Origin of the sequence: Kitasatospora sp. NPDC092286, assembly GCF_044755565.1 — a bacterium.
GTDB lineage: Bacteria > Actinomycetota > Actinomycetes > Streptomycetales > Streptomycetaceae > Kitasatospora.
Genome location: NZ_JBIVRD010000040.1, coordinates 1 through 57,671 on the forward strand (window position 1 = coordinate 1; position 57,671 = coordinate 57,671).

Annotated in this window: 43 protein-coding genes and 1 other RNA gene (1 of these 44 running past the window's edge); 32 read left to right on the forward strand and 12 right to left on the reverse strand. The window is 72.9% G+C overall.

The genetic code is table 11. The annotated features are described in order from the left end of the window. Positions 1-112 precede the first annotated feature (112 nt). Positions 113-769 (forward strand): transposase, encoded by a 657-nt coding sequence (locus ACIQIB_RS31180; RefSeq protein ID WP_400658979.1) that lies wholly within the window; start codon positions 113-115, stop codon positions 767-769. A gap of 42 nt (positions 770-811) precedes the next feature. Here the strand turns inward: ACIQIB_RS31180 and ACIQIB_RS31185 are convergent, their stop codons facing one another. From ACIQIB_RS31185 to ACIQIB_RS31205, 5 genes are all read right to left on the reverse strand, one after another. Then, the gene (locus tag ACIQIB_RS31185) at positions 812-2,122 is read right to left on the reverse strand and encodes a DUF58 domain-containing protein (RefSeq protein ID WP_400762111.1); all 1,311 of its coding nucleotides are present in this window, start codon (positions 2,120-2,122) and stop codon (positions 812-814) included. A gap of 37 nt (positions 2,123-2,159) precedes the next feature. After that, on the reverse strand, positions 2,160-3,080 hold the full coding sequence (locus ACIQIB_RS31190) for a MoxR family ATPase (protein ID WP_363611662.1): 921 nt from the start codon (positions 3,078-3,080) through the stop codon (positions 2,160-2,162). Between the two features lie 110 nt (positions 3,081-3,190). Further along, positions 3,191-4,453, reverse strand: a complete 1,263-nt coding sequence (locus ACIQIB_RS31195) for a DUF4350 domain-containing protein (RefSeq protein WP_400762113.1) — start codon at positions 4,451-4,453, stop codon at positions 3,191-3,193. After that, positions 4,450-5,121, reverse strand: coding sequence for a DUF4129 domain-containing protein (locus tag ACIQIB_RS31200; RefSeq protein WP_400762115.1), 672 nt, complete (start codon positions 5,119-5,121; stop codon positions 4,450-4,452). The genes ACIQIB_RS31195 and ACIQIB_RS31200 overlap by 4 nt, the downstream gene beginning before the upstream one ends. Positions 5,122-5,126: 5 nt before the next feature. After that, entirely contained in the window at positions 5,127-6,338 is a 1,212-nt protein-coding gene (locus ACIQIB_RS31205) for a hypothetical protein (protein WP_363611586.1), read from the reverse strand. A 287-nt stretch (positions 6,339-6,625) separates the two neighbouring features. Here ACIQIB_RS31205 and mtrA point away from each other — a divergent pair, with 287 nt between their 5' ends. From mtrA to ACIQIB_RS31220, 3 genes are read left to right on the forward strand one after another with little or no spacing between them, the layout of a single operon-like run. After that, a complete protein-coding gene (gene mtrA, locus ACIQIB_RS31210) occupies positions 6,626-7,303 on the forward strand; it encodes an MtrAB system response regulator MtrA (protein ID WP_030247322.1) in 678 nt (225 codons plus the stop codon). 58 nt (positions 7,304-7,361) lie between these two features. Then, positions 7,362-9,458, forward strand: coding sequence for an MtrAB system histidine kinase MtrB (mtrB, locus tag ACIQIB_RS31215; RefSeq protein ID WP_400762117.1), 2,097 nt, complete (start codon positions 7,362-7,364; stop codon positions 9,456-9,458). Beyond that, on the forward strand, positions 9,433-11,310 hold the full coding sequence (locus ACIQIB_RS31220; RefSeq protein ID WP_363611590.1) for an LpqB family beta-propeller domain-containing protein: 1,878 nt from the start codon (positions 9,433-9,435) through the stop codon (positions 11,308-11,310). The genes mtrB and ACIQIB_RS31220 overlap by 26 nt, the downstream gene beginning before the upstream one ends. Here ACIQIB_RS31220 and ACIQIB_RS31225 read toward each other — a convergent pair. After that, positions 11,294-11,968, reverse strand: coding sequence for a ComF family protein (locus ACIQIB_RS31225; RefSeq protein ID WP_400762153.1), 675 nt, complete (start codon positions 11,966-11,968; stop codon positions 11,294-11,296). The genes ACIQIB_RS31220 and ACIQIB_RS31225 overlap by 17 nt on opposite strands. Positions 11,969-12,415: 447 nt before the next feature. Between ACIQIB_RS31225 and hpf the strand changes: the two genes are divergently transcribed. Together hpf and ACIQIB_RS31235 are read left to right on the forward strand one after the other, a co-directional pair. Then, positions 12,416-13,108 carry a ribosome hibernation-promoting factor, HPF/YfiA family gene (hpf, locus tag ACIQIB_RS31230; RefSeq protein WP_363611592.1) on the forward strand — a complete coding sequence of 231 codons (693 nt, stop codon included), beginning with the start codon at positions 12,416-12,418 and terminating at the stop codon, positions 13,106-13,108. 216 nt (positions 13,109-13,324) lie between these two features. After that, entirely contained in the window at positions 13,325-14,083 is a 759-nt protein-coding gene (locus ACIQIB_RS31235) for a response regulator transcription factor (RefSeq protein ID WP_363611594.1), read from the forward strand. 37 nt (positions 14,084-14,120) lie between these two features. Here ACIQIB_RS31235 and ACIQIB_RS31240 read toward each other — a convergent pair whose 3' ends face one another. Both ACIQIB_RS31240 and ACIQIB_RS31245 read right to left on the reverse strand, forming a co-directional pair. After that, entirely contained in the window at positions 14,121-15,302 is a 1,182-nt protein-coding gene (locus ACIQIB_RS31240; protein WP_400762120.1) for a winged helix-turn-helix domain-containing protein, read from the reverse strand. Positions 15,303-15,354: 52 nt separating this feature from the next. Beyond that, positions 15,355-15,936, reverse strand: a complete 582-nt coding sequence (locus ACIQIB_RS31245; protein WP_363611598.1) for a GNAT family N-acetyltransferase — start codon at positions 15,934-15,936, stop codon at positions 15,355-15,357. Positions 15,937-16,178: 242 nt separating this feature from the next. On the opposite strand from ACIQIB_RS31245, the gene secA reads away from it, so the two are divergent. Beyond that, entirely contained in the window at positions 16,179-18,941 is a 2,763-nt protein-coding gene (gene secA, locus ACIQIB_RS31250; RefSeq protein WP_400762122.1) for a preprotein translocase subunit SecA, read from the forward strand. Between the two features lie 92 nt (positions 18,942-19,033). Here secA and ACIQIB_RS31255 read toward each other — a convergent pair whose 3' ends face one another. Then, a complete protein-coding gene (locus ACIQIB_RS31255; RefSeq protein WP_400762124.1) occupies positions 19,034-19,627 on the reverse strand; it encodes an Rv3235 family protein in 594 nt (197 codons plus the stop codon). A 350-nt stretch (positions 19,628-19,977) separates the two neighbouring features. Here ACIQIB_RS31255 and ACIQIB_RS31260 point away from each other — a divergent pair, with 350 nt between their 5' ends. From ACIQIB_RS31260 to ACIQIB_RS31325, 14 genes are all read left to right on the forward strand, one after another. After that, on the forward strand, positions 19,978-21,150 hold the full coding sequence (locus ACIQIB_RS31260) for a patatin-like phospholipase family protein (RefSeq protein ID WP_400762126.1): 1,173 nt from the start codon (positions 19,978-19,980) through the stop codon (positions 21,148-21,150). A gap of 121 nt (positions 21,151-21,271) precedes the next feature. After that, on the forward strand, positions 21,272-21,781 hold the full coding sequence (locus ACIQIB_RS31265; RefSeq protein WP_363611606.1) for a DUF6912 family protein: 510 nt from the start codon (positions 21,272-21,274) through the stop codon (positions 21,779-21,781). A 95-nt stretch (positions 21,782-21,876) separates the two neighbouring features. Continuing rightward, a complete protein-coding gene (locus ACIQIB_RS31270; RefSeq protein ID WP_363611607.1) occupies positions 21,877-22,533 on the forward strand; it encodes an HAD family hydrolase in 657 nt (218 codons plus the stop codon). Between the two features lie 151 nt (positions 22,534-22,684). Next, positions 22,685-24,310, forward strand: a complete 1,626-nt coding sequence (gene pruA, locus ACIQIB_RS31275; RefSeq protein WP_400762155.1) for an L-glutamate gamma-semialdehyde dehydrogenase — start codon at positions 22,685-22,687, stop codon at positions 24,308-24,310. A 287-nt stretch (positions 24,311-24,597) separates the two neighbouring features. Next, entirely contained in the window at positions 24,598-29,547 is a 4,950-nt protein-coding gene (locus ACIQIB_RS31280) for an NAD-glutamate dehydrogenase (RefSeq protein ID WP_400762127.1), read from the forward strand. Between the two features lie 432 nt (positions 29,548-29,979). Next, entirely contained in the window at positions 29,980-31,275 is a 1,296-nt protein-coding gene (locus ACIQIB_RS31285; RefSeq protein WP_400762129.1) for an ATP-binding protein, read from the forward strand. Beyond that, a complete protein-coding gene (locus ACIQIB_RS31290) occupies positions 31,272-31,673 on the forward strand; it encodes a roadblock/LC7 domain-containing protein (RefSeq protein ID WP_363611613.1) in 402 nt (133 codons plus the stop codon). The genes ACIQIB_RS31285 and ACIQIB_RS31290 overlap by 4 nt, the downstream gene beginning before the upstream one ends. Beyond that, on the forward strand, positions 31,670-32,044 hold the full coding sequence (locus ACIQIB_RS31295; RefSeq protein ID WP_363611615.1) for a DUF742 domain-containing protein: 375 nt from the start codon (positions 31,670-31,672) through the stop codon (positions 32,042-32,044). The genes ACIQIB_RS31290 and ACIQIB_RS31295 overlap by 4 nt, the downstream gene beginning before the upstream one ends. Next, the gene (locus ACIQIB_RS31300; protein ID WP_363611617.1) at positions 32,019-32,609 is read left to right on the forward strand and encodes an ATP/GTP-binding protein; all 591 of its coding nucleotides are present in this window, start codon (positions 32,019-32,021) and stop codon (positions 32,607-32,609) included. Before ACIQIB_RS31295 ends, ACIQIB_RS31300 begins: the two co-directional genes overlap by 26 nt. A 65-nt stretch (positions 32,610-32,674) precedes the next feature. Then, positions 32,675-34,069, forward strand: a complete 1,395-nt coding sequence (locus tag ACIQIB_RS31305) for a cytochrome P450 (RefSeq protein ID WP_400762131.1) — start codon at positions 32,675-32,677, stop codon at positions 34,067-34,069. 295 nt (positions 34,070-34,364) lie between these two features. Then, positions 34,365-35,498: a cytochrome P450 gene (locus ACIQIB_RS31310; RefSeq protein ID WP_363611667.1), complete on the forward strand. Its 1,134-nt coding sequence runs from the start codon at positions 34,365-34,367 to the stop codon at positions 35,496-35,498. Then, positions 35,495-36,385: an enoyl-CoA hydratase/isomerase family protein gene (locus ACIQIB_RS31315; RefSeq protein ID WP_363611621.1), complete on the forward strand. Its 891-nt coding sequence runs from the start codon at positions 35,495-35,497 to the stop codon at positions 36,383-36,385. Before ACIQIB_RS31310 ends, ACIQIB_RS31315 begins: the two co-directional genes overlap by 4 nt. Before the next feature lie 605 nt (positions 36,386-36,990). Then, the gene (locus ACIQIB_RS31320) at positions 36,991-37,608 is read left to right on the forward strand and encodes an RNA polymerase sigma factor (protein ID WP_400658983.1); all 618 of its coding nucleotides are present in this window, start codon (positions 36,991-36,993) and stop codon (positions 37,606-37,608) included. Then, complete coding sequence (locus ACIQIB_RS31325) at positions 37,605-38,666, forward strand: CU044_5270 family protein (RefSeq protein ID WP_400762133.1); 1,062 nt, start codon at positions 37,605-37,607, stop codon at positions 38,664-38,666. The genes ACIQIB_RS31320 and ACIQIB_RS31325 overlap by 4 nt, the downstream gene beginning before the upstream one ends. A 52-nt stretch (positions 38,667-38,718) precedes the next feature. Here the strand turns inward: ACIQIB_RS31325 and ACIQIB_RS31330 are convergent, their stop codons facing one another. Beyond that, the gene (locus tag ACIQIB_RS31330; protein WP_400762134.1) at positions 38,719-41,553 is read right to left on the reverse strand and encodes an FtsK/SpoIIIE domain-containing protein; all 2,835 of its coding nucleotides are present in this window, start codon (positions 41,551-41,553) and stop codon (positions 38,719-38,721) included. Positions 41,554-42,063: 510 nt separating this feature from the next. Between ACIQIB_RS31330 and ACIQIB_RS31335 the strand changes: the two genes are divergently transcribed. The 3 genes from ACIQIB_RS31335 to prfB all read left to right on the forward strand — a co-directional run bounded on the left by ACIQIB_RS31335 (position 42,064) and on the right by prfB (position 46,668). Then, positions 42,064-43,986, forward strand: coding sequence for a protein kinase (locus tag ACIQIB_RS31335; protein ID WP_400762136.1), 1,923 nt, complete (start codon positions 42,064-42,066; stop codon positions 43,984-43,986). A gap of 252 nt (positions 43,987-44,238) precedes the next feature. Further along, positions 44,239-45,498, forward strand: a complete 1,260-nt coding sequence (locus ACIQIB_RS31340; RefSeq protein ID WP_400658940.1) for a serine/threonine-protein kinase — start codon at positions 44,239-44,241, stop codon at positions 45,496-45,498. 57 nt (positions 45,499-45,555) lie between these two features. After that, positions 45,556-46,668 (forward strand): peptide chain release factor 2, encoded by a 1,113-nt coding sequence (gene prfB / locus ACIQIB_RS31345; RefSeq protein WP_363611635.1) that lies wholly within the window; start codon positions 45,556-45,558, stop codon positions 46,666-46,668. A 69-nt stretch (positions 46,669-46,737) separates the two neighbouring features. Here prfB and ACIQIB_RS31350 read toward each other — a convergent pair whose 3' ends face one another. Then, positions 46,738-46,932 (reverse strand): hypothetical protein, encoded by a 195-nt coding sequence (locus ACIQIB_RS31350; protein ID WP_363611637.1) that lies wholly within the window; start codon positions 46,930-46,932, stop codon positions 46,738-46,740. A 348-nt stretch (positions 46,933-47,280) separates the two neighbouring features. Here ACIQIB_RS31350 and ftsE point away from each other — a divergent pair, with 348 nt between their 5' ends. From ftsE to ACIQIB_RS31390, 8 genes are all read left to right on the forward strand, one after another. Beyond that, positions 47,281-47,970 (forward strand): cell division ATP-binding protein FtsE, encoded by a 690-nt coding sequence (gene ftsE / locus ACIQIB_RS31355; RefSeq protein ID WP_030394280.1) that lies wholly within the window; start codon positions 47,281-47,283, stop codon positions 47,968-47,970. 74 nt (positions 47,971-48,044) lie between these two features. Further along, the gene (gene ftsX, locus ACIQIB_RS31360) at positions 48,045-48,956 is read left to right on the forward strand and encodes a permease-like cell division protein FtsX (protein WP_363611639.1); all 912 of its coding nucleotides are present in this window, start codon (positions 48,045-48,047) and stop codon (positions 48,954-48,956) included. 124 nt (positions 48,957-49,080) lie between these two features. Continuing rightward, the gene (locus tag ACIQIB_RS31365) at positions 49,081-50,217 is read left to right on the forward strand and encodes a S41 family peptidase (RefSeq protein WP_400762138.1); all 1,137 of its coding nucleotides are present in this window, start codon (positions 49,081-49,083) and stop codon (positions 50,215-50,217) included. Between the two features lie 45 nt (positions 50,218-50,262). Beyond that, positions 50,263-50,739: an SsrA-binding protein SmpB gene (gene smpB / locus ACIQIB_RS31370; RefSeq protein WP_363611643.1), complete on the forward strand. Its 477-nt coding sequence runs from the start codon at positions 50,263-50,265 to the stop codon at positions 50,737-50,739. 96 nt (positions 50,740-50,835) lie between these two features. Next, positions 50,836-51,217: a transfer-messenger RNA gene (gene ssrA, locus ACIQIB_RS31375) on the forward strand. 269 nt (positions 51,218-51,486) lie between these two features. Continuing rightward, positions 51,487-53,820 (forward strand): HelD family protein, encoded by a 2,334-nt coding sequence (locus tag ACIQIB_RS31380; protein WP_400762140.1) that lies wholly within the window; start codon positions 51,487-51,489, stop codon positions 53,818-53,820. Between the two features lie 413 nt (positions 53,821-54,233). Further along, positions 54,234-55,706, forward strand: coding sequence for an NAD-dependent malic enzyme (locus ACIQIB_RS31385; RefSeq protein ID WP_363611647.1), 1,473 nt, complete (start codon positions 54,234-54,236; stop codon positions 55,704-55,706). A 512-nt stretch (positions 55,707-56,218) separates the two neighbouring features. Continuing rightward, positions 56,219-56,500 (forward strand): HU family DNA-binding protein, encoded by a 282-nt coding sequence (locus ACIQIB_RS31390; protein ID WP_030059737.1) that lies wholly within the window; start codon positions 56,219-56,221, stop codon positions 56,498-56,500. 73 nt (positions 56,501-56,573) lie between these two features. On the opposite strand, the gene murA is transcribed toward ACIQIB_RS31390, so the two are convergent. Next, positions 56,574-57,671, reverse strand: the 3' portion of a protein-coding gene (gene murA / locus ACIQIB_RS31395; RefSeq protein ID WP_363611649.1) for a UDP-N-acetylglucosamine 1-carboxyvinyltransferase. The gene runs 243 nt beyond the window's last position; the window shows 1,098 of its 1,341 coding nt (coding positions 244-1,341); its start codon lies beyond the right edge, outside the window — the gene reads right to left on this strand; it ends in the stop codon at positions 56,574-56,576.

Here is a 57,671-nt window from a genome sequence, read left to right on the forward strand (position 1 = left end):
CTGCAGGGGGGACCCTGTGGGAGAGTAGGACGCCGCCGAACAATCATTCCAGAGAACCCCCACCCGATTCCGGGTGGGGGTTCTCTGCGTTTACGCAGGATACGATCGCGGTATGGCACGTCGTCCTGGCCCCAAGGCCAACCCCGAAGAAACCAAGCCGCGCACCGAGCCTTTCAGCCTGGCGACGGACCCGTTCACGATGGAGAGCTCGCACGAGGTGGCCGGTCTGTACCTGGCCCCGCCGGAGCGGGTGCTGGCACTGCACGTCGACGCCGAGACGGTGTTGCGGCCGAAGCTCAGGGCCGCGCTGGAGGAGCTGCGGCACGAGCCGCTGCCGGCCACCGTGGCGACCCTGCTGGGGGCGCTCGACGCCACCTCGGAGAAGGTCGTCGGCACCCTGCACCGCAGGCGGCGGGGGGTGGCCTTCCGGCAGTACCTGTCGAGGCTGGACCAGGAGCTGCCGGAGGGCGGCGAGGTCCACCTGATCTGCGACAACTACTTCACGCACAAGTCGCCGACGGTCATCAACTGGCTTCGGGCGCACCCGCGGTTCGTCATGCACTTCGCCCCGAACGAGTCGGCCTGGCTCGCGCACGTGGAGCGCTGGTTCGCCTACCAGGCGGCCCGGGAGGGTTTCCACGGGGACAAGTCCTCGGCGGCCGCGCTGTCGGCGGGGATCACCGAGTGGCAGGGCAGTGTGGTGGAGGAGTCCGAGGAGGACGAGGGCACCGCACGCGGCGTCCACGTCTGGGTGAAGCCCCGCTACTAGGGATCACCAGCCAGCCAGCCGGCTCGGAGCGCTCGGGAGGGCTCAGAGCCGGCCGGCGGCCTTCAGCGCCAGGTAGGCGTCGGCGAGGGCCGGGGCCACCGCGGTCGGCGGGGCGTCCAGGACGGTCACGCCGTGGCGGGTGAGCCGGTCGGCGGTGAGCCGGCGGTCGGCACGGGTCTGCTCGGCCGCCGCCGCGCCGTACACGGCCTCGACGGTGCCGCGGCCGGTGGCCAGCTCGTCGAGGCGAGGGTCGGCCACGGAGGCCAGCACGACCTCGTGGCGCTTGGTGAGCATCGGCAGCAGCGGCAGCAGGCCGGCCTCGACCGGTGCCGCGTCGAGGCCGGTGAGCAGGACGATCAGTGAGCGGTGCGGTGCCATCGTGAGCGCGGTGGAGACCAGGGAACGCATGTCGGTCTCGTAGAGGGCGGGTTCCAGCAGGGCCATCGCGTTGGTGAAGGCCGGCAGGATCTCGCTGGGGGAACGGCCGGCCACCGAGGCCCGCTTGCGCAGGTCGTGGGCGAGCAGGTCGACCCGGTCACCGGCCCGGGTGGCGAGCGCGGTGAGCAGCAGCGCGGCGTCGAGGGAGGCGTCCAGCCGGGGGGCGTCGCCGACCCGGCCGGCGGAGGTGCGGCCGGTGTCGAGGACGATCAGGATGTGCCGGTCGCGTTCGGGGCGCCAGGTACGGATGGCGACGGTGTTCCGGCGGGCGCTGGCGCGCCAGTCGATCGAGCGGACGTCGTCGCCCGGCAGGTACTCGCGCAGGGAGTCGAACTCGGTGCCCTGGCCACGGGTCAGGACGGAGGTGCGGCCGTCGAGTTCGCGCAGCCGGGCGAGCCGGGAGGGCAGGTGCTTGCGGCTGTCGAACGCGGGCAGGGCGCGGACCGCCCAGGGGACGAGGTGTGATCCCTGCCGGCCGGCCAGGCCGAGCGGCCCGAGGGAACGGACCGTCACCTTCCTGGCGTGGTGGTCGCCGCGCCGGGTCGGGGTGAGCACTGTGGTGACGCGGCGCCGCTCGCCGCCGGGAATCCGCAGGACGTGCCGGGAGGCGGCGATCTCGGTGCCGGGCCGCCAGGCGGACGGTGCCCAGGCGTCGCGGAGGCGCCCCCTGAGCAGGCGGCCCGAAGGGTTGGTCACGGTCAGTTCGACGGTGGCGGGTTCGCCGAGCCGGACGCTGGTGTCGCCACCCCGGGTGATCCGCAGACTGCGGACCGGGGCGGCGAGCACCAGGTCGGTGAGGATGGCGAGCAGGACCGCGCCGGTGACGGCGGCGATCCCGGTCACGGAGGGCAGGAGCAGGCCCACGACGAGCGCGCCGAGTGCGGCGAGCAGGGCGGTTCGCCCGGTGAGGGCCATGCGGTGCGCTCCTTCGGGGAGGGACGGAAGGAAGGGGTCAGCGAGGGGCGGGCGTCTGGGCGAGGACGGCCTGGATGACCGAGTCCGCGGTGACACCCTCCATCTCGGCCTCGGCGCGCAGCGCGACGCGGTGGCGCAGGGTGGGCAGCGCGAGCGCCTTGACGTCGTCGGGGGTGACGTAGTCGCGGCCGGCCAGCCAGGCCCAGGCGCGGGAGGCGCCGAGCAGTGCGGTGGCGCCACGCGGGGAGACGCCGATCGACAGCGACGGGGACTGCCGGGTGGCCCGGCAGAGGTCGACGACGTAGGCGAGCACCTCGGGCGAGACGGTGAGTTTGGCGATCTGCTCGCGGGCGGCGGCGATGTGCTCGGGGCCGGCCACCGGGCGCACGCCCGCCGAGGCGAGGTCGCGCGGGTCGAAGCCGGCGGCGTGCCGGGCGAGGATCTGGAACTCCTGGTCCCGGTCGGGCAGCGGCAGGATCAGCTTGAGCAGGAAGCGGTCGAGCTGGGCCTCGGGCAGCGGGTAGGTGCCCTCGTACTCGACGGGGTTCTGGGTGGCGGCGACCAGGAACGGGGCGGGCAGTGCGCGCGGCTCGCCGTCCACGGTGACCTGGTGCTCCTCCATGGCCTCCAGCAGGGCGGCCTGGGTCTTGGGCGGCGTGCGGTTGATCTCGTCCGCGAGCAGCAGGTTGGTGAAGACCGGGCCGGGCTGGAAGGAGAACTCGGCGGTGCGGGCGTCGTAGACGAGGGAGCCGGTGACATCGCCGGGCATCAGGTCAGGGGTGAACTGGATGCGCTTGGTGTCCAGGCTGAGGGCGGTGGACAGGGTGCGGATCAGCAGGGTCTTGGCGACGCCGGGGACGCCCTCCAGGAGCACGTGGCCGCCGCAGAGCAGGGCGACGACCAGGCCGGTGACGGCGGCGTCCTGGCCGACCACGGCCTTGGCGATCTCGGCGCGCAGGGCGGTGAGCGCCTGGCGCGGGTCGTCCGTGCCGCCGGGGGTGCCGGGGGTACCAGGGGTGGCAGTCGCCGTGCCGGGGGTGTCGAGCGTGGTGGCGGTGGCCTGTTCGGTCACGGCTTCCGTACCTGCCTTTCGAGGGCGTCGAGATCGTCGGCGAGCCGCAGCAGTGCGGCGTCGTCGGTCGGGGGCGGGCCGTACAGGAGGGCCCGGGCGTCCCCGGCGGGGCGGTCGGGGAGGCGGTCGGTGACGGCCGCGCAGAGCGCGGTGGAGTCGGGTGCGCCGGCGCTGAGCGGGACGCCCAGGGCCGGGGCGAGGCGGTGGGCGGCGGCGCGGCGCAGCGCGTCGGCGGCGCGGCCGCGGGCCTTGGCCCGCCGGTAGAGGCGGGCACGGCCCTCGGTGGTCTCGGCGGCGCGGACCACCACGGGCAGGTCCTCGCCGACGACGGGGCCGAGCCGGCGGGCGCGCCAGACGGCGGCGAGCAGCGCGGCGATGCCGAACTGGTAGGCGGCCCAGCGCCAGCCGTCGGGGATGAAGTCGGTGAACTGCTTGGCGCCGTGGGTGGCGACCGGGGCGCTGTAGTCGGGCAGGTGCCAGGTGAGGCTGGGCTGGGAGCCGAGCAGGCCGAGAGCGAGGGAGGCGTTGCCGTCCTTCTTGAGCAGCTCGTTGCTGAGGAACTCGCCGCTGCCGAGGACGATGACATCGCCGCCGCCGCGGCCGAGCGGGACGCTGACCAGGGGGTAGCCGTGGCCGCGCGGGTAGCAGCCCTCGCCGCGGGTGCCGGCGGTGTACAGCAGGCCGCCGAGGTGGGCGCTGCCGGCCCGGACGGCCTCGGTGAGCGAGCACTGGGCGGGGGTGCTGCGGACGGAGGCGTAGGGCGGGCCGCCGCCTTCGTCGGAGGGGCGGACACCGGGGGCCAGCGCGCTGAGGGCGGCCGGGCCGGGGGAGATCAGGACCAGCCGGGTGTGCCGGGCGGCGGCGAGGGCGCGCAGCTGCTCCGGGCCCAGCAGGTCGGGTTCGGGGACGACGAGGGTGTCGGCGCCGGTGGTGTGGGTGGCCAGGTCGGTGGTGATGTCGACCTTGAGGCCCTCGCGCTGGAGCAGGGCGACCACGGCGTGGCTGCCGGAGGCGTCGTAGGAGCGCGGGTCGAGCGGGGCGTAGCGGCGCTCCTGGTTGAGGCCGGCCAGCACGGTGGCGGCGAGCAGCAGGACCGCCACCGTGAGCAGGTACCAGCGCGAGCGGTGCCAGAGGCCGCGGCCGGTGGGCGCGAGGCTGCTGGGGGCGGCGGGCGGCGGCGGTCCGGCGGCCTGCGGGGCGGTCGCAGGCGCGGCGGTGGCCGGCGGGGCGGCCGACGCGGGGGTGGCGCTGGTCGTCATGCCGCTCCTTCCGGGGCCGGGGCGAGCGCCGGGCGGGCGCGTTCCAGGGTCTGGTCGAGGTCGCGCAGCAGCCGGTACGCGGCCTGGTCGGCGGTGCGCTCGCCATAGGCGATGTCGTCGAAGACGACGGCGGCCGCGGTGAGGGCGGCGGCGTGCTCGGGCAGCGCCCGGCCGGCCTCGGCGGCGGCCTCGTCGGCGGTGCGGCCGGGGCGGGCGTCGAGGAGGGCGCGTTCCTCCAGGGCCCGGACCAGGGCGCGCATCCGCTCGCGGACGGCCTCGGTCCACTGCCCGGCGGCGGCGTGCCGTTCGGCGTCGGCCCGGTGCTGGGCGGCGGTGCGCGGCCCGGCGGTGCCGTAGACGCCGAGGGTGGTGCGGACGGCCCGCTTGGGCGCGCCGAGGCGCCACCACAGGGCCGCGCCGATCAGGACGGCGACCACCAGGAAGAGGACCAGCCCGGTGGTGCCGGTGGTGCCGTTGCCCGAGATGGCGTCGAGCGCGTCGCCGATCCGGTCGGTGATCCAGTCCAGGATCCGCTGCTGGAGGCTCGGGTCGTGGCGGTGGTAGTCGGCGTTGAGCAGTTCGTCGCGGGCCGCGTCGCGGGCCGGGTCCCGCCCGACGGTGACCGGGGCGCCGCCCGCCGCCGGCATTCTGTCCCCCCAGTTCGGCATGCGGTTCAGAGCCTCGCGGGGGCGGGACCGCCCTGGCCGCCCCAGCCGGGGCCGCCGGTGCCGCCGTGCTCGGGCAGGCCTGCGGCGCGGGCGAGCTCGATGTCGAGGGCCTCGCGGCGGATCCGCTGGTCGACGTAGAGCAGCACACCGATGGTGGCGGTGAACGGGATGGTGATGGTGGAGGAGATCACACCGGCGATCGCGCTGGTGATCAGCATCGCGGTGGGCAGGCTCGCCGGGTCGCCGGAGTCGACCTGGCTGCTGAGGTCGTCGAAGCCGAGGACCAGGCCGACCATCATGAACGGCATCGCGATCACGCCGGCGACGATGCCGGCCAGCAGCTGGCTGAGCAGGTTGATGCCGAACATCCGCCACCAGGAGCCGCGGACCAGCCGGCGGGAGCGGGAGAGCGCGGTCAGCACGCCCTGCTTCTCCAGCATCAGGGCGGGGGCGGCCAGGCTGAGCTGGATCCAGACCCAGACCGCGACCGGGAGGCTGAGCAGGCCGACGATGAACAGCAGGGCCGCGATGACGGGTTCGTCGGCGCCGGCCAGCAGGTAGCCGATCATCGGGGCGAAGCCGAGCAGCACGATGCCGACGCTGATCAGGGCGGTCAGCAGGGTCAGTCCGAGCAGCTGGAACACCCGGGGCCGGGCGTCGCGCCAGGCGTCGCGGATGGTGGCGGACTGTCCGAGGATGGCGCGGCTGACCACCATGGTCAGCAGGGCGGCGGCGACCACGCTGAGCAGCAGCGTCACCGGCAGGCTGGCCAGGGCGGACAGCACGGGTGTGAAGTCGCCGGTGTCGCCGCTGACGGACAGCTCCAGGGCGGTGCCCACGGCCTGCTGGACCACGGCGACGCCCAGCGAGAGGCCGAGCGTGGTGCGCCAGTGCTTGCGGATGGTGGAGACGGCGCCGTCGAGGATCTCGCCGAGGCCGAGCGGGCGCAGCGGGATGATGCCGGGCTTGGGGCTCTGCGGCACCCCCCAGCCGTACTGCGGGCCGCCCTGCCCGTACGGGCCGCCGGGGCCGTACTGGGGCCCGGGACCGTACTGCGGGCCGCCGTAGCCGGCGCCCCAGGCGGGGGGTGCGGTGGGTGCGCCGTGGGGTGGTGCCGACTGTCCGGGCACGGCGGCGGGCGCGTCGGCCGGGGGCCGGGCGTCGTCGCGGGGTTGCTCGGACGAGCCGGGCGAGGCCCAGCCCGGAGTGTCGGTCATCACTGCTCCTCGGAGGGGCGTCAGGGTTCGCGGAGGCGGGTGGATCTTCACCCGTGCGCAGCGCCCATCGTGCCATGGTGGTCGGACGCCTCTCATGGGTATCCGGTTGCTGAACGGCGACGGGGCCGCCGAGCGGGGACGGCGGGCCGGTCCGGACGGTTCCCGGGCGGGAAGCCGGAGGATATTCGTCCGGTATGGCCGGAATTCGCCGGGTCGCCAGTTGGCCGTTCTGGAGCAATGGGACTGCTGTGCGGCAGGTCACAATCCGGTAATGAGAGGATGGACCCATGAAGGGACGCGTCCTCGTCGTTGATGACGACTCCGCACTGGCCGAGATGCTCGGCATTGTGCTGCGTGGTGAGGGTTTTGAGCCGTTTTTCGTCGCGGATGGAGACAGGGCGCTAGCCGCGTTCAGGGAGACCAAGCCGGATCTGGTTCTGCTGGACCTGATGCTGCCCGGACGGGACGGTATCGACGTCTGCCGGCAGATCCGGGCGGAGTCCGGCATTCCGATCGTCATGCTGACCGCGAAGACGGACACGGTGGACGTGGTGGTGGGCCTGGAGTCGGGCGCCGACGACTACGTCACCAAGCCGTTCAAGCCCAAGGAGCTGGTGGCCCGGGTACGGGCCCGGCTGCGTCGTGCCGAGGAGCCGACGCCCGAGCAGCTGACCATCGGCGATCTGGTGATCGACGTGGCCGGCCACTCGGTGAAGCGGGACGGCCGGGGCATCCCGCTGACCCCGCTGGAGTTCGACCTGCTGGTCGCGCTGGCCCGCAAGCCCTGGCAGGTGTTCACCCGTGAGGTGCTGCTGGAGCAGGTCTGGGGCTACCGCCACGCGGCGGACACCCGGCTGGTCAACGTGCATGTCCAGCGCCTGCGCTCCAAGATCGAGAAGGACCCGGAGCGCCCCGAGATCGTGGTGACCGTCCGTGGCGTCGGCTACAAGGCCGGGCCCAGCTGACGTGGCGTACCAGGCTGACGACACCCCTTCGGGTTCCGCGACCGAGGGGGGCGCCGCCGTGCGCGGGGACGTCCTGAGCTCGACCACCAGGAGCCGCCGCCGACGCGGCCCGGGTGCCCTGCTCGCGCCGGTGACCCGTCAGCTGCGCCGCCCCCTGCACCGGGTGACGGCGCTGTACCACCGCTCCATCCAGCTGCGGGTGGTCGCGGCCACCCTGATGCTGTCCGTCGTGGTGGTGCTGGTGCTGGGCGTGGTGGTGGTGGCCCAGGTGCGCACCGGGCTGCTGGACACCAAGAGGACCTCGGCGCGGAACCAGGCCAGCGACGGCTTCGCGACCGAGCTGAAGAAGATCGACGAGGCGAAGGACCTGCGCTTCAAGGTCGGGGCCACCCCCGATCCGACCACCGAGGAACTGGGCACCTGGCTGCTCAAGCAGGTCGGTGACCTCGCGGCCAGCGGGCAGAGCGTCTACTCGGTGATCGCCGTCCTGCCCAGCGGTCAGACGGTCTCGCCGGAGAACACCAGCGTGGGCCCGCGCTACTCCGGTGACATCCTGCCGATCAGCATCCCCGAGACGCTGCGGGCGAAGGTCTCGGCGGAACCGGGTCTGGCGTTCGACCAGCCGACCTCGATCCGCCGGGCCAGCGACAACGGCCGCCACCCCGAGCCCGGCCTCGCGGTCGGCATGCAGTTCGTCGGCCCGACCAACGCCACCAGCTACCAGCTGTACTACGTCTTCTCCTTCGGCCAGGAGACCGACACCCTGGGCATGGTCACCGGCACCCTGGCGACCGCCGGGGTGTTCGTGGTGATCCTGCTCGGCGGTATCGCCTGGCTGGTGGTGCGCCAGGTGGTCACACCGGTGCGGATGGCCGCCGGGATCTCCGAGCGGCTGGCCGCCGGGCACCTGGAGGAGCGGATGAAGGTCACCGGGACGGACGACATCGCCCGCCTCGGAGAATCGTTCAACCGGATGGCCAACGCGCTGCAGGCCCAGATCCGTCAGCTGGAGGAGCTCTCCCGGGTGCAGCGGCGCTTCGTCTCGGACGTCTCGCACGAGCTGCGCACCCCGCTGACCACCGTCCGGATGGCCGCCGACCTGATCTACGACAGCCGCGAGGACCTGGACCCGATGGCGGCCCGTTCGGCCGAACTGCTCCAGGGCCAGCTGGACCGCTTCGAGTCGCTGCTGGCCGACCTGCTGGAGATCAGCCGGTTCGACGCGGGCGCCGCGATCCTGGACGCCGAGCCGGTCGACCTGCGCGACATCGTCGGCCGGGTGGTCGAGGCCGCCGACCCGCTGGCGCAGGCCAAGGGCAGCGCGGTGGTGATCCGCGGTGACGGCGAACCGGTGGTGGCGGAGGTCGACTCCCGGCGGATCGAGCGCATCCTGCGCAACCTGGTGGTCAACGCGCTGGAGCACGGCGAGGGCCGGGACGTCGTGGTCCGGCTGGGCTCGGCCGACGGCGCGGTCGCGGTGGGCGTGCGGGACTACGGCATCGGCCTCAAGCCGGGCGAGGCGTCCCGGGTGTTCCACCGCTTCTGGCGGGCCGACCCGTCCCGGGTGCGGACCACCGGCGGCACCGGCCTCGGCCTGTCCATCGCGGTCGAGGACGCGCACCTGCACGGCGGCTGGCTGCAGGCCTGGGGCGAGCCCGGCGGCGGCTCGCACTTCCGGCTCACGCTGCCGCGCACCCGCGGCGGCGAGATCAGCCGGGCGCCGTTCCGGCTGGAGCCGGAGGACTCCCGCAGCAACCGGGGCCTCGGTTCGTACGGGACGCCGTACCGGCGGGCGATCCGGCCGGCCGGTGCCACCGCGCTGGCCGCCGCCGAGGAGCAGGCCGTCCCGGAGACGCCGGAGGGCACCGGCAACGGCTTCGGCAGCGGGCTGGGCGGGGTGCTGAACCTCGGCCCCGGTCTGGGTACCCGCCGGCTGCCCGAGGGGCCGCGCGCCGATCCCTCGGACGTGCGGACGGTCGGGGCCGGGTACGGTGCCACCGGCGCCCAGGTCATGGTGGACCCGACGCCCGGTCGGCCGTCGGTGGCACAGCGGACGGCGGAGCCGGGGACGACGGGCACGGCGGCCGCCGCGCATGGCACGGGCTGGACGGACACGGAGGGGTCGCGGCGTGCGAGGGACGAGCAGCAGGACTGAGCCGAGGCTGGCCGCGGTGGCCGGTGCGGTGCTGGGCGCCCTGCTGGCGGGCGGCTGCGCCGGGATGCCGGACTCCGGCAGCATCGGCAGGGTCGAGCCGTCGCAGGGCGCCGTGGACAAGAACCTCCAGGTCAGGGTCTTTCCGGTGGAGCCCGCCAAGGGGGCCAAGCCGCGTGACCTGCTGACGGGCTTCCTGGACACCCTCACCGCCGACGAGGGCTACGACACCGCGCGCAAGTACCTCACGGACGAGGCCGCCGCCAAGTGGAGCCCGGAGGCGGGTATCCAGGTGCTCTCCGCCAACCCCACCGTGCCCGTCGCCCAGAACGTGGCCGATACCGACACCGCGATGACCGCCTCCGTCCCCGGTACGGTCGTCGCCCGGGTCGACGGCAAGCACTCGTACACCCTTCTGGAGACCCCGGAGAGCGTCTACCTCGAATTCGCGTTCGTCCGGGAGAAGTCCGGCGAGTGGCGGATCGGCAAGCTGCCCGACGGTCTGATCATCAACGAGACCAACTTCCGCAACAGCTACCGCCAGGTGGACCGGTTCTTCTACACGGTCCCCGATCCGTCCTCGTCCGCCACCTCCGGGACCGGCGCCCAGGAGGTGCTGATCGCCGACCCGATCTACCTGCGGCGCCGAATAGACCCGCTGACCTCGGCCGCCAAGGCCGTGGTCGCCGGGCCCTCCGACTGGCTCGCGCCGGTGGCCCGGACCGCCTTCCCGGCCGGTGTCACCGTCCAGAAGGTGACGGTCGACGACGGCCGTATCGCCCGCGTCGAACTCGCCGGCCCCGACCTCGGCGGCACCCTGCTCTGCCGGAGGATGGCGGCCCAGCTCTTCTACACCCTCGCCGACCAGGGCAAGGGGCAGGTGGAGCGGCTGGAGCTGAAGGGCCCGCACGGCAACAACTGCCAGGTGATCCGCAGCGACGTGTCGGCCAACGGCCCCGGCGCGCTGGCCGGACCGCTGGCCGGCCAGCAGTACTACCAGCGCGCCGACGACGGCGTGCTGATGGACGCCCACGACGCGGGCGACGGCAGTCCCGTCCGCGGGCCGCTCGGCAAGCCCCAGTCGAAGCGCCCGCTCGGCACCGTGGCGGTGCGGCGCGACGGCTTGCAGGCCGCCGTCATCAGCAAGGACGGCCAGCAGCTCTACTCGGTACCGCTGGCGGACACGGCCCAGGCCCTGCCCGAGCCGGTGGCCACCTCCACGGCCCGGTCCACCGAGAAGAGCGAGGACGGTCTCGCGTCGCCCAGCTGGGACGGCCGCGGCGACCTCTGGGTGGTGGACCGCGACCCGCAGAACCCCAAGGTGCTGCTGGTGCGCGGCAACAAGCCCGTCACCGTGCCGGTCGACGGCCTGCAGAAGAGCACCGTACAGAGCCTCAAGATCTCCTCGGACGGGGTCCGGGCGGCCATGGTGCTCAGGACCGAGAAGGGCTCGCAGCGGCTGGCGGTCGGCCTGGTGCAGCACGGCGGCACCCCGAACGCGCCCACCGCGAGGATCATCGGGCTGCGCACCATCGCCCCGCTTCTCACCGAGGTCTCCTCGGTGTCCTGGGCGGAGGCGGACCAGCTGCTGGTGCTGGGCAAGGAGCGGGACCGGCTGCAGCAGCTGTACTACATCAGCACGGACGGCTCGCAGAGCTCCGACGGCTCCCTGCAGGGCGGCGAGGGGATGGCCACCGTGGAGGCGGCCGAGTCCCGGGCGGAGAGCTCGGCCCAGGTGCCGCCGCCGGTGCTCGCGCTCCAGGGCGCCGACGGCAAGATCTACCGGCTGGTCAACAGCCAGTGGCGCGAACTCGTCCTGACGCACCGGGCCGGCTCGTTCATCTACCCGGGCTGAGGCCGGCCGGGGGGAACCGGCCGGGCCGGTGCGGGACGACGGCCGCGACGGTGCCGGCCGCGCTCGCCGGGAGGCCGGCGGCGGCCAGCGCCCGGGCCGCCTCGGCGAGGCTGGCGCCGGTGGTCACCAGGTCGTCCACCAGGACGGGCAGGCGGCCGTCCAGCAGCCGGTGCGCGCGGGGCAGGACGGCGAGCGCGCCGTGCAGGTTGCGCCTGCGCTCGGCGGCGGTCAGACCGGCCTGGTCGGCGACCGGGCGGGTGTGTCGCAGCAGTGGCGCGGCCCGGGCGTTCAGGCCGCTCCGGCGCAGGGACCTGGCGGCGGCGCGGGCCAGCCGCAGCGTCGGGTCGTGGCCACGGGCACGGACGGCGGTGCGGGCGGAGGGCATCGGGACGAGCAGCAGCGGGGTGAGCCCGGCGCGCGGCCCGAGGGCGGAGCACACGGCCCGGGCGAGCGCGTCGCCGAGCGGGTCGGCCAGCCACAGCGCGCCGCGCTCCTTGTGGGCGAGCAGCAGTTGCCGTACCGGGCCGGCGTAGGGGGCGGCGGCGTGCACCCGGGGCAGCACGGTGGGGCCGGGCCGGGCGGTGGCCAGGGCGCGCCGGCAGGACGGGCAGAGCTGGACGCGATCGGCGCCGCAGCCCGCACAGCGGGCCGGCAGCAGCAGGCCCAGCAGCCCGGCCAGTGCGTGGGCGAACGGCCCCCGGGCGGGCCGGGGACGGGCGGGAGCGGTGGTGGGCGGCACGGCTGCTCCTGGCGGCAGGCACGAAGAGTGAGCAAAGAATGCGCCGTACGGGGGGTGTTGTCCAGGTATTTACCCATACTTCACTCGCATGAGGGTAGACAGGGTGCAACAGCTTGACCGCTAGCCCACAGCATCGGGTCATACCCACTTTTCCGCCTGGGGAGGCGGAAACCCCGTGTGAGGTGTTCGATAAGGCTCCAGGGGGTTTCAACCGTCCCTGGTGGGGAGGAAGTGAGGTGAGGGCCAGTCGTTTCCGCCGCTGGCGGTGGAGACGGGGGGCCGGCAGTGGATTGGCTGGTCCAGCTGGGTCTCAGCCCGATCCGGTAGCACCCGGATCGGCGTCAGCACGAGGGATCGGAGTTCTGCGTGGACATCGTCGTCAAGGGCCGCAAGACCGAGGTGCCCAAGAGGTTCCGCGAGCACGTGGCCGAGAAGCTGGAGAAGGTCCAGAAGTTCGACGGCAAGGTGATCAGCCTCGACGTCGAGGTGTCCAAGGAGCACAACCCGCGTCAGGCCGACCGGTCCGAGCGGGTGGAGATCACTCTCCGTACTCGTGGACCGGTGATCCGGGCCGAGGCCGCCGCCGGGGACCCGTACGCGGCGCTCGACCTGGCTTCGGCGAAGCTCGACGCGCAGCTGCGCAAGTCCGCAGACCGGCGCCGGGTGCACAAGGGCGGCAACGGCCGCACCCCCATCAGCGTCGCCGAGGCGACCGCGGCCCTGGCCGCGCTGCCCGACACGACGCGGCACGAGGGCGAGACCAACGGAGCCGTCCGCAAGACCATGATGGGATCCCTGGAAGTGGAGGGCGAAGGCCCGCTGGTGGTCCGGGAGAAGACCCACCCGGCCGCCCCCATGGCGCTGGACCAGGCGCTCTACGAGATGGAACTGGTCGGCCACGACTTCTACCTCTTCGTGGAGAAGGACAGCGGCCTGCCGAGCGTCGTCTACCGCCGGCACGGTTACAACTACGGTGTCATCCACCTGAAGGCCGACGGCTCGGCCGGGGCGGGGGCCGGCGCCGGTGGTGCGATCGGTGGGTCCGACGACGAGGACTGACCGTTTGGGCAGTGTTGGAGAGGTGACCCCGGCGGCCGTGGCCGCCGGGGTCACCGGCGTTTCGGGGGCCGTGGCGGCACCGCGCGCCGGGCGGGCGGCGGGCAGGGGGTTCGGCGGGGTCACCCTGTGCGGGGGAATCGGCGGCGGAGGGTGACCGGAGGGGGCCCGCGGCGTGGAATGATTGGCGCACGACGACCGGCGACGGGGGAGGAGCGGATGGGGGATCACTTCGGGCTGGGGCCCGCCACAGGGCCGGTCAGGGGGGTGTCACCGGGGCCTGGGGGGCAGCCCGAGTACGCCCCGCACCGAGGGGAGCCGATCCGCGTCCTGGTGGTGGACGACCACGCCCTGTTCCGCCGGGGCCTGGAGATCGTGCTCGCGGAGGAAGAGGACATCAAGGTCATCGGCGAGGCGGGGGACGGGGCCGAGGCCGTGCTGAAGGCGGCGGACCTGCTGCCCGACATCATCCTGATGGACGTCCGGATGCCCCGGCGCAGCGGGATCGAGGCGTGTACCGCGATCAAGGACGTGGTGCCCAGCACCAAGATCATCATGCTGACGATAAGCGATGAGGAGGCCGACCTCTACGAGGCGATCAAGGCCGGCGCCACCGGCTACCTGCTGAAGGAGATCTCCACCGACGAGGTCGCCACCGCGATCCGGGCGGTCGCCGACGGGCAGTCGCAGATCAGCCCGTCGATGGCCTCCAAGCTGCTCACCGAGTTCAAGTCGATGATCCAGCGCCGGTCCGACGACCGGGACCTGGTGCCGGCGCCCCGGCTGACCGACCGGGAGCTGGAGGTGCTGAAGCTGGTGGCCACCGGGATGAACAACCGGGAGATCGCCAAGGAGCTGTTCATCAGCGAGAACACCGTGAAGAACCATGTGCGCAACATCCTGGAGAAGCTCCAACTGCACTCCAGGATGGAGGCCGTGGTCTACGCGATGCGGGAGAAGATCCTCGAGATAGGCTGACGGCCGAGCGGGGGGCGGGGGCCTCCGTCGTCGGTCCTCAGCCGTCGAGCCGCTTCTCCAGGGCCGGGCGCAGCGCCTCGTCGTGCAGCGCCTCCACCCGGACGGTGTCGCAGCCCACCCAGTCGGCGGCCTCGCGCAGCGCGACCGCCAGTGCCTCGACGTGGCGCGGCGCCTCCAGGGACACCTGACGCGCCACCAGGGTCCTTCCCTCGCGGGCCGGATCGACCCGGCCGACCAGCCTGCCGCCGGCCAGCAGCGGCATCGCGAAGTAGCCGTGCACCCGCTTGTGCCGGGGCGTGTAGGCCTCCAGCCGGTGCGTCATGCCGAAGATCCGTTCGGTGCGCGGGCGGTCCCAGACCAATGAGTCGAACGGCGAGAGCAGCGTGGTGCGGTGCCGCCCGCGCGGCGGGGCGGCGAGTGCGGCCGGGTCGGCCCAGGCCGCGGCCGGCGCGCCGGCCGGGCCCCAGCCCGCGACCTCCACCGGGACGAGGCCGGAGTCGGCGAGCACCGGGTCCAACTCCTCGGCGCGCAGCCGGTGGTAGTCCTGGAGATCGGCCCTGGTGGCCACGCCGAGCGCGGCGCCGGCCTGGGCGACCAGGGTGCGCAGGCACTCCCGGTCGGTCGGGTCCGAGCCGAACAACTCGGCGGGGATCGCCTGTTCGGCCAGCGCGTAGACCCGCTTCCAGCTCCGGCGCTCGGTGCAGACCACGTCGCCGAAGGCCAGCGCCCGCTCCACCGCGATCTTGGTGTCGGACCAGTCCCACCACTCGGCCGTCTTCTTGGCGCCGCCCAGCTCGGTGGAGGTGAGCGGCCCCTCGGAGCGCAGCTTGTCCAGCACGTGCCGGTACGTCTCCGGGGTGACCTGGTGGCCCCAGAGGTGGCCGCGGTCGCGGTACCGGCGGCGCCGGAACGCGAACAGCGGCCACTCCTCGACCGGCAGGACGCAGGCCGCGTGGGACCAGTACTCGAAGCTCGCCCCCGCGCCCCAGTACGCCGCCTCGACCGCCGGCCGCCCGACCGCGCCGAGGCGCGCGTACGGCACCAGTTCGTGCGAGCGGGCCAGCACCGAGATGGTGTCGAGCTGGACGGCGCCCAGGTGCCGCAGCACCCCGCGGACGCCGGACCGGCGGTCCGGCGCGCCGAGCAGGCCCTGCGCGCGCAGGGCGATCCGGCGGGCGTCGTCGGCGCTGAGGGTCGTGACGGGAGTCGTGACGGTCATGTCGGCGAGCGTAGACGGGGGCACCGACAGCCCCGGCCGGGGCGGGGAGGCGTCAGTCGTCGAGGTCGGTGGCGAGCAGCGAGGCGACCCAGGCGTCGTGGAACACGCCGCGCTGCTCGGCGTACGAGCGCAGGGTGCCCTCGAAGCGGTAGCCGACCTTCTCGGCCACCGCGCGGGAGCCGTCGTTGCCCACGTACGCCTGCCACTCCAGACGGCGCAGACCCAGCTCGGTGAGCCCGTAACGGGCCACCGCGCGGGCGCCCTCGACGGCGTAGCCGCGGCCGCGGTACTCCTTGACCGTCCACCAGCCGACCTCGGCGGCGCCCGCGTCACCGGGCCGGCGGACCAGCCCCTGGGTACCCACCAGGGCGTCCGACCCGCGTTCGAAGACGCACCAGACGAGGGCCGCACCGGTGCGCCAGCCGTTCGTGCCGAGGTCGTTGACGAAGTACTCGGCGTCCTCGCGGCGGTAGGGGCTCGGCACGACCGTCCAGCGCTGGATGTCCGCGTCCTGGCAGGCCGCGAAGACCGCGTCCACGTCGGCCTCCCGCGGGGGCCTGAGCACCAGCCGCGCGGTGGTCAGGGTGACGGGCTCGACGGCGGGCTCTTCCCGGGGTTCTGTGGTCTCTGCCATGGGCGGATTATTCCGTGCAGAGAGGAATCCGTGCATCCGATTAAAGGCCCGGCCGCCGGGGTGGTTGACCGTTTTGCCCCGGTGGGCGGCGCTATCGGGGCATGTGCTCGCGCGGGTGACACGGGAATAGCGTGCTGACGCACCTCCCAGGGCATTGGACTCCTCGCATACGATGGCCCGTGCGGTGGGGTGAACCCGCCGTGCAGTCGTCCAGTGCCAATACAGGCAAGGAGCCCGCTCAAGTGTCCGTCTTCGACAAGATCCTGCGCGCCGGCGAAGGCAAGATCCTTCGCAAGCTGCAGCGGATTGCTGCCCAGGTCAACTCCATCGAAGAGGACTTCGTCAACCTCACCGACGCCGAGCTGCGCGCGCTGACCGACGAGTACAAGCAGCGGCTCGCTGACGGCGAGACCCTGGACGACATCCTCCCCGAGGCGTTCGCCACCGTCCGTGAGGCCGCCAAGCGCGTGCTCGGCCAGCGGCACTACGACGTCCAGATCATGGGTGGCGCGGCCCTGCACCACGGGTACGTCGCCGAGATGCGGACCGGTGAGGGCAAGACCCTGGTCGGTACCCTCCCGACCTACCTCAACGCGCTGACCGGCAAGGGCGTGCACCTGATCACGGTCAACGACTACCTCGCCGAGCGCGACTCGGAGTGGATGGGCCGGGTGCACCGCTTCCTGGGCCTCGAAGTCGGCGTGATCCTGGGCAGCATGACGCCCGCCGAGCGCAAGCGCCAGTACGGGATGGACATCACGTACGGCACCAACAACGAGTTCGGCTTCGACTACCTGCGCGACAACATGGCCTGGTCGAAGGACGAACTCGTCCAGCGCGGCCACAACTTCGCGGTGGTCGACGAGGTCGACTCGATCCTCATCGACGAGGCCCGTACCCCGCTGATCATCTCCGGCCCGGCGGACCAGGCGACCAAGTGGTACGCCGACTTCGCCAAGCTGGTGCAGCGCCTCAAGATCGACCGCGACTACGAGGTCGACGAGAAGAAGCGCACCGTCGGCGTGCTGGAGGAGGGTGTCTCCCGGGTCGAGGACTACCTCGGCATCGACAACCTCTACGAGTCGGTGAACACCCCGCTGGTCGGCTTCCTGAACAACGCCATCAAGGCGAAGGAGCTGTACAAGGCGGACAAGGACTACGTCGTGATGAACGGCGAGGTCATGATCGTCGACGAGCACACCGGCCGTATCCTCGCCGGCCGCCGCTACAACGAGGGCATGCACCAGGCGATCGAGGCCAAGGAGGGGGTGGAGGTCCAGAACGAGAACCAGACGCTGGCCACCATCACCCTGCAGAACTTCTTCCGCCTCTACGACAAGCTGTCCGGCATGACCGGTACCGGCACCACCGAGGCGGCCGAGTTCCACCAGATCTACAAGCTCGGCGTGGTGCCGATCCCGACCAACCGGACGCCGCTGCGCATCGACCAGCCCGACCTGATCTACAAGTCGGAGCCGGCCAAGTTCGCCGCCGTGGTCGAGGACATCGCCGAGAAGCACGAGAAGGGCCAGCCGGTGCTGGTCGGCACCGTGTCGGTGCAGAAGTCCGAGTACCTGTCGCAGGAGCTGCGCAAGCGCGGCATCCCGCACGAGGTGCTGAACGCCAAGCACCACGAGCGCGAGGCGCAGATCGTCGCGCAGGCCGGCCGCAAGGGCGCCGTCACCGTCGCCACCAACATGGCGGGCCGCGGTACCGACATCATGCTCGGCGGCAACGCCGACCACCTCGCGGCGGCCGAGCTGGCGCAGCGCGGGATCACCCCGGTCGACACCCCGGAGGAGTACGAGAGCGCGTTCCCGGCCGCGCTGGAGAAGGCCAAGGCGTCCGTCAAGGCCGAGCAGGACGAGGTCAAGGAGGCCGGTGGCCTCTACGTTCTCGGCACCGAGCGGCACGAGTCCCGCCGGATCGACAACCAGCTGCGCGGCCGTTCCGGCCGTCAGGGCGACCCGGGCGAGTCCCGCTTCTACCTCTCGCTCGGCGACGACCTGATGCGCCTGTTCAAGGCCGGCATGGTCGAGCGCGTGCTCTCGATGGCCAACGTTCCCGAGGACGTGCCGATCGAGTCCAAGATGGTCACCCGCGCCATCGCCTCCGCGCAGACCCAGGTCGAGCAGCAGAACTTCGAGATCCGCAAGAACGTCCTCAAGTACGACGAGGTGCTGAACCGCCAGCGCGAGGTCATCTACGGCGAGCGCCGCCGCGTGCTGGAGGGCGAGGACCTGCAGGAGCAGGTCGGCCACTTCATGGACGACACCGTCGAGGCGTACGTCAAGGCCGCCACCGGCGAGGGCTTCGAGGACGACTGGGACCTCGACAAGCTCTGGACCGCGCTCAAGCAGCTCTACCCGGTCACCCTTGACCTGGAGGAGCTGGAGGAGGAGGCCGGCGGCGTCGCAGGGCTGACCTCGGAGTTCCTCACCAAGGCCGTCCAGGAGGACATCCAGGCGCAGTACGGCGCCCGCGAGGACCAGCTCGGCGCGGAGATCATGCGTGAGCTGGAGCGCCGGGTCGTCCTCTCGGTGCTGGACCGCCGCTGGCGCGAGCACCTCTACGAGATGGACTACCTCCAGGAGGGCATCGGCCTGCGGGCCATGGCGCAGCGCGACCCGCTGGTCGAGTACCAGCGCGAGGGCTTCGACATGTTCACCGCGATGATGGAGGGCATCAAGGAGGAGTCCGTCGGCTACCTGTTCAACCTGGAGGTCCAGGTCGAGCAGCAGGTCGAGGAGGTGCCGGTCGAGGACGCCGCGGTGGTGCTCGACAAGCTGGAGAAGGACGCCGCCCGTCCCGAGATCAAGGCCAAGGGCCTGGAGGCCCCCAAGCCGCAGCGGCTGCACTACACGGCCCCCTCGGACGAGGTCGGCGGCGGTGTCGTCGAGGGCGACTTCGAGGACCTCGCGCCGGAGGACGAGGGCGACGGGCTCACCCGCGCCGAGCGCCGCAAGGCCGCCAAGTCGGCCAAGGGCCGTCGCCGCAAGGCCTGATCGCAGGCCGCTTCGACGCCACGCAGGGCGCCGCTCCCGTACGGGGGTGGCGCCCTGCGCCGTTGGCGCGGGCGGCGGCGCCGTCAGGGTGCTCACCGGGTCTCCACGGCGGTGCACTGCCACTGTCCGGCCGGCCCGCGCTGCTCCAGCCGGAACGCGACCATGTGGTGCCGGTTGCCGAGATCGACCCGGACGCAGGCCTCGACCGCGTCGGGGGAGGGCGATCGGTCGTGCACCGGTCCGAGGCGGGGCCGGCCGGTGGCGCCGCCGCGACGCAGGGCGCCGGTGCGGACGAGGGCGGCGAGCTGGCCGTAACCGTCCAGGGTGGTGTGGCGCAGCAGCTGGCCGGACGGCCGGGCACCGGTCAGCACCTCGACCAGCTGGTGGGCGAAGCGGGTGGTCAGCGCGGCGCGGGGATCGTGGCCGGGGGCGGCGGAGCAGGCGGCGCGGGGGTGGCGCGGGCGCCGGTCCGCGGGCGGGTGGTGGCCGGTCCGGGCGGCGCAGGCGGACCGGCCGGTGGAGCGCAGATGGTGGTGAGGAGGGGCCTGGAGGCCGGTCCTCGGGGCGGTGGCGGTGCCCGTGGTGGTAGTGGTGCCGGTCGTGGCGGCGGTAGTGGTGGCGGGGGCCTCGGGGGCCGGTAGGGCCGTCGGGGGGACGGGGGTCGCCGGGGTGGTGCGGTGGATCATGGTCCGGTCCTCGTGGGGGGTGGGGGCGGCTGTGGACGGGTCCTTGGTAACGGCGCCCCGCGCGTGGCGGCAACCGGGTTCGCCGCTGCCCGTCGGCCCGCCCGAAAGTTCACCTATCCGGGTGAACTGGCCAATGCAACGACGGGTGACCGGCCCAATCGGACGGGCACGCGGTTGACGTGCGGGGGCAGCCGGGAAGGCACGAAAGGGGACGGTCCGGTACGCCGGACCGGGTGGCGGTCACCCGGGGTGCGCCGTTGCGCCGTCCGGCGGTCGGTGCGCAGGATCGGAGCCGGACCGGGTACCGCGGAGAGAGGACGACAGCGCCCCGACGACGACAGGCGGCCGACATGGCGACACGGGCATCGGCGACAGGGGCCTCCACCGCGGGGGCCCCTGAGGCAGCGGCCACGGGGGCCCGGACCCCGGCGACAGCGGCCGCGGAGGCCCAGGCGGAGGCTCCGGAGAGGCGGACCGGGACGGACGACGGCGCGACGGCCCCGCCCGCCGAGGGCGTGCCCCGGCGCGGCCTGGTCCTGGGCGGCGGCGGGATGCTGGGCGCCGCCTGGACGGTCGGGGCGCTCTGCGCCGTCGAGGAGGCCACCGGCTGGCGGCCGGGCAGCGCCGACGTGCTCCTGGGAACGTCGGCCGGTGCGATCCTCGGCGCGATGCTCGCCGGCGGTGTGGGCGCCGAACAGCTCCGGGACCACCAGCGGGGCCTGCCGGTCACCAGCGGCCCGCTGGCCGGCGCGGCGTTCGACTACGACACGGCGGTCGGCGGCGCGCTGCCGCCGCGCCCACGGGCCGGTATCGGCTCGCCCGGCCTGCTGCGGGACGCCGTCCGGCACCCGCGCGAGTACCCGCTGCTGACCATGGTGTCGGCGATGGCGCCGCACGGCCGCGGCTCACTGGCGTCGGTCGGCGAGCTGGTGCACGGGCTGCACGGCCCGGGCGGCTGGCCGGACGGCTCGGCCCTGCGGGTGGCGGCGGTGGACTACCGCAACGGCCACCGGGTGGTCTTCGGCGACCCGGGCGCGCCGCCCGCCGAGGTCGCCGAGGCGGTGATGGCCTCCTGCGCGATCCCCGGCTGGTTCGTGCCGGTGCGGCTGAACGGCTCCGCGTACGTGGACGGCGGCTGCTGGTCGGCCACCAACGCGGACCTGCTGCTCGGCCGCGCCCTGGACGAGGTCTACGTGCTCGCCCCGATGGCGCTGCGGCTGCACCCGCGCGGGCGGGCCGAACCCGGCCGGGGCACCCTGGCGGCGCTGCGCGAGTGGCGCGCGCGGGACCGTCCGCGTGGTGTGCTGGCCCAGCTGGTCAGCCGCTACCGGCGGGCGGTGACCCGGCAGCTGCTGCGCGAGACCCGGCTGCTGCGGGCGGAGGGTGTCCGGGTGCGGGTGCTCGCGCCGACCCTGGCGGATCTGACGGTGATGGGCCCGAACATGATGGACCCGGCCCGCCGCGGCGCGGTGCTGGAGAGCGCGCTGTGCACCAGCCGGGCGGCCCTGGCGGGCGTGCGGTGAGACGCCCGGCCCGGACCGGACCGGGGGCGCGCGCCGCCGACCGGTGATCACGGGCGTGCTCCGGCGCTTATTCTGGGGGCGCTGGAAGCTGTGCCGCTGGACGAACCGGAGAGTGCCACCGATGCGCGTGTACGTGCCCACCACCCTGAACGGCCTGGCGGCGGCGCACCCGGGCGGCGCCCTGGAGCAGTCCGTGGCGTACGCCGTGACCCCCGCGCTGCGCGAGTGGTACGTCAGCGACGACATCGAGGAGCTGGAGTACGCGGCGCTGAACCGGGCCGCCCAGTCCTCGCTGCGGCTGCTGGCCGCGGAGCCGGACGCGCCGCGCCGCCGGGTGGTGGTGGCGCTCGACGTCGCCGACTCGGCGGTGAAGCCGTTCCCCGGTGACGAGTACCAGGACCAGGCCTCGCTCGGCCGGGTGGTGCTGGCCGGTCCGGTCCGGCTGGCGAAGGCGGCCGCGGTGCACGCGGACGTGGCCGACCAGGAGGTGGTCGCGGACGTCGAGGCGGCGGTGGCGGCCGTGGCGGCGGCCGACGCGGGTGACCAGGACGCCCAGTTCACCGTGGACGGCGCCGAGGACCACGACCTGCTCTGGTTCGCGACCCAGGAGATCCCCGCCCTGCTGGCCTGACCGGCGAGGGCCTGGCCGGGGGAGCCCCTGGGGTGAGCCCCTGGGGTGAGCCCCGGCCTACCGGTGCGGCGGTGACCGGCGTTACCGTTCCCTGCGTGCGCACTCATATCGTCTGGGACTGGAACGGCACGCTCTTCCACGACATGGAGGCGGTGCTCGGCGCGAGCAACGCCGCGTTCGCGACCATCGGCATCGGGCCGATGACCATGGAGGAGTACCGCGAGCAGTACGAGATCCCGATCCCCCGCTTCTACCAGCGGCTGCTCGGCCGGATGCCCTCCGAGGCCGAGTGGCTGCGGCTGGACGACGTGTTCCACGACCGGTACGTGGAGCTGAGCCCGGCCTGCGGCCTGACCGAGGGCGCGCTGGAGCTGCTGAGCGGCTGGCGGGAGGCCGGGCACAGCCAGTCGCTGCTGTCGATGTACAACCACGAGCGGCTGCTGCCGGTGGTCGACACGTTCGGCCTGACCGGCCAGTTCCTGCGGGTGGACGGCCGCAGCGGCCCGTCCGGCGGCCAGAAGGCGCAGCACCTGACCAGGCATCTGGCCGCGCTCGGGGAGCATGTGGACCCGGCCCGTACGGTGCTGATCGGCGACGCGGCGGACGACGCGCTGGCGGCGCTGGGCGTGGGTGCCCACGCGGTGCTGTACACGGGTGGCTCGCACACCCGGGCGAAGCTGGAGCCGGTCGGGGTGCCGGTGGTGGACAGCCTCGCGGAGGCGGTTGAGCTGGCCGGGCGGCTGGCCGGCTGAGGCGGGTCCGGCACCCGCGCGGGCCCGGTGCGGTGGGCGTGGCGTGAACCACGTCCACCGGTGGCGTGTCTGAGCGGGCGAACCGGCCCGTCCCTCGTCAGTCTGGATTGACGCCAGGTCAATCAGTACGACGAGCGGAGCCGCCATGCCCATCGACGCAGTCACCCAGGTCCCGACCCCGGGCAACGAGCCGGTGCGGGGCTACGCGCCCGGCAGCCCGGAGCGGGCCGGGCTGGTGCGCCGGCTGGACGAGCTGGCGGCCGAGCAGATCCCGCTGCCGATGACCATCGGCGGCGAGCAGCGGTTCGGCGGCGGCGAGCGGATCGACGTCGTCCAGCCGCACCACCACGCCGCCAAGCTCGGCGTGCTCGGCAACGCCACCCGGGAGGACGCCCGGGCCGCGGTGGACGCCGCGCTCGCCGCCGGGCGGCAGTGGCGTTCGCTCTCCTTCGACGACCGGGCGGCGGTCTTCCTGCGCGCCGCCGACCTGCTGGCCGGGCCCTGGCGGGACACCCTCAACGCGGCGACCATGCTGGGCCAGTCCAAGACCGCGCAGCAGGCCGAGATCGACTCCGCCTGCGAGCTGATCGACTTCTGGCGGTTCAACGTCGACTTCGCCCGCCGGATCCTGGCCGAGCAGCCGCTCTCCTCACCGGGGGTGTGGAACCGCACCGACCACCGCCCGCTGGAGGGCTTCGTCTACGCGATCACCCCGTTCAACTTCACCGCCATCGCGGGCAACCTGCCGACCGCGCCCGCGCTGATGGGCAACACCGTGGTCTGGAAGCCGGCCCCGACCCAGACGCTGGCCGCGTACTACCTGATGCGGCTGCTGGAGGCGGCCGGGCTGCCGCCCGGGGTGATCAACATGGTGACCGGTGACGGGCAGCAGCTCTCCCCGGTGGCGCTCACCGACCCGGCCCTCGCCGGTCTGCACTTCACCGGCTCCACCGCCACCTTCCAGTCGCTCTGGCAGACCATCGGCGCCAACATCGGCACCTACCGGACGTACCCGCGGATCGTCGGCGAGACCGGCGGCAAGGACTTCCTGCTCGCCCACCGCTCGGCCGACCCGGAGATCCTGAAGACCGCGCTGATCCGCGGCGCCTTCGAGTACCAGGGCCAGAAGTGCTCCGCGCTGTCCCGCGCCTACCTGCCGCGCAGCCTCTGGCAGAAGATCAAGGACGACTTCCTGGCCGAGGTGGACGCGCTGGCCGTCGGCGATGTCACCGACCTGTCCAACTTCATGGGCGCGCTGATCGACCAGCGGGCCTTCGACAAGAACCGCGACGCGATCGACCGGGCCAAGAGCGACCCGACCGTGGAGCTGGCGGCCGGCGGCCAGTACGACGACGCCATCGGCTGGTTCGTCCGCCCGACCGTGCTGGTCTCCTCCGACCACCGCAACGAGATGTTCCGGACCGAGTACTTCGGTCCGGTCCTCGCCGTCCACGTCTACGAGGACGCCCGCTGGGACGACGTCCTCAAGCGGGTCGACGGCGGCGCGCCGTACGGGCTGACCGGCGCGGTGATCGCCCAGGACCGCTACGCGATCGCCCGCGCGGTGGAGGAACTGCGCTTCACCGCGGGCAACTTCTACATCAACGACAAGCCGACCGGCGCGGTGGTCGGCCAGCAGCCGTTCGGTGGCGGCCGGGCCTCGGGCACCAACGACAAGGCGGGCGCCGCGCAGAACCTGCTGCGGTGGACCTCGGCACGCTCCATCAAGGAGACCTTCGTCCCGCCGACCGCCCACGGCTACCCGCATATGGGCTGATGGCGAACATGACGGACCGGTTTGGACATGCTGTCCAGGACGGACGGATCTTCCTGCGGGTTTGCGCCTCCCTGTCCCCTGACACCTTCGTTTCAGCCCGTTAGGCTGGCTGGCGTCGTCGGGTGGTTCCGCAGGCCGAACGTCTCGTCCTACCCGCTGTAAAGGTGTTTCATGCGTGCCATGGAGGCCTTTCAGCCGGGTGGTGGGGCAGGATTGCGAGTGACCCGGCGGTGCGTGTCCATACACCACCGAGTCACGCAACGGCGCGCGACAGGAGCCAAGAAGTCATGCAGACCAAGCTGGACGCAGCCAAGGCCGAACTGCTCAAGAAGGCAGCAGCAGCCGCTGAGAACAGCCAGGTGGGGGGAGCGGCGCCGGGGGAGGGTCTGAGCAACGGCGCTCTGACCGCGTACCTGCACCACTACTACCTCCACACCGCGCCCGAGGACCTGGTCGACCGCGACCCGGTCGACGTGTACGGCGCGGCCGCCTCCCACTACCGCCTCGGTCTCAAGCGCCCCCAGGGCACCGCCGAGGTCCGGGTGCACACCCCCTCGGTGGAGGAGAACGGCTGGTCCTGCGGCCACACCGTGGTCGAGGTCGTCACCGACGACATGCCGTTCCTGGTCGACTCGGTCACCAACGAGCTCTCCCGCCAGGACCGCGCGATCCACGTCGTGATCCACCCGCAGCTCGTGGTCCGCCGTGACATCACCGGCAAGCTGCTGGAGATCCTCGACATCGACGCCTGCGCCCGCAGCCAGGCCGCCGGCACCGAGTGGCCCGCCGACGCGGTGGTCGAGTCGTGGATGCACATCGAGGTCGACCGCGAGACCGACCGCGAGGACCTGCGCGCGATCGAGGCCGACCTGCGCCGCGTGCTCGGCGACGTCCGCGAGGTCGTCGAGGACTGGTCCAAGATGCGCGACTCCGCGCTGCGGCTGGCCGACGAGCTGGCCGAGGAGCCCCCGACCGGGCTGCCCGAGCAGGAGGTCGGCGAGGCCTGGGAGCTGATGCGCTGGCTCGCCGACGACCACTTCACCTTCCTCGGTTACCGCGAGTACGACCTGGTCGAGCACGACGGCGAGGAGGTCCTGCGGGCCGTCGCCGGCACCGGCCTCGGCATCCTGCGCTCCGACCCGTTCACCCGCGACGAGGACCACCACCCGGTCAGCGAGGCCTTCGGCCGGCTCTCCGCGCCGGTGCGCGCCAAGGCCCACGAGAAGAAGCTGCTCGTCCTCACCAAGGCCAACAGCCGCGCCACCGTGCACCGCCCGTCCTACCTCGACTACGTCGGCGTGAAGAAGTTCGACGCCAACGGCGAGGTCATCGGCGAGCGCCGCTTCCTCGGCCTGTTCTCGGCCGCCGCGTACACCGAGTCGGTCAGCCGCATCCCGGTGGTGCGCCGCAAGGTCCAGGACGTCATCGCCAGCTCCGGCTTCTCCACCGAGAGCCACGACGGCCGCGACCTGCTGCAGATCCTGGAGACCTTCCCCCGGGACGAGATCTTCCAGACCCCGGCCGCCGAGCTGCTCCAGATCGCCACCAGCGTGCTCTACCTGCAGGAGCGCCGCCGGCTGCGGCTGTTCCTGCGCCAGGACGAGTACGGGCGCTACTTCTCCGCGATGGTCTACCTGCCGCGCGACCGCTACACCACCCGCATCCGGCTGCGCCTGATGGACATCCTGATGCAGGAGCTCAACGGCGCCTCGATCGACTACACGGTCTGGTCGACGGAGTCGGTGCTGACCCGGCTGCACTTCGTCGTCCGGGTCACCCCGGGCAGCGAACTGCCGCAGCTCACCGACGCCGAGATCGAGCGGATCGAGGGCAAGCTCGCCGAGGCCGCCCGCTTCTGGATGGACGGCTTCAACGACCAGCTGCACATCGAGCTGGGCGAGGAGAAGGCCGCCGAGCTCTCCCGCAAGTACGCCAACGCCTTCCCCGACGGCTACCGCGCCGACTTCACCGCGCGCACCGCCGTCGCCGACCTCAAGCAGATCGAGTCGCTGCACGGCGAGGGCGACTTCCGCCTCAACCTGTACCAGCCGGTCGGCGCGGGCGACGACGAGCGCCGCTTCAAGATCTACCGGGTCGGCGGCCCGATCTCGCTCACCGAGGTCCTGCCGGTCCTCCAGCGGCTGGGCGTCGAGGTGCTCGACGAGCACCCGTACGCGCTGACCCGCTCGGACCACACCACCGCCTGGGTCTACGACTTCGGCCTGCGGCTGCGCGAGGCCGTCGAGCTGACCGACGAGGCTCGCGAGCGCTTCCAGGAGACCTTCGCCGCCACCTGGACCGGCCTGGCCGAGAACGACGGCTTCAACGAGCTGGTCCTCACCGCCGGGCTGACCTGGCGCCAGGCGATGATGCTGCGCGCGTACGCCAAGTACCTGCGCCAGGCGGGTTCCACGTTCTCCCAGGACTACATGGAGGACGCGCTCCGCAACAACACCCACACCACCCGCCTGCTGGTGAACCTCTTCGAGGCCCGGCTGAGCCCCAGCCACCAGCAGGGCTCCGCCGAGCTGACCGAGGGCATCCTGGAGGAGCTGTCCGGCGCGCTGGACGAGGTCGTCTCGCTGGACGAGGACCGCATCCTGCGCTCCTTCCTGCACCTCATCAAGGCCACCCTGCGCACCAACTTCTTCCAGCACGCCGGTGAGCACGGCGAGTGGCACGCGTACGTGTCGATGAAGTTCGACCCGAAGGCCATCCCGGACCTGCCGGCCCCGCGCCCGGCGTTCGAGATCTGGGTGTACTCGCCGCAGGTCGAGGGCGTGCACCTGCGCTTCGGCAAGGTCGCCCGCGGCGGCCTGCGCTGGTCCGACCGGCGTGAGGACTTCCGGACCGAGATCCTCGGCCTGGTCAAGGCGCAGATGGTGAAGAACACCGTCATCGTGCCGGTCGGCGCCAAGGGCGGCTTCGTCGCCAAGCAGCTGCCGGACCCGTCGGTGGACCGGGACGCCTGGATGGCCGAGGGCATCTCGTCCTACAAGACGTTCATCTCGGCGCTGCTGGATGTCACCGACAACCTGGTCGGCGGCGAGGTCGTCCACCCGGCCGACGTGGTCCGCCACGACGAGGACGACACCTACCTGGTCGTCGCCGCCGACAAGGGCACCGCGAGCTTCTCCGACATCGCCAACGGCGTCGCGGAGTCGTACGGCTTCTGGCTGGGCGACGCGTTCGCCTCCGGCGGCTCGGCCGGCTACGACCACAAGGGCATGGGCATCACCGCCCGCGGCGCCTGGGAGTCGGTCAAGCGCAACTTCCGCGAGCTCGGCGTCGACACCCAGACCGAGGACTTCACCGTCGTCGGCATCGGCGACATGTCCGGCGACGTCTTCGGCAACGGCATGCTGCTCAGTGAGCACATCCGCCTGGTCGCCGCCTTCGACCACCGGCACATCTTCCTCGACCCGAACCCGGACGCGGCCGCCTCGTACGCCGAGCGCCGCCGCCTCTTCGAGCTGCCGCGCAGCTCCTGGGACGACTACGACAAGTCGCTGATCTCGGCGGGCGGCGGCGTCTTCCCGCGCAGCGCCAAGTCGATCCAGCTCAGCCCGCAGGCCCGGGCCGTGCTGGGCATCGAGCAGTCCCGGCTCACCCCGGCCGAGCTGATGAAGGCCGTGCTGCAGGCGCCCGTCGACCTGTTCTGGAACGGCGGCATCGGCACCTACGTCAAGGCCTCGGCCGAGACCAACGCCGAGGTCGGCGACAAGGCCAACGACTCCATCCGGGTCAACGGCGAGCAGGTCCGCGCCCGGGTCGTCGGCGAGGGCGGCAACCTCGGCTGCACCCAGCTCGGCCGCATCGAGTACGCCGCGTCCGGCGGGCCCGCGGGCACCGGCGGCTGGATCGACACCGACGCCATCGACAACTCGGCCGGCGTGGACACCTCGGACCACGAGGTCAACATCAAGATCCTGCTCAACCAGGTCGTCGCCGACGGCGACATGACGGTCAAGCAGCGGAACGCGCTGCTCGCCGAGATGACCGACGAGGTCGGCCGCCTGGTGCTGCGCAACAACTACGCGCAGAACGTGGTACTGGCCAACGCCGTCGCCCAGGCGACCAGTATGGTCAACGTCCACTCCCGGATGATCAACCGGCTGGAGCGCCAGGGCCAGCTCGACCGGGCCCTGGAGTTCCTGCCCGCCGAGCGCCAGATCCGCGAGCGCCAGCAGAGCGGCCGCGGCCTGTCGCAGCCCGAGATGGCCGTCCTGCTCGCCTACACCAAGATCACCCTGGCCGAGGAGCTGCTCGCCACCGAGCTGCCCGACGACCCGTTCTTCCGCGCCGCGCTGCACGAGTACTTCCCCAGCGCGCTGCGGGCCCGGTTCGCCGAGGCGATCGACAACCACGCGCTGCGCCGCGAGATCATCACCACGCTGATCGTCAACGACACGATCAACCGCGGCGGCTGCACCTTCGCCTTCAGGCTGAAGGAGGAGACCGGCGCCACGTACGAGGAGATCGCCCGCACGCACACCGCCGCGCGCGCCGTCTTCGGCCTGGAGGAGATCTGGTCCGAGATCGAGGGCCTGGACAACCAGGTCTCCGCTCACGCCCAGACCAAGATGCGGCTGCACTCGCGGCGCCTCGTCGAGCGCGCCACCCGGTGGATGCTCAACAACCGCCGCCAGCCGCTCGACATCGCCGGCACCATCGAGTTCTTCCACGACCGGGTCAACCAGGTCTGGGGCGCGCTGCCCAAGCCGCTCCGCGGCGACGACCTGGCCTGGTACGAGTCCGTCTACAACGAGCTCGTCGGAGCCGGCGTGCCGGAGGCGCTCGCCACCCGGGTCGCGGGTCTCTCCTCGACCTTCCCGACCCTGGACATCACCGAGGTCGCGGACCGTTCCGGCAAGGACGTCGCCGAGGTCGCCGAGCTCTACTACGACCTCGCCGACCGCCTCCAGATCACCCACCTGCTCGACCGCATCATCGAACTGCCGCGCACCGACCGCTGGTCGTCGATGGCCCGGGCCGCCATCCGCGAGGACCTCTTCGCGGCCCACGCGGCGCTGACCGCCGACATCCTGGCCTGCGGCCCCGAGGGCGCCACCCCCGAGGAGCGCTACAGCGCCTGGGCGGAGCTCAACGGCACGCTGCTGAACCGGGCGAAGAGCACCCTCGACGACATAAGGGGTTCGGACAACTACGAGCTGTCCAGCCTGTCGGTGGCCATGCGCGTCATCCGCACCCTGCTCCGCACGGGTTCGATGCGCTGACGGAACCGGTGGAACGGCGGGCCCGCGTCTTCGGACGCGGGCCCGCCGCCGTATGCGGGGGCCCTGGCGGCCGGAGGCGGCGGCTGAGCCGGGGCCGCAGGGTGATGCCGCGATCACCCTGCGCGTGAACCGGTTCGTGGCCTGGGTGTGACGTGCGGGTTGACGCCGTGTCACAATGTTCGGCATTTCTCTGCCGGGGTGGCGGCAGGGGGCGGAGTTTTGCCCCAACTGCCCTGTTTGACAGCTGTTCTGGCATGCCGGGAGTTGCAGTAGGCTAACTCCGCGATAGGCGTTGCCGCAGGTCTCGTACCGGAAGAGCTCCACCGACGTGATGAAACAACAGGTGTCTTTCGAAGGGGCTAGGCCGCCAGTCCCATTCGCGCAGGGCGGTCCGGAGCCGTTCCTGACGCGATGCCACCTGAAGAGAGTTTCATGACGTCATTTGTGCAGGAACCCTTTTTCTGGGTCTTTATCGTGGTGGTGCTCGCAGCCGTCGGGGCCGCCCTCCAGGCCCGCAGGACGAATCTCGCCCTGCGTAGGAGAAACGTTTCCCTAGAGGAGGCGAGCTCCCTGGCGCAGCGTCAGCGCGACGACCTGAGCGCACTGAACGCACGTCTGCAGGGCCAGTACGCGGCCGAGCTGGCGGAGGTCCGCCGGGACGCCGAGGAGGACACCAAGGCCGTCCTCAAGGCGGCGATGCGGACGCTGCAGGGCCTGGCCGACGAGCAGCAGATCGTCATCGAGAAGGTGCAGCGGAAGTACGGCAACAGCCCGCAGATCCTGGCCGACCTGATGCTGGTCGACCACGCGAACAGCCAGTTCGGCCGTCGCTCCCAGGGCATCGCGGTGCTCTGCGGCGGCTGGCTGGGCCGCAGGGAGAGCGTCGCCTCGGTCTACGACGTGGCCCGCAGCGCCCAGGGCCGGATCCGGCACTTCGACCGGGTGCGGATCCACTCCCGGGTCAGCGTCTCGCTCGCCAGCAAGGTGGTCGAGCCGGTCGCCGTCGTGCTGGCCGAGCTGCTGGCCAACGCCACCAACTACTCCGCCCCGGACACCCCGGTGGAGATCAGCGTCCAGGCCGTCCCGACCGGCGTCTGCCTGATCATCGACGACGCCGGCCTCGGGATGGGGCAGGAGGAGAAGGACCGCGCGGCCGCGCTGCTGAACCCGGGCGCGCCGATCAGCCTCACCAGCCTGGGCAACCCCCCGAAGTTCGGCTTCGCCGTCTCCGGCATGCTGGCCGCCCGCTACGGCTTCCGCGTCTCCGTCGACTCGGTCTCCCCGTACGGCGGCGTGCGGGCCGTGGTGCTCCTGCCGACCGAGCTGCTCAGCAGCGAGGTCGCGCCCATGGCGGCCCCCGAGCGCGGCGAGTACCAGGGCGAGCCCGCGGAGCAGCCCTTGCCGGTCCGGGGGCAGGCCCCCGGGCAGCGGCTCGCGTCGTTGCCCGAGCCGGCCCCGGCCACCCTCGCCCCGGTCCCCCCGGCCACCCTGTCCCCGGTAGCCGCGGCCCCGGAGCCGGCGGAACCGGAGATGACGGCGGACGGACGGCTGCCCCGGCGCCGCCGCCAGCGCACCGTCTCGGTGGTCCCGCACCCGCAGGACTCCGGCCGCGTCGACGAGCCGGTGCGGACCACCGGCCAGGAGACGGCGTCCCGCCTCGGCGCGTTCCAGCGCGGGACGCTCTCCGGGCGCAACACCATGACCACGGAAGGAACCGAGAACCAGTGAGCCCTGATCTGTCCTGGGTGCTCAACGATGTACTCCAGGTGCCCGGTGCCCGGCACGCCATTCTGGTCTCCGCCGACGGCCTCCTGCTCGAACGGTCCAGCGGGATCGGCCGTGACGAGGCGGAGACCAACGCCGCCGCGATGAGCTCGATGCAGTCGCTGAGCCGGGCGGTCGCCCCGTTCGTCGGCGGCAGTGGCGGGACCTGGCGCCAGACCCTCCTGGAGTACGACCACGGCTGGATCTTCCTGATCGCGGCCGGCAGCGGAGCCTACCTCGCGGCCTCCACCGCCTCCGACGTCGACATGGAGGCGATGTCCTTCCGGATGCAGCAGCAGGTGGGCGCGCTCGGCCGGGCGATGACCGCGGCGCCGCGCCAGAGTACGCACAGCGGGTCATGACGGTGCCCGGCGAGGAGCAGCGGGTGGCCGGCGGTTTCATACGCTCCTATGTCATCACCGGCGGCCGTGAGTTACCGAGTGCGGACGATCTCTCCCTGATCACCCTGGTCACCGTCGCTCCCGAGCAGGAACTCCCGGCCCTGCCGAGCCCGGAGACCGTGGCGATCTGGGAACTGTGCTCCGGCGGCTACCTCTCGGTGGCGGAGGTCTCGGCCCGTCTGGGGCTGCCGGTGGGGGTGGTGAGGCTGCTGCTGACGGACCTGATCCGCGAGGGACGGCTGCTGCGCCGGGCGACCCCGCCGCCGGCCCAGGCCCCGGATCCGAGACTCCTAGAGAAGGTACTGCATGGACTTCAACGCCGGTTCGCCTGAGGACATCTACGTCCCGGGCGCGGTGACGACCGCTGTCAAGATCCTGGTCGTGGGGCACTTCGCGGTCGGCAAGACCACGCTGATCGGCGCCCTGTCGGAGATCGCCCCGCTGAGCACCGAGGAGAAGATGACGCAGGCGTCCACCCGCGTCGACGACCTCCGGGGGGTGCCGGACAAGAAGACCACGACCGTCGCCCTGGACTTCGGCCGGCTGACGCTCGGCGACGACCTGGTGCTGTACCTGTTCGGCACGCCGGGCCAGCAGCGCTTCATGCAGCTCTGGGAGGACATGGCGCGGGGGGCGCTGGGCGCGCTGCTGCTGGCCGACCCGACCCGCCTCTCGGACACGTTCCCGGTCATCGACCTGATCGAGCAGTACGGCCTGGAGTACGCCGTGGCGGTCAACAGCTTCGACCGGCAGAGCGACTACACCGAGGACGAACTGCGCGAGGCGCTCGACCTGCTGCCGCACACGCCGGTGGTGTTCTGCGACGCGCGGGACCAGCGGTCGTCGGCCGACGCCCTGCTGACCCTCGTTCGGCACCTGCTCGAACGCGCCTCCTGACCTTCTCCTCCCGTCACCGTCCCCCGGGGCCGCACCCGCCCGGGGCCACTTCCAAGGAACGACCCATGGAATCTCCGCAGCGACCCGCCCCGCAGTCGCCTCCCCCGGGCTGCCCGATGCACGGTGGGCGCACACCGCTGTACGGGGAGATGTTCTCGTCCGACCCCGGCGTGGTCTACGACCAGCTGCGCGCCCACGGTCCCGCCGCCCCGGTGGAGCTGTCCCCGGGCGTGGAGGCCACCCTGGTCACCTCGCACGAGGCCGCCCTGCGGGTGCTGCAGAACCCGGGGCTGTTCGCCCGGGACTCCCGGCGATGGGCGGCGCTGAACGAAGGACGGGTGCCGCTGGACAGCCCCGTCCTGCCGATGATGTTCTACCGGCCCAACTGCCTCTTCACGGACGGCACCGAGCACCTGCGGCTCCGCAAGGCCGTCATCGAGAGCCTGGAGCGGCTCAACGACAACCGGCTCAACCGGCACGTCGAGCGGATCGCCGGCTACCTGATCGACCAGTTCAGCCCGCTGGGCCGGGCCGACCTGCTCAACGACTACGCCAAGCTGCTGCCGCTGCTGCTGTTCAACCAGCTCTTCGGCTGCCCGGCCGACATCGGCGACCGGCTGACCCGCAGCATGTCCGCGCTCTTCGACGGCCTGGACGTGATCCAGGCCAACGAGGAGCTGAACGCCTGCCTGATGGACCTGGTCGCGCTGAAGCGCCGTCAGCCGGGCGACGACATCACCTCGTGGCTCGTCCAGCACCCGGCCGGCCTGCGCGACGAGGAGCTCAAGGACCAGCTGGTCATGCTGATGGGCGCCGGCGTCGAGCCCGAGCGCAACCTGATAGGCAACGCGCTGCTCCTGCTGCTGTCCGGTGAGAACGCGGACGGCGGCTCCGGTCTGCGCATCGAGGACGCCCTCGACGACGTGCTGTGGAACAACCCGCCGATCGCCAACTACGCGACGCACTTCCCGATGCAGGACGTCGAGGTGGGCGGGGTCCGGATGGCCGCGGACAGCCCGGTGGTGATCAGCTTCGCCGCCGCCAACAGCGACCCCGTGCTGACGGACGCCCGGCTGACCCTCAGCAAGGGCGCTCATCTGGCCTGGGGCGCCGGCCCGCACGCCTGCCCGGCCAAGTCCCCGGCCCAGCTGATCGCCCTGACCGCGATCGAGTGCCTGCTCAACGCGCTCCCGGACGTCACGCTCGCCGTGCCCGCGCAGAGCCTGGAGTGGCGGCCGGGCCCCTTCCAGCGCGGACTGGTCTCGCTGCCGGTGCGGTTCAGCCCGACGTCCGCCCGTACCCCGGGGCCGGGTACGGGCGCCGCCCCGAACGGGCCGGCCGCCTGGCCGACCGCCGCCCCCGAGACGCCGCACCAGCAGGCCGCCGCACCCGCCGCCGGCCGGGCCCCGGGCAAGCACAAGGGGTGGTGGAGCTCCTTCCTGGACGTCTTCCGGCTCTGACCGGAGGCCGGATTCCGGGCAACCGCCGTGAGGCGAACGGAATCCGGCGCCTCCGGAGCACGTGACGGGAGCAACACGGATCGACGCTTGAGCGCGGTGGGGCTGGGTAGATCGCCGCCGTACTGCCCGCCCGTGCAAGGAGCCCCGTGTGACCGCCATGTTGGAAGCCCGCCCCGGGAACCCGGAGTGCCGCGCTGGAACCGTCGACCGCCGCGCCGCGGTGCCGCTGCTGCGGCGGCTGCGGTCGGCCGAGGGGCTCGCCTGCCCGGTCCCGGTCTACGACGAGCTGCGGGCGATGGGCGATCTCGTCCCGGCGCCCTGGGGCGGGTACCTCGTCACCGGCTACGACGCGTGCAACCAGGTCCTGCGCGGCAGGACCTGGCTCGTCCCCGACTTCGCCTGGCAGGAGCGGCAGACCGACAGCGAGCGCTGGCACGCCGTCGCCACCCAGGAGATGAGCGGGACCCTCTCCCGGCTCAACGCCCCCGACCACACCCGGCAGCGGCACAGCCTCGGGAACCTCTTCGACCGGCAGACCATCCAGGCCATGGCGCCGCACATCGAGGCCGACGTCGCCGGGTTGCTCGACCGCCTGGCCGAGCGAATACGTGTGGACGGTGAGGCGGACCTGGCCGCCGTGGTCAGCGAGCGGCTGCCGATCAACACCGTCGGGCGCTGGCTGGACATCGCGCCGGAGGACTACGCGCACATCCTGGAGATGACCCACAACCAGGTGCACGCCCAGGAACTCCTGCCCACCAAGAGCCAGCTGGCGATCTCCGAGGCGGCGACCCTCCAGCTGCGCCGGTACTTCAACGGCCTCGTCCGGGAGCGCCGCGACAACCCGGGCGACGACGTGATCTCCGGCTGGATCCGCACCTGGGACGCGCTGGAGTCCGACCGCGAGGCCACCGACCGGATCATCTACCAGCTCACCATGTTCGTCACCATCGCCTCACTGGAGACCACGGCGACGCTGCTCTCCTCGCTGGTGTGGTCGCTGCTCCGGTCCCCCGGTTCGTGGGACTGGCTGCGGGCCCGGCCGGAGCACATCGACGACGCGATCGAGGAGGCGCTGCGCTACGATCCGCCGATCCGCCTCAACAGCCGCGTCGCGGGCGAGGACACCGTGCTGTCCGGGGTGCTCGTCCCCAAGGACACCATGGTCCACGTGATGTACGGCGCGGCCAACCACGATCCGCGCCGCAACCCGGACCCGCACACCTTCGACATCCTCCGCAAGGGCTCCCACATCGCCTTCGGCGGCGGCGCCCACTACTGCCTCGGCGCGGGTCTGGCCAGGCTGGAGGCGCGCACCCTGCTCGGCCAGTTGCTGGAGCGCTTCCCGACCCTGCGGGCGGTGAGCCCTCCCGAGTACGCGCCCCGGATGGTCTTCCATCGGGTGACGTCCCTGAGAGTTGCCGCATGAACGTTTCTCCGCACGCGGCTCAGCACCCCCCGTACACGCAGCACCCCCCGTACCCCTCGCACCCTCCGGCGTTCGGGGCCTGGTATCCGCAGCCCGGTGCCGCCCCCGTCCCGGTGGCGCCCCGTACGGTCCGCGCCGAACTCCAGGGGCCGGTGCTGTACGTCGAGCTGGACAGCCCCGAGACCGGAAACGCCGTCACCTCGGCCATGCTGGACGAACTCCTCGCCCTCCTCGCCGCACCGGACCCGGCGGTACGCGTCGTCGTCCTGTCCGGCGCCGGCCCGGACTTCTGCCTCGGCGGCGACCGCGAAGAGCTCGGCGCCACCCTCGGCGAGGACCCCACCGGCGGCGGCATCCGGAGCTACGGCAGCAAGGCCCGCCGGGTCTGCGAGGCCATCACCAACAGCCCCGCCGTCACCATCGCGCGGGTCCAGGGCCGGGCGATCGGCGCCGGCTTCGCCCTGGCCCTCGCCTGCGATCTGCGGGTCGGTGCCGACACTGCCGGCTTCCGGCTGCCCGAACTCGCCCTCGGCCTGCCCGTCGCCTGGGGCGGTCTGCTGCCCCGCCTCCTCCACGAGGTCGGCGCGGCCCGCGCCCGCGAGATCATCTTCACCGGTCGCCCGGTCGGTGCCGCGGAGGCCCACGGCCTCTCCATCCTGCAGCGGGTCGTCCCCGAGCAGGACCTGGACCAGGCCGTGGCCGAGTGGGCCAGGCCCATCGCGCGCCGCCCCGAAGCCGCCCTGCGGGTCACCAAGACCCTGCTCAACTCCCATGCGGCGGCGACCCGGCTGGCCGACACCTCCGTCCTCGACGCCGAGCTGATGGCCTCGGTCCTCGCCGCCGCGCACTACACCCGCGGGCTCGCCACCGCGCCCCCGACCGCCTGACCCACCGTCGCTTCCGCTTCGCTCCGCGTCCTTGTGCGAGCGGAGACCGACCACTCGCGTGGTGACGGACGAGGGCGGGGCCGTGGTGACCACCGCGGCTCCGCCCTCGGGCGTATCGGGCGGAGGAGACCGAACCCTTCACCGCCGACGCCTGGTCGGCGTTGGCCGCGGGGGCCGTGCCGGGGAGTTGCCCGGAGGCTGCTGACGCGCCACGGCTTCGTTTCGCGCGCCCCCGGCCGGCGGTGGCCGGGGGCGCGCTTTGGGCGGCCGAACGAGGGTGGGTCGGGCAGTGGTTCAGCGCACTGACGCCTTGTCGGCAAGGCCCGTTCGTATGCGTGAACCCGGTGGAGGCCGGCCGCCCGGGTTCGGTACGGTGGCCTGCGGAAAGAGGGGGGAAGATCACCTTGGGGAAGACGCGCACCAGGCGCATGGCGGGAACCGTACTGTCCGTGGCGCTGGTCAACCGGAGCGCGTACTGCTCCTGAGCGGCCGAGCGGGAAAGCGGTTCTGCCCCGGCCTCGGCCGGGGCAGAACCGTTTCTGTCTGGCACCGTGCCTTCGGGAACCCCCGGGCCGGTGCGGACAGGTGGGAGTGTGGAGCTGTCACTGCGGGGTCGGTTGCGAAGTGGGGACCAGTGGGCTTTCAGGGAGGTGTTCGACGAGGCGGCGGGGGACCTGTACCGGTACGCGGTGCGGGTGTCGGGGGACTGGGCGGTGGCCGAGGACGTCGTCCAGTTGACGTTCCTGGAAGCGTGGCGGCTGCGCGGCACCCTGCGCGAGGAAGGCGGCCCGGTCCGGCCCTGGCTGTTCGGGATCACGGCGAACGTGCTGCGCAACACCGCCCGGGCGGCCCGGCGGCACCGTGAGGCGTTGGCGCGGATGCCGGCCCGGGAGGTGGTGCCGGACTTCGCCGACGAGTTGGTGGGCCGACTCGACGACGGCGCGCAGCTCGCGGCGGCGAAGCGGGCGCTGCGCAGGCTCCGGAAGGCGGAGCGGGACGTCTTCACGCTCTGCGTCTGGGCGGGGCTGGACTACGTGAGCGCCGCGGAGGCGCTGGGGGTGCCGGTCGGCACGGTGCGTTCGCGGCTCTCGCGCGCCCGCGTCAGGCTGCGCGCGCTGGCGGACGAGGAACTGTGCGGTGGGCGGGAACCCGATGCGGGTGGCGGACAGGTACCGGGTGGCCGCGCTGACGTGGCCCGGTCGATACGGGAGACGAACCGATGAACGAGGACGAACGCGTCGAGCTGGTCCGGCTGCTGCCGCCGCCCGCGCGGCCCGAGCTCTCCGCCGACCGCCACCGGCTGTTGAGGGGACATCTGATGAGCGAGCTGCGGGAACAACCGGTCCGCGTTCGGCGCGGCCGGCCCGGCCGGGTGGCCGTGCCCGCCCTGGCGGGCGGCCTGGCGCTGGCGCTGGTGCTGACCGGCGGGGGCTCCGCCAGTGGACCGGACCGATCGCAGGCACCGCAGGCACCGCAGGCCCGGCCGTCGGCCGGGTCCGCCCCGCTGAACGCGGCGCCGGTCGCGGCGGTACGGCTGCTGAACCAGGCGGCGGACGCGGCGGACCGGGCGCAGGACACCACCCCGAGAGGGGACCAGTTCGTCTATGTGAAGAGCGTCCAGACGTACCCCTCGATCGACGAGGCGACCGGCGAGGCGACGAAGGGCACGCCGCAGAACCGGGAGATCTGGCGCTCCGTCGACGGCAGCCGCTGGGGCCTGCTGGTCATGGACGGCCAGCGGCGGCCCACCGGGCAGGACCTGAAGGACCCGCACGCGCGGCCGGACGAGCCCGCGCCGCACCCGCTGGGCGGTGGCTGGCTGGAGCCGACGCCAGGCAACACCGGACCGAGCGGCTACGCCTACGCCGCCGCGCTGCCGACCGACCCGGACCAGCTGCTGGCGAAGCTCAAGGCGGACACCAAGGGGCAGGGGCCGGGCCCGGACCAGGAGGCCTTCGCCACCATCGGTGACATCCTGCGCGAGCAGCTGGTGCCGTCGCCGGTGCGGGCGGCCCTCTACCGGGCCGCCGCGCGGATCCCCGGGGTCACCGTGGTGGACGAGGTGACCGACGCGGTCGGTCGGCAGGGTGTCGCGGTCGCTCGGCTGGACTCCGGGGGGGTGGTCGAGACGCAGTGGATCTTCGACCGGAGCAGCTTCGAGTTCCTTGGTGAGCGCACGGTGGCGGTCAAGGACGACGGCTCCTGGAGGAAGGGGGAGGTCACCGGACAGACAACGATCCTCGGCCGGGCGGTGGTCGACCAGGTGGGCGACCGGCCGTAGCGGGCCCGGCAGAGCGCTGTGGGGCCCGGTGGAAGCGGGCCCCACAGCCGTTTCAGCGCCCGGCCGCCCGCTGGAGGGCGCTGGCCAGCAGGGCGAGGTCGGTCGGGCCGTTGCCCAGTTCGCGGACCGGGCGGCGGGCCGGCGGGGCGCCGAGCTGGAGCGGGTCGATGGCGACGACGGTGGGGCGCAGGGTCGCGGTGCGGGGGATCCGGCCGCTGATCCGGGCGGTCTGGAAGGCGGTGACGCCGCCGTCGGGCAGCCGGAGGTAGCCGCGGCCGGGGGTGTCCTCGCCGAGGGCGGCGGCGTCGCCGAGATGGATGAGCAGGTCGGAGTCGGCGGGGTCGTCCGTGCGCAGGGCGATCCGGAGCAGGGCGGCCTCGTCGACCTCGGTGCCGGCGCTCTCCTCGGGGCGGCCGGTGGTGACGGCGAGGTGGATGCCGAGCGGGCCGCCGCGCCGGGCGATGGCGGCCAGGGCGCGGGCGAGCGGGCGGCCGGCGGGTGAGGTGGGGGCGAGCAGGGCGTCGTAGTCGTCCACCACCACGACCAGCCGGGCGGGGGCCGGTCCGGCCGGGGCGGCGGCCGGCCGGGGGGTGTCGCCGCTGCGCGGCTGGACGACCCTGGGGGCGCTGGGGTGTCCGCCCGCTCCGACCGCGGCGGGCACCGGCACCTCGGGCCGGTCCGCGTCCAGGCCCTGCTCCCCGTCGAGAATGCGGGCCGCCTGCCAGGAGGCGAAGTCCAGCCCGTCGAAGAGCCGCTCGCGCAGCGCCAGTTCGTCCTGCAGGGCCTCCGCGGTGAGCAGTGCCTGCCGGGGTTCGTCGGCGGCGTTGACCCGGCCGGTGACGTGCGGCAGTTCGGTGCAGCCGTCCAGACCGCCGTCGCCCTCGGCCGCCCGGCCCTCGACGATCGTCACGGTGAGCCGCTCGGGCCGCTCGGAGACCGCCAGCGAGGCGACCAGGGTCCGCAGCAGTTCCGTCTTGCCGCTGCCCCGGGCGCCGCCGATGAGCAGGTGCGGGCCGCCCGGGTCGGGGGAGGGGAGGGTGAGCTCGGGGTCGGCGAGGTCGAGGGTGCAGAGCTCGTCACGGGTGGTGCCGAGCAGTGCGACGGCCGCGCCGATGCCTCCGGCGTGGGCGTCCCAGCGGGCGGAGAGCTTGGCGGGGGTGACGGTGTCGAGCTGGAGCAGGTCGAGCAGGCGCAGCGCGTCGGGCAGTGGCCCGCGGGCGGCGGGCACGGCCTCGCGCAGCGGGGCGAGGACCCGGGCCAGCCGCTCGGCCCAGGCGTCGGAGACGGCGTCCAGCGAGACCTCGTGCAGGGTCTCGCGGCCGCGGGCGACCGGCCGGTCGATGGAGAGCTGGGTGCCGACCTCGCCGGTGATCAGGGCGGTGGCGCCGAGGCCGCGCGGCAGCAGCTCGGGCTGCTCGGCGAGGCAGATCGGGAAGATGCCGACGGCGGGGCCCTGGCGCAGCAGCAGGTCGAGCGCCTGGCGGGCGGCCGCGGTGGCCGGGCGGCCGTCGACCACGACCACGGTGGCGGGGTGTCCGCCGAGGCCGGTCGGGCCGGTGAGGCGGGCGGTGAGTTCGGTGAGGCGGGCGGTGGCCTGGTCGTCGTCGAGGCCGAGCAGCAGCCGGCAGTCCTGGCCGTCGGCGGGGCGCAGGTGGGGCAGCCAGAGGGCCCAGGCCCAGGTGTCGACGCGGTCCTGCGCGGGCCGGGCGGGGTCGGCGTCGACCACGACCAGGCTGAGGCCGGTGGGCGGGTGCAGCGCGGCGAGCTGGGCGACGACGGCCCTGGTGAGGGCGTCGAGGCGCTCGCGCGGGCCGCTGAGGCCGAGGCTGCCGGCGGTCTGGAGGTCGAGGGTGACGGGGACGGCGGGCAGCATGGTGCCGGGCGAGGTGCCCGCCCCGCCGGGCCGGTCGGCGGTGCCCAGGCGCAGGGTGAGCGCGTCGGGGTGGCCGGGGCCGCGCTCCCAGAGCCGGGGGCCGGGGCCGAGCGCGTTGAGCAGCACGGTGGCGAGGTCGGGCCAGCGTTCGCGCTGGGCGGCGGCCTGCCGGACGCGGACGGCGGCGTGGTGGCGCTCGGCGCTCTCCTGGCCGGGCGGTTCGACGGTGCGGCCGAGGCGCAGCGAGAGCAGGCCCCTGGTGCGGCCGGCGGCGGGCTCCGGGGCGGCGGGCTGTTCGAACACGGGCGGGGCGTGCCTGACCGGGGCGGGCGCGGCGAGCTGGAGGTGGCCGTGGCCGTCGGGGAGCGCCGCGCGGGCGGGCGCCCCTGAGGCGTCCCCGAGATCCGGCACGGTGATCTGGAGGGTGGACTCGCCGATCCGCAGCAGGGCGCCGCCGTCGAGCGGGACGGCCTCCTCGGGCGGGCCGGGCGGCACGAGCCGGCCGTCCAGGGCGGTGCCGTTGGTGGAGCCGAGGTCGCGGACGGTGACCCGGCCGTCGGCGGTGAGGTGCAGGGCGAGGTGCAGCCGGGAGACGTCCGGGTCGTCGAGCGGGACGTCGGCCTCGCCGGAGCGGCCGACCCGGATCTCCCGGCCGTGCAGGCGGTGCACGCCGCCGGCGTCGGGGCCGCCGACGACCCGCAGTTCGGCGGCGGCGGGCCCGTCGTCGGGGTCGTCGGCGGTCGGGTCGGGCTCGTTGAGACTGAGGACGGCGCCGTCGAGCAGCGGGGGGTGGCCGAGCAGGGTGTGCTCGTCGACCCGGTGCGCCCCGGCGTACAGGTGCACATGGGTGGCGGCCCGTGGGCCGCGCACGCCCACGGCGCCCGCGAGGGCGCCCGCGAGCGAGCCGAGCGCGGTGCCGACGGGCGCGGTGACCAGCACGTCCACGTAGGGGATGGCGGAGCCGGCGGCGGCCGGGCCGCTGCGCGGTCGGAGGACGGTCAGCCGGATCTGCATCTCGCCCGCGGGTCCCTTCTGCTGGTGTGACGCTTGGTACCGCTGCCTCGTGCCACCGCGGAGGCTGCCGGGGCAGTCGCGACGACCCTTGGGCCACAAGAGTGGCGAGTGTCATCCTGCCATCCGTCACGGACAGTCCGCGCACGGTACCGGATTTGACGATCTTGCGATCATCGCCATGGTGGAGGCGACGGAGGGTCAGGTCAACCGCCCCGGGGGCGGCCGTCCGCCCCGACCTCGGGAGGAACCCCGGCGGGTACCCGGGGAGGAACCCCGGCGAGTACCCGGGGGAAGGCCTCGGCGAGGCCCGTCCGTACCGCGGGGAGGAGGCCTGAGGGGCACCCGGTGTCATCCCCTAGGGGATGACACCCAGGGCCGCCCGGATGCCCTCGCCGGTCGCCTCAGAAACGTGAACGGACACCGTTAGAGTGGCCCGGACACGGGCCCGGCAGGCTCACCGCACCGGCGGAGGAGCGCCCCGCGCGGGCGGCACGGCGAGGAGTGCGACAGGTGCGGCCAGTCGGCAGCAAGTATCTGCTTGAGGAGACCCTCGGACGGGGGGCCACCGGCACCGTCTGGCGGGGCCGGGTGCGCGCGGATGTCGCGGTGCCCGGCAGTGAGCCCGGGCAGTCGGTGGCGATCAAGGTGCTGCGCGAGGAGCTGGCGGCCGACCCGGACGTGGTGATGCGCTTCCTGCGCGAGCGCTCGCTGCTGCTGCGGCTGACCCACCCCAATATCGTCAAGGTCCGCGACCTGGTCGTCGAGGGCGAGCTGCTGGCCCTGGTGATGGACCTGATCGACGGCCCCGACCTGGCCCGCTACCTGCGCGGCAACGGCCCGTTCAGCCCGATCGCCGGCGCCCTGCTGATGGCCCAGGTGGCCGACGCGCTGGCGGCCAGCCACGCCGACGGCGTGGTCCACCGCGACCTCAAGCCCGCCAACGTGCTGCTCGCCTCCACGGTCGTGGACGGCACCGAGCAGATGCACCCGATGCTGACCGACTTCGGCATCGCCCGGCTCGCCGACTCCCCGGGCATCACCCGCACCCACGAGTTCGTCGGCACGCCGGCGTACGTCGCGCCGGAGTCCGCCGAGGGCCGTCCGCAGACCTCCGCGGTGGACGTCTACGGCGCCGGGATCATGCTGTACGAGCTGGTCACCGGCCGGCAGCCGTTCCAGGGCGACGGCCCGCTGGCGGTCCTCCAGGCGCACCTCGCCCAGGAGCCGCAGCGCCCGGCCAACCTGCCCGAGCCGCTCTGGACGGTGATCGAGCGCTGTCTGCGCAAGGACCCGGCGCAGCGGCCGGGCGCGGTCTCGCTGGCCCGCGCGCTGCGGGTGGTCGCGGCGGGCGTCGGCGTGCACGCCTCCCCGGCCGCGGTGGACGCCGCGCTCGCGGTCGGCGCGCTGCTGCTGCCGGACCCGCAGCCGGCCGCGGTGCCGACGGCGGCCCCCGGAGGCCTCGGCGGTCCCACCGGCCCCGGCGGTCCGATGGCCGGCCTGCCCGGCGCCGAGGACCGGACCCAGGTGCTGACGGCCGGCCCGCCCGGCCAGCAGTACGACCCGGCGGCCGCGACCCGCCTCATGGGCACCCAGCTGCCGCCCGCCGCCCCGTACGGCGCCGCGGACCGCACCCAGGTGATGCCGCCGACCGCCGGTCCGCCGGTCCCGCCCGGCCCGCCGCAGCCCGAGGCGCCGCACCCGTGGCAGACCCAGCTGCGCGCCGCGCGCGACCGCAACCAGCAGACCGAGGTCGGTTACTTCGACCCGGCGGAGTTCGAGGCCCCGCCGGTGGCCCCGCCGCCGTACCAGGCCGGCGGGCCCGGCCGTCCGCAGGGCTACCAGCAGCAGCCGCCCCCGCCCGGCTACGGGCAGGACCCGCGCCGCCAGGGCCCGCCGCCGCCGCCCGGCTACGCCCAGCGCCCGCCGGTGGCCCCGCCGCCGTACCAGGCGCCCGGTGGCGGCCGTCCGCAGCCGCCCGGTGGCTACAACCAGCCCCCGCACGGCCACCAGCAGGCCCCGCAGGGGTACGGCCAGGGGCAGGGCCGCCCCGGGCAGCCCCCGGCCGGCCCGCAGGGCGGCTACCCGCAGCCGGCCCCGCCGGCCGTCCCGCGCCGGGCCGAGCCGCCGGCGCCCCAGCACCGTGAGCCCCCGCAGCACCGTGAGCCCCCGCAGCACCGGGAGGCGCCGCCGCGCGAGCCGGCCCGCCGGGAGCCCGCGCCCGCCCGCGAGCCGCGTCCGCGCAGCCGCAACCGGATGTACATCCCGGGCCTCGGCTGCTTCAAGGGCTGCCTGATGGTGCTGCTGGTGCTGGCCGTCGCGGCGGTGGCGCTGTGGAACTTCACGCCGCTGCCGCAGTACTGGACCAACGTCCAGGACTGGTTCAGCGGCGCGAGCGACTGGGTGGGCAACCTGGTCGGCAGTTCGAAGAACTGACCGGGGACGGGCGCCGGGGCGCCGGACGCGGCCGCGGGACCGCGCCGGGCCCGGCCGCCCGGTCGAACACCCCGCCCCGGCGGCAACATTGACGCTTTGTCGACAATTCACAAGATTTCTCGCCCGCCGCTGCCTGTCCGGCGCCCTCAGGCGACCCGGGAAGGGTGTTCGGGCGCGTAGGTTGGTCGCTGTTGTCCCGCCCCACCGAGCGCACCGGACCCCCGGCGCGCTCCCGCCGCCCACGGAGCAGCATTGGCACGCAAGATCGGCAGCCGGTACACCGTCCACCAGGTGATCGGCCGGGGCTCGGCCGGGACGGTCTGGCTCGGCGAGGGGCCGGACGGCCCGGTCGCGGTCAAGCTGCTGCGCGAGGACCTGGCCGCCGACCAGATACTGGTCGGCCGCTTCGTCCAGGAACGCGCCGCGCTGACCAGCCTCGACCACCCCCGGGTGGTCGGCGTGCGCGACATGGTCGTCGACGGCAGCGACCTCGCCCTCGTCATGGAACTCGTCCAGGGCACCGACCTGCGCTCCCGGCTGGAGCGCGACGGCGCGCTCGCCCCGCAGACCGCCGTCTCGATCATCGCCGACGTGGCCGACGGCCTGGCCGCCGCGCACGCGGCCGGCATCGTCCACCGCGACGTCAAGCCCGAGAACGTCCTGCTCGACCTCGCCGCCGCCCCCGGCCCCGGCGGCGCCCCGCGCGCCAAGCTCACCGACTTCGGCGTGGCCCGCCTGGTCGACGCCCCGCGCCGGACCCGCGCCACCCGGATCATCGGCACCCCCGACTACCTCGCCCCGGAGATCATCGAGGGCCTGGAGCCGCGTGCCGCCGTCGACATCTACGCCCTCGCCACCGTGCTGTACGAGCTGCTGGCCGGCTTCACACCGTTCGGCGGCGGCCACACCGGCGCGGTGCTGCGCCGGCACGTCACCGAGCAGGTGCCGCCGGTGCCCGGTCTGCCGGACGGCCTCTGGCGGATCATCGCCGAGTGCCTGGCCAAGGCCCCGGCCTCCCGGCTGCGCGCCGCCGAGCTGGCCGAGCGGCTGCGCGAGCAGCTGCCCGCGCTCACCGGCCTGCCGGTGCTGGCCGTGCCCGCGCAGGGCCGCACCCCGGCCGAGGAGCCGCTGACCCCCGGCGAGGCCGTGTACGCCGAGGTGGACGCCGCCCCGGGCACCCACAAGCGCCGCCGCGGCCCGGCCGTCCCGCTGGTGCCCGGCGCCGCCCCCGACTCCACCCGCGACACCCACACCAGCCTGCGCCGCCCCTCCGCCCACGAGCTGGCCTCCTACGCGGCCGAGTCCCGCGCCCAGCGCACCGCCCCGGGCACCGGCCACCGACGGGACCGCCAGGCGCTGCTGCGCCGCCGCCGGGTGCTGGCCGTCCTGCTGGCCGTGGTCCTGCTCCTGGCGGGCGCCGCCGCGGCCTGGACGGCCTTCGCGGCGGACGTCCCGGACGCCGGGAACCCGCCCCGCCCGGGCGCCGTCACCAGCGCACCGAGGGCCCCGTAAAGGGCCGAAGGCCCCCGGTGTCGCCGGATGCCCCCCCGGAACCATTACCCTGGGTGCGTGGCAGCCGTCGATCCTTCCGAAGAGCTCAAGAACCTCGAGACGACCATGGGGTCGATCGAGGCCGTCCTCGACCTGGACAAGATCCGGGCCGACATCGCGCGTCTGGAGGAGGAGGCAGCCGCCCCCGACCTGTGGGACGACGTCGCGAACGCGCAGAAGGTGACCAGCCGGCTCTCCTTCCTCCAGGGCGAACTGCGCCGGGTGCAGAGCCTGCGCAGCCGGGTCGAGGACCTCGGCGTCCTGTTCGAGCTCGCCGAGGCCGAGGACGACGCGGACACCCGCGTGGAGGCCGAGAACGAGCTCACGGCCGTCAAGAAGGCGGTCGAGGAACTGGAGGTCCGCACCCTCCTGTCCGGCGAGTACGACGCCCGTGAGGCGCTGATCAACATCCGGGCCGAGGCCGGTGGCGTGGACGCCGCCGACTTCGCCGAGCAGCTGATGCGCATGTACCTGCGCTGGGCCGAGCGGCACAACTACCCCACCGAGGTGTACGACACCTCGTACGCGGAGGAGGCCGGCATCAAGTCCGCGACCTTCACCGTCAAGGCGCCGTACGCCTACGGCACCCTCTCGGTCGAGCAGGGCACCCACCGCCTGGTCCGCATCTCGCCGTTCGACAACCAGGGCCGCCGGCAGACCTCCTTCGCCGGGGTCGAGGTGCTCCCCGTCGTCGAGCAGTCCGACCACGTCGACATCGACGAGTCCGAGCTGCGCATCGATGTCTACCGCGCCTCCGGCCCGGGTGGCCAGGGCGTCAACACCACCGACTCGGCGGTGCGCATCACGCACATCCCGACCGGTGTGGTGGTCTCCTGCCAGAACGAGCGCTCGCAGATCCAGAACAAGGCGTCCGCGATGAACGTCCTCCAGGCCAAGCTGCTGGAGCGGCGCCGCCAGGAGGAGCGGGCCGCGATGGACGCGCTCAAGGACAGCGGCAGTTCCTGGGGCAACCAGATGCGCTCCTACGTGCTGCACCCGTACCAGATGGTGAAGGACGTCCGCACCGAGTACGAGGTCGGCAACCCGCAGGGCGTGCTGGACGGCGACATCGACGGCTTCATCGAGGCCGGCATCCGGTGGCGCAAGCAGCGGGAGACCGCCGCGCAGTAAGCGGTGACACGAAGAAGGCCCCGACGGTTCTCCGTCGGGGCCTTCTTCGTGACGTTCGGGAGCCGGGAATCAGGCCAGTGCCTGCCGGGCGATCAGCGCCACCGCGAGCAGTCCGGCCAGCAGGGCCAGCAGCAGGGCGGGGGAGAGCGCGGCGAACGGACCCTGCTGCTCCTGCAGGCGGGCCCGGTTGGCGCGGCACACCGGGCAGCGGCCCTCGCTCACGCGGCCGTTGCAGTTGGCGCACACCAGATGGTCGCAGGTCATGCGATCTCCTCCTCGCTGCTACAGCCAACGCACCGGACGGGGCTTTGGTTCCTCTGGTTGCCCTGTGCGGGGGAGCGGCCGACCCGGGCCGCTCTCTCCACTCTGCCAGGTTCTGCGGGTTCCGGCCCCCGGGCTGTGAGATGCCTCGCAATTTTCGGGGCATAAGCGGACATTGTCCCCCAACTTTCGCCAGCTGTCACCGGCCGGTCCTGCGAGCCGGGTGCCGCTTCGCGTATGGTCCCAAGCCGGGAGCGGCCTCTTCCGCTCCTTCCGCCGCCCCAGGGCCGGGCGCCCGGGGTGGACCGACCGAGGACTGGCGCCGCCTAGGATGGCCTCCGTGATGCAGCCGTGATCAGATTCGACAACGTCTCCAAGACCTATCCCAAGCAGAATCGTCCCGCCCTGGACAACGTCTCGCTGGAGATCGAGAAGGGCGAGTTCGTCTTCCTGGTCGGCTCGTCCGGCTCGGGCAAGTCCACCTTCCTGCGCCTGTGCCTGCGCGAGGAGCGCCCCAGCACCGGTGAGGTGCACGTGCTGGGCAAGGACCTGGGCAAGCTGTCCAACTGGAAGGTGCCGCACATGCGCCGCCAGCTGGGCACCGTCTTCCAGGACTTCCGCCTGCTGCCGAACAAGACGGTCGCGCAGAACGTGGCCTTCGCGCTCGAGGTGATCGGCAAGCCCAAGAGCGCCATCGGCAAGGTGGTGCCCGAGGTGCTGGACCTGGTCGGCCTCGGCGGCAAGGAGGACCGCATGCCGGGCGAGCTCTCCGGTGGCGAGCAGCAGCGTGTGGCCATCGCCCGGGCGTTCGTGAACCGCCCGATGCTGCTGATCGCGGACGAGCCCACCGGTAACCTCGACCCGCAGAACTCGGTCGGCATCATGAAGCTGCTCGACCGGATCAACCGCACCGGCACCACGGTGCTGATGGCCACCCACGACCAGGCCATCGTCGACCAGATGCGCAAGCGCGTCATCGAGCTCGACAAGGGGCTGCTGGTCCGCGACCAGGCCCGCGGCGTCTACGGATACCAGCACTGATTCACCAGCACTGATTTCCGTAGGCCGCCGGCCCACGCTGCCAGACCGGTCCCGACCCTGGAGTTGTTACACGCATGCGCGCCCAGTTCGTCCTGTCGGAGATCGGTGTGGGTCTCCGCCGCAACCTGACGATGACCATCGCGGTCGTCGTCAGTGTCGCGCTCTCCCTCGCCCTCGCCGGTGCCTCGCTCCTGGTCCGTGACCAGGTGAACTCCATGAAGGGGTACTGGTACGACAAGGTCGAGGTGAGCATCTACTTCTGTACCAAGTCGGACGCCCGCAACTCGCCGCAGTGCGACAAGGGCGCGGCCACCGACCAGCAGGTCGCCGACATCAAGACCCAGCTGGACAAGATGGATTCGGTGGTCCAGTCGGCGACCTTCGAGAACTCCGCGGAGGCGTACAAGCACTGGAAGGAGATGAACCCGGACAACCCGCTCATCTCCGTCCTCGGCCCGGAGGCCATCCCGCAGTCCTGGCGGGTGAAGCTCAAGGACCCGACCAAGTACGACGTCATCCAGAGCGCCTTCGCCGGCAAGCCCGGCGTCAAGTCGGTCGAGGACCAGCGGAAGATCCTGGAGAACCTCTTCGGGCTGCTCAACGGCCTCCAGACGGCGGCCTTCGTCATCATGGTGCTGATGCTCTTCGTCGCCCTGTTGCTGATCGTCAACACCGTCCGGGTGTCGGCGTTCAGCCGCAGGCGTGAGACCGGCATCATGCGCCTGGTCGGTGCCTCGAACTTCTACGTCCAGATGCCGTTCATCGCCGAGGCCGCGTTCGCCGCCCTGCTCGGCGCCGTGATGGCCTCCGGACTGCTGCTCGGCGGGCACTTCTTCGTCCACAGCTGGCTGGCCGACCGGGTGCAGTTCATCCACTTCATCGGCCTGAGCTCGGTGCTGGCGGTGATACCGCTGCTGGTCGTGGTCGGTATGGGCATGGCCGGTATCGCGGCGTTCTTCACGCTGCGCAAGTACCTGAAGGTCTGACCCGGCTCCCACCGGCCGGCCTCCCGGCGGCCCCGGACGGCACCGCGCCGTCCGGGGCCGCCGCCGTTTCACCGTCAGCCGTTCCGGTACGGCGGGCTCCGCGCGGTGTCTAGACTCCGATGCCATGCCAGAAACTCCGCGAAGGGCACGTCAGGCGGTCACCCTCAGCCTGGTGTTCGGCGCCGTGCTGCTGGCCGGGGCCGCCACCGGTGCCTGGGGCGACCCGGGCGCGCCGCCGCGCCGCCCGGCAGCCGCCCCGGCCGGGGCGGGCTTCGCGACCGGCCAGGACCCGGCCGGCACGACCCTCTCCGAGCAGCAGGCCGAGCATCTGATCGGCGTCAACGGCGACCGCTGGGGCGCCTATTACAGCGCGCAGGAGTACGCCGAGTTCAGCCAGGGCCTGGACGGCCGCTACCTCGGGGTGGGCCTCTCGGTCGGCCGCGGTCAGGACGGCGTCACCGTCGTCTCCCAGGTGCAGCCGGCCGGCCCGGCCGCCGCGGCCGGGATCGCCCCCGGCGACCGGCTGCTGCGGATCGACGCCGACCCGGCCGACCGGCTGCCGGTCACCGAGGTGGTCGCCCGGCTGCGCGGGCGCGAGGGCGAGCGCCAGGCCGGCTCGGAGGTCACCCTCGCCGTCCGGCGCGGCGACGGCGAGGTCCGCGAACTGCGGCTGCGCCGGGCCCTGCTGGACACCCAGCAGGTCACGGTGGAGCGGCTGGACAAGGGCGTCGTCCGGATCACCGTACGGGCCTTCACCAGCGGGGTGGCCGAACAGGTGCGCGCCGCGGTGCGCACCGCGCACGCCGGGGTGGTGCTCGACCTGCGCGGGAACTCCGGCGGCCTGGTCGAGGAGGCCGCCGGCACCGCCGCCGTCTTCCTCGACGGCGGCCCGGTCGGCTCCTACCAGGAGCGCGGCGGGACCCGCGAACTGACCGTGCCGCCCGGCGGCGACCAGCGCACCCCGCTGGTGGTGCTGGTGGACGGCGGCACGATGAGCGCCGCCGAACTGCTCACCGGCGCCCTCCAGGACCGCAGCCGGGCGGTGGTGGTGGGCGGGCGCACCTTCGGCAAGGGCACCGTCCAGCAGCCCAGCCGGCTCGCCGACGGCGCGGTGCTGGAACTGACCGTCGGCCGCTACTACACCCCGGCGGGCCGCTCCCCGGACGGCACCGGCCTGACCCCCGACGTGCCCGCGGCCGGCTCCGAGGACGCCGGCGCGCTGGCCCTGCGGGTGCTGGCGGGTCTGGGGACGCGGACGTAAAGGGGCTGCCCGACACCGGGTCGGGATGCGAGAATAATCGGCGTTATGGCAAAGGAAACCGGACAGAAGCTGATCGCGCAGAACAAGAAGGCGCGACACGAGTACACCATCCTCGACACCTACGAGTGCGGTCTCGTGCTCACCGGCACCGAGGTCAAATCACTGCGCGAGGGTCGGGCCAACCTGGTCGACGGCTACGCCTACGTCCAGAACCACGAGGCGTGGATCGACAACGTCTTCATCCCCGAGTACACCCAGGGGACGTGGACCAACCACGCGGCACGGCGCAAGCGCAAGCTGCTGCTGCACAAGCTGGAGATCCACAAGATCGAGGCCAAGGTGCGGGACGCCGGCCACACCCTGATCCCGCTCTCGCTCTACTTCAAGGACGGCCGGGTGAAGCTCGAACTCGCGCTCGCCGTCGGCAAGAAGCTGTACGACAAGCGGCAGACGCTGCGCGAGAAGCAGGACACCCGCGAGACGGCCCGCGCGGTGGCGGCGGCCCGGCGACGCCAGGGTTAATCCGCTGGACCCCCGCTGGTCGTCTCGCGTACTATGGCGCCAGCAACACGGTACGGGTCGGGTCACCGCCCGCCGAGCTGTTTCTCAACAAAACATGGGGATGATCGGTTTCGACAGGGGACGTCGAAACAGGAGAAGCGAGCCGAGGAACGCGGCAATGATCTCGTTAACCATCTGTCGCAAAAAAATAATCGCCAACACTAAGCGCGATTCCCAGCAGTTCGCTCTCGCTGCCTAATAAGCACCGATAGCGCTTGGGTGTCAGACCGGGGAGTTCCCGACCCGGACCCTGGCATAATCTAGGGAACTCAACCGTCCGCCCGGGCTGCGAGGGCGGATGGGAAATCAAACAGCAGCTGGGCCTGTTGGCGGCTTGTCCGCGTGACCGCCAGGGCCGAGAAAATCACAGCGGACTGCGCTCGGAGAAGTCCTGAATCCACTCCACTGGACCCGGGTTCGATTCCCGGCATCTCCACCACCCCATGTTTGACACCATGAAGGCCGCCCTCCAGCCGGAGGGCGGCCTTCGTCGTGCCCGGCCCGTCCGCCGGCGCCCCACCAGTACCCCACCCGACGCCCTGCCCGTCGGCGCCGCGGCAGGCGGTGCAGCGCGGACAAGGGTCGGCGGCGTAGGATTTTCCGTCCGCTCATTTCTCCGAGCCGGATCCACCCACCGCAGGACGTACGTCAGGGGGCTTCTTGGGCGCGCACGGCTCAACCCAGTACTCCGCCGCAACCACCGAGGCCATGCAGAGCAACACGGACACCGCCACCGCCACCGCCGCCACCGCCACCACCGGCGCCGCCACCGATGGGGACACCATCCGCGAGCGCGAGATCGCCGGCGAACAGCGCCACCTCGACACCGTCTACCACCGCCTGGAGGAGAAGCTCGCCGAAGCCGAGTACATCCTGGAGGACGCCGCCAAGCGGGTCCACGTCGGCACCCCCGGCGCGCTCGCCGAGCGCGACGCCCAGGTCTACCGGGCCGGCGCCCACCTCCAGCGGCTCAACAACGAGTTCGAGGACTTCCTCTTCGGCCGGATCGACCTCCAGCGGCCCGACGCCCCGGAGGAACACGGCATCCCCTCCAACACCCCCTTCGACCCGGCCGACCCGGCCGTCGCCGAGACCCTGCACATCGGCCGGCTCGGCGTGCTGGACGCCGAGTACGGCCCGCTGGTGATCGACTGGCGGGCTCCCGCCGCCGCGCCGTTCTACCGCTCCACCCCCCTGGAGCCCGGCCGGGTCATCCGCCGCCGGGTGATCCGCTCCAAGGGCCGCAAGGTGATCGGCGTCGAGGACGACCTGCTGCGCCCCGACCTCACCCCCACCCTGGACGGCCACGAGCTGGCGGTGGTCGGCGACGGCGCGCTGATGGCCTCGCTGGGCCGGGCCCGCAGCCACTCGATGCGCGACATCGTCTCGTCCATCCAGAAGGAACAGGACGAGGTGATCCGCGCCGCCGCGGCCGGTGCCACCCTGGTCACCGGCGGCCCCGGCACCGGCAAGACCGCCGTCGCCCTGCACCGCGCCGCCTTCCTGCTCTACCAGGACCGCCGCCGCTACGCCGGGGGCATCCTGGTGGTCAGCCCGACGCCGCTGCTGGTCTCGTACACCGAGGGCGTGCTGCCCTCGCTCGGCGAGGAGGGCCAGGTCGCCATCCGCGCGGTCGGCTCGCTGGTGGACGGCATCGAGGCGGACACCTACGACACCCCGGAGGCGGCCCGGGTCAAGGGCTCGGCCCGGATGACGCAGCTGCTGCGCCGGGCCGCCCGGGCCGCGCTGGAGCTGGGCGCGCCGCAGGAGCTGAAGGTGGTCGCCCGCGGCGAGGTGCTGCGGCTGGACGCGGGCCGGCTCAAGGGGGTGCGCGGGAACGTCATCGGCTCCGGCGGCACCCCGCTGAACCTGCTGCGCCCGCGCGCCCGCCGGCTGCTGCTGGACGCGCTCTGGCAGGAGGCCACCCGCCACCTGCCCAGGCCCGCCGACCACTACGCGCGCGAGCAGCGCCAGGAGGAGAAGGAGTCGTTCGACGACTACGTCTCGGACGAGGCGCCGTTCCTGGACTTCCTGGACGCCTGGTGGCCCGCGCTGACCCCGCGCCGGGTGCTCGGCACGCTCCGGCAGCCCCGGCACATCAACCGGACCGCCCGCCGCGCCGTGACCCCGGAGGAGGCGAAGGTGCTGGCCGCGTCCTGGCGGCACCTCTCGGACCGCGGCGAGGGCGCGCTGTCCGCGCACGACGTGGCGCTGGTGGACGAGCTCCGGGTGCTGCTCGGCGAGGCGGCCCGCCCGAAGGTCCGTGAGGTGGACGCGGTGGACCTGCTGAGCGGCCTGGACGAGGTCACCACCTTCGCCGACCGCAACTCCCGCCAGCGCGAGCGCGTGCCGGTCGAGCGGACCGAGTACGCGCACATCATCGTGGACGAGGCCCAGGACCTCACCCCGATGCAGTGGCGCATGATCGGCCGCCGGGCCCGGACGGCCACCTGGACGATCGTCGGGGATCCGGCGCAGTCCTCGTGGCCGTTCCCGCAGGAGGCGCAGTCCGCGCTGGACGAGGTGCTGTCCGGCAAGCCGCGCCGCCGGTACACGCTGACCGTGAACTACCGCAACCCGGCCGAGATCGCCGAGGTGGCGGCCAAGGTGCTGGCGCTGGCGGCGCCCGGGACGCCCTCGCCGAGCGCGGTGCGCGAGGTCGGGGTCGAGCCGCGCTTCGCGGCGGTCACCGACCCGTCCCCGGAGGCCTTCGGGGCGGCGGCCCGGGCCGAGCTGGAGCGGCTGCTCGCCGAGGTCGACGGCACCGTGGCCGTCGTCGTGCCGATGGACCGCCGGGCCGAGGCGGCCGGGTGGATCGAGGGGCTGGGCGGCCGCGCGGTGGCGCTGGGCAGTCTGGAGGCCAAGGGTCTGGAGTACGACGCGACGGTGGTGGCCGACCCGACCGGGATCGCCGGCGAGTCGGAGGCCGGCCTGCGGGTGCTCTACGTGGCGCTGACCCGGGCGACCCAGCGGCTGACCGTGCTCTCCGGCCCGGACGACCTGCCGGACGCGGCGGGCGTGCCCGCGCTGCTGCACGACTGAGCCGGCCTGCCCTGACGGCCGCTCAACGAGCGGGGCCCCCACCACCGGTGGGGGCCCCGCTCGTACGTTGATGACACCGACCCGCCATGCTCGCCTCGCGGCAAGTGGTCGCTCGAAGCGACTAAGGTTGGGCCCGGGGGCTTGGATCGAGCCGGTGTCCCGTCCAATGTAACGCATCGGCCGCCACGGGCAAGAAGAGCGGCCGGTCTTCTCGCGGCGCGTTCCGCCGGGTCCGGTGTCCGCTTGTCGGGTCCGCACACTCAATGCACGTTATTTCTGACTTCTCCCTGGCAGGTGCGACGATCGAGGTCTAACATGCGCTGCGTGCCGATTCAACATCTTGTTGAAACCCGACACCGTGTTGAACTGCGTTCGGCCCGCAGCCACCCTCAGTGGACGGAAGAAGGACGTCGATGGCGACGGTGCCCAGTGTCTCCAACTCGATCACGGTGCGGCTGGAGGTCCCGGCCAGCGGCAGTGCTGTCAGTGCGATCACCACGGCGGTCGAGTCCTCCGGTGGATCGGTCACCGGTCTCGACGTGACGGCCTCCGGCCTGGAGGCCCTGCGGATCGACGTGACGGTGGCCGCCTCCTCGGTCGCGCACGGCGAGGAGATCGTCGAGAAGCTCCGCGCGATCGACGGCGTGTCGATCGGCAAGGTCTCGGACCGTACCTTCCTGATGCACCTCGGCGGCAAGATCGAGATGTCGTCCAAGCTGCCGATCCGCAACCGTGACGACCTCAGCATGATCTACACCCCGGGTGTCGCCCGGGTCTGCATGGCGATCGCCGAGAACCCCGAGGACGCCCGCCGCCTGACCATCAAGCGCAACAGCGTCGCGGTGGTCACGGACGGCTCGGCGGTGCTGGGCCTGGGCAACATCGGCCCGGCGGCCGCGCTGCCGGTGATGGAGGGCAAGGCGGCCCTGTTCAAGCGCTTCGCCGGCATCGACGCCTGGCCGATCTGCCTGGACACCCAGGACACCGACGAGATCGTGGCCATCGTCAGGGCGATCGCCCCGGGCTTCGCCGGCATCAACCTGGAGGACATCTCCGCGCCGCGCTGCTTCGAGATCGAGGCCCGGCTGCGCGAGGCCCTGGACATCCCGGTCTTCCACGACGACCAGCACGGTACCGCGATCGTGGTGCTGGCGGCGCTCACCAACGCGCTCAAGGTGGTCGGCAAGGAGATCGGCGACATCCGGGTGGTGATGTCGGGCGCCGGCGCCGCCGGTACCGCGATCCTCAAGCTGCTGCTGGCGGCCGGCGTCGAGCACGCCACCGTGGCGGACGTGCACGGCGTGGTCCACCAGGGCCGTGACGACCTCAACGACTCGCTGCGCTGGATCGCCGAGCACACCAACCGCTCGGGCCGCACCGGCACCCTCAAGGAGGCCGTGGCGGGCGCCGACGTGTTCATCGGCGTCTCGGCCCCGAACGTGCTGGACGGCGACGACCTGGCCACCATGGCGACGGACGCGATCGTGTTCGCGCTGGCCAACCCGGACCCGGAGGTGGACCCGGCGGTCGCCCGGCAGACCGCCGCCGTGGTCGCCACCGGCCGCAGCGACTTCCCGAACCAGATCAACAACGTGCTGGTCTTCCCGGGCGTCTTCCGCGGCCTGCTGGACGCCCAGAGCCGCACGGTCAACACCGAGATGATGATCGCCGCCGCCCGGGCGCTGGCCACCACCGTCGCGGACGACGAGCTCAACGCCAACTACATCATCCCGAGCGTCTTCCACAAGGACGTCGCCAAGACGGTCGCCGCCGCCGTGCGCGACGCCGCGCTGGCCGGGGCCCAGGAGGACCCGGCGCCGTCCCGTCCCACCCCGGGCATCGTCGGCACGCTGGACACCGCGTCCTTCCCGGTCGTCAAGCTCTGACCGGGAGCGCGCCGGAGGTGTCGCGGATCGGTCAAATGACCGATTAGCGGCCTTACCCGCCCAAGCCCGCCCCGAACCCTTGCGACACAAGGGCGAGGGGCGTGTTTGGGCTTGTCGTGCCTAGGGCGTACGGTAGCCCTGCACGGGGCAGGCGTGTCCGACAAGTACGGAACGTCCCCCTGGTCTTCCGGCGCGTCGTCCCGACCGCCGCCCGCGCCCGGTCCGCCGGAGCCGACGGAGCGTCATACCTCCGGCGGGCGGGCGTTGTTCGGGCGGTGAAGCCGGGGGCCCGATTGGCTTTCTCGGGGCAGGTCGGGGCAGGATTCGTATCCAGGCAGGCAGGCGGGCCTTTTCGACGGCACCGGCGCGCGGCACGGGGTACGAACCCGGCCTGCGACCACGCATTGCCTGAATGAGCACAGTGTGCGGACCTGCGGCCCATCCGGATGCCCCCGGAGGGAGCACCGTGTGGGCCCCCGCACACCGCAAGCGAACAGACCACAGGAGTACACATGAACCGCAGTGAGCTGGTGGCCGCGCTGTCCGAGCGCGCCGAGGTGACCCGCAAGGACGCCGACGCCGTTCTGGCCGCCTTCGCCGAGATCGTCGGCGAGGTCGTCGCCAAGGGCGACGAGAAGGTCACCATCCCCGGTTTCCTGACCTTCGAGCGCACCCACCGCGCTGCCCGCACCGCCCGCAACCCGCAGACCGGTGAGCCGATCCAGATCGCGGCCGGCTACAGCGCCAAGGTGAGCGCGGGCTCCAAGCTCAAGGAAGCCGCCAAGGGCGCCTGAGCAACCCCTTGAACGCCCGAGAGGCCGGGCCCCCCGTGAGGGGGGCCCGGCCTCTCGCCGTGGTGCGGGCCGGTCAGGCGTCGACCAGCTGCTCGTTGGGCAGCTCGACGTGGGCGCCGAGGTCGCGCAGCTTCTCCATGAAGTTCTCGTAGCCGCGGTTGATCAGGTCGATGCCGTGCACCGTCGAGGTGCCCTGGGCCGCCAGCGCCGCGATCAGGTACGAGAAGCCGCCGCGCAGGTCCGGGATGACCAGCTCGGCGCCGATCAGCTTGGACGGGCCGGAGACGACCGCGGAGTGCAGGAAGTTGCGGGCGCCGAAGCGGCACGGGGTGGCGCCCAGGCACTCGCGGTAGAGCTGGATGTGGGCGCCCATCTGGTTGAGCGCGCCGGTGAAGCCGAGCCGCGACTCGTACACCGTCTCGTGCACGATGGACAGGCCGGCCGCCTGGGTCAGCGCGACCACCAGCGGCTGCTGCCAGTCGGTCTGGAAGCCCGGGTGCACGTCCGTCTCCAGGGCGATCGCCTTGAGCTCGCCGCCCGGGTGCCAGAAACGGATGCCCTCGTCGTCGACCTCGAACGCGCCGCCGACCTTCCGGAAGGTGTTGAGGAAGGTCATCATCTCCAGCTGGCGGGCACCGCGGACGTAGATGTCGCCCTTGGTGGCCAGCGCCGCGCAGGCCCAGGAGGCGGACTCCAGGCGGTCCGGCAGCGCGCGGTGGTTGTAGCCGGAGAGCTCGTCCACACCGGTGATCAGGATGGTCCGGTCGGTGCCCATCGAGATGATCGCGCCCATCTTCTGCAGCACGCAGATCAGGTCGACGATCTCCGGCTCGATGGCCGCGTTGCGCAGCTCGGTGACGCCCTCGGCGAGGACGGCGGTGAGCAGCACCTGCTCGGTGGCGCCGACCGACGGGTAGGGCAGCTCGATCCGGGTGCCGCGCAGCCGCTGCGGGGCGACCAGGTAGGTGCCCTGCGGGTGCTTCTCGATCGAGGCGCCGAACTGGCGGAGCACCTCGAAGTGGAAGTCGACCGGGCGGCCGCCGATGTCGCAGCCGCCGAGGCCCGGGATGAAGGCGTGGCCGAGGCGGTGCAGCAGCGGGCCGCAGAACAGGATCGGGATGCGTGAGGAGCCCGCGTGCGCGTCGATGTCCGTGACGTTGGCGCTCTCCAC

Excerpts from the sequence above, each read along its gene's own strand:
- ACIQIB_RS31305 (WP_400762131.1), top strand. The coding sequence starts at position 32,675 with ATGGAATCTCCGCAGCGACCCGCCCCGCAGTCGCCTCCCCCGGGCTGC.
- ACIQIB_RS31235 (WP_363611594.1), top strand. The coding sequence starts at position 13,325 with ATGGGGGATCACTTCGGGCTGGGGCCCGCCACAGGGCCGGTCAGGGGG.
- ACIQIB_RS31285 (WP_400762129.1), top strand. The coding sequence starts at position 29,980 with ATGACGTCATTTGTGCAGGAACCCTTTTTCTGGGTCTTTATCGTGGTG.
- ACIQIB_RS31380 (WP_400762140.1), top strand. The coding sequence starts at position 51,487 with ATGCAGAGCAACACGGACACCGCCACCGCCACCGCCGCCACCGCCACC.
- ACIQIB_RS31365 (WP_400762138.1), top strand. The coding sequence starts at position 49,081 with ATGCCAGAAACTCCGCGAAGGGCACGTCAGGCGGTCACCCTCAGCCTG.
- ACIQIB_RS31240 (WP_400762120.1), bottom strand. The coding sequence starts at position 15,302 with ATGACCGTCACGACTCCCGTCACGACCCTCAGCGCCGACGACGCCCGC.
- ACIQIB_RS31260 (WP_400762126.1), top strand. The coding sequence starts at position 19,978 with ATGGCGACACGGGCATCGGCGACAGGGGCCTCCACCGCGGGGGCCCCT.
- ACIQIB_RS31385 (WP_363611647.1), top strand. The coding sequence starts at position 54,234 with ATGGCGACGGTGCCCAGTGTCTCCAACTCGATCACGGTGCGGCTGGAG.
- ACIQIB_RS31245 (WP_363611598.1), bottom strand. The coding sequence starts at position 15,936 with ATGGCAGAGACCACAGAACCCCGGGAAGAGCCCGCCGTCGAGCCCGTC.
- smpB (WP_363611643.1), top strand. The coding sequence starts at position 50,263 with ATGGCAAAGGAAACCGGACAGAAGCTGATCGCGCAGAACAAGAAGGCG.
- ACIQIB_RS31310 (WP_363611667.1), top strand. The coding sequence starts at position 34,365 with ATGGGCGATCTCGTCCCGGCGCCCTGGGGCGGGTACCTCGTCACCGGC.
- ftsX (WP_363611639.1), top strand. The coding sequence starts at position 48,045 with ATGCGCGCCCAGTTCGTCCTGTCGGAGATCGGTGTGGGTCTCCGCCGC.
- ACIQIB_RS31295 (WP_363611615.1), top strand. The coding sequence starts at position 31,670 with ATGACGGTGCCCGGCGAGGAGCAGCGGGTGGCCGGCGGTTTCATACGC.
- ACIQIB_RS31280 (WP_400762127.1), top strand. The coding sequence starts at position 24,598 with ATGCAGACCAAGCTGGACGCAGCCAAGGCCGAACTGCTCAAGAAGGCA.
- ACIQIB_RS31255 (WP_400762124.1), bottom strand. The coding sequence starts at position 19,627 with ATGATCCACCGCACCACCCCGGCGACCCCCGTCCCCCCGACGGCCCTA.
- ACIQIB_RS31300 (WP_363611617.1), top strand. The coding sequence starts at position 32,019 with ATGGACTTCAACGCCGGTTCGCCTGAGGACATCTACGTCCCGGGCGCG.
- ACIQIB_RS31205 (WP_363611586.1), bottom strand. The coding sequence starts at position 6,338 with ATGACCGACACTCCGGGCTGGGCCTCGCCCGGCTCGTCCGAGCAACCC.
- mtrA (WP_030247322.1), top strand. The coding sequence starts at position 6,626 with ATGAAGGGACGCGTCCTCGTCGTTGATGACGACTCCGCACTGGCCGAG.
- ACIQIB_RS31350 (WP_363611637.1), bottom strand. The coding sequence starts at position 46,932 with ATGACCTGCGACCATCTGGTGTGCGCCAACTGCAACGGCCGCGTGAGC.
- ACIQIB_RS31185 (WP_400762111.1), bottom strand. The coding sequence starts at position 2,122 with ATGGCCCTCACCGGGCGAACCGCCCTGCTCGCCGCACTCGGCGCGCTC.
- ACIQIB_RS31390 (WP_030059737.1), top strand. The coding sequence starts at position 56,219 with ATGAACCGCAGTGAGCTGGTGGCCGCGCTGTCCGAGCGCGCCGAGGTG.
- ACIQIB_RS31325 (WP_400762133.1), top strand. The coding sequence starts at position 37,605 with ATGAACGAGGACGAACGCGTCGAGCTGGTCCGGCTGCTGCCGCCGCCC.
- ACIQIB_RS31265 (WP_363611606.1), top strand. The coding sequence starts at position 21,272 with ATGCGCGTGTACGTGCCCACCACCCTGAACGGCCTGGCGGCGGCGCAC.
- ACIQIB_RS31180 (WP_400658979.1), top strand. The coding sequence starts at position 113 with ATGGCACGTCGTCCTGGCCCCAAGGCCAACCCCGAAGAAACCAAGCCG.
- ACIQIB_RS31195 (WP_400762113.1), bottom strand. The coding sequence starts at position 4,453 with ATGACGACCAGCGCCACCCCCGCGTCGGCCGCCCCGCCGGCCACCGCC.
- ACIQIB_RS31330 (WP_400762134.1), bottom strand. The coding sequence starts at position 41,553 with ATGCAGATCCGGCTGACCGTCCTCCGACCGCGCAGCGGCCCGGCCGCC.
- ACIQIB_RS31200 (WP_400762115.1), bottom strand. The coding sequence starts at position 5,121 with ATGCCGAACTGGGGGGACAGAATGCCGGCGGCGGGCGGCGCCCCGGTC.
- ACIQIB_RS31315 (WP_363611621.1), top strand. The coding sequence starts at position 35,495 with ATGAACGTTTCTCCGCACGCGGCTCAGCACCCCCCGTACACGCAGCAC.